The organism is Kistimonas ophiarachnellae (assembly GCF_057552235.1).
In genome coordinates this window covers 229950-285558 of the sequence record NZ_BAAJPA010000006.1, presented here as the reverse complement: position 1 = coordinate 285558, position 55609 = coordinate 229950, and the positions used below count along the sequence as shown (strand labels likewise).

The following is a 55609-nucleotide window of genomic DNA, read 5'->3' as shown; positions in this document are numbered from 1 at the left end:
CCCATGCCAAGACACCGGAAGTGCCAAGACTTCCCGGCTTCCAGCGTGTGAAACCCCAGGTTTATGCGGGCCTGTTCCCGGTAAGCTCTGATGATTTTGAAGATTTTCGTGAAGCGCTGGAAAAGCTCAGCCTTAACGATGCTTCGCTCTTTTATGAGCCGGAAAGCAGTGATGCATTGGGCTTTGGCTTTCGCTGTGGTTTCCTGGGCATGCTGCACATGGAGATCATCCAGGAGCGCCTGGAGCGGGAATATGATCTTGACCTGATCACCACGGCCCCGACGGTGGTCTACCAGGTCGTGATGAAGAACGGAGAAGTCATTGAGATTGACAACCCGTCCCGCCTGCCTGACCCAGCCGGTATTCTGGAAATCCGTGAACCTATCGTGCAGGCCAATATTCTGGTGCCCCAAGAGTATCTGGGTAATGTCATCAGCCTGTGTGTGGAAAAGCGCGGTATGCAGCGCGATATGCAGTTCACAGGTACGCAGGTCTCTGTATCCTATGACTTGCCAATGAGTGAAGTGGTACTGGACTTCTTTGACCGACTGAAGTCCGTCAGCCGTGGTTTCGCCTCACTGGATTACTCCTTTGATCGTTTCGAAGTGGCGAAAATGGTCAAGCTGGATATCCTTATCAACGGTGAGAAGGTTGATGCGCTGGCGTTGATCGTGCATAAGGACAATGCCGCCGGTAAGGGGCGCAAACTGACCGATGCCATGAAAGAGATCATTCCGCGGCAGATGTTTGATGTGGCGGTTCAGGCAGCGATTGGCGGACAGATTGTGGCACGGTCAACGGTGAAGGCGCTGCGCAAGAACGTAACGGCCAAGTGTTATGGTGGTGACGTTAGCCGTAAGCGCAAGCTGCTGGAGAAGCAAAAGGCCGGCAAGAAACGCATGAAACAGGTTGGTCGCGTGGAAATCCCCCAGGAAGCGTTCCTGGCTGTATTGAAAGTTGACAACTAAAAGGTTGATATGGACTTTAATTTCCCCCTTATCCTGGTGATCGCCGTATTTGCCAGTGGTTTGATCGGGCTTGTCGATATTCTGGTGCTGGCGCCGCGGCGCCGGGCCGCTGTCGCCAGTTACCGTGAGCAGGTCGAAGAAGCAGACGAGGAAACGCTGAGCAGGCTGTCCAGAGAGCCGGGGATGGTGGAAACTGCAAAGTCCGTATTCCCTGTCCTGTTTATTGTGCTGGTATTACGTTCATTCCTGTATGAACCTTTCCAGATCCCGTCGGGGTCGATGATTCCGACGCTTCAGGTTGGCGATTTCATTCTGGTTAACAAGTACACCTATGGTCTCCGGCTTCCTGTGATAGGTACCAAAGTGGTGACAGTGAATGAGCCGAAACGAGGTGATGTCATGGTGTTCAAGGAACCGATGAACCCTAATATCAACTTCATCAAGCGGGTCATAGGTGTTCCTGGCGATAAAATTGCGTATCGCAATAAAACGCTGTACGTGAACGGTGAGAAGGTGCCGGAAACGTTCGTGGCGGAACTGCGTGATGAGTTTGAGCCGCGCTTGGGGCGAAACCTGGTTTATCGGATCTATGAAGAAACTATTGGTGATGTCACTCATCAGATTCGTAAGGATATGGACATTGAAAATCGCTTGCTGCAGACAGAATGGACCGTGCCGGAAGGGCAGTATTTTGTGATGGGCGACAACCGTGACCGCAGTAATGACAGCCGCTACTGGGGGTTTGTGCCGGAAGCGAACATTGTCGGTAAAGCAGTCTATATCTGGATGCACTGGCCGAGTTGGTTTGATCTGCCTAATCTGAAAAACAATGGATCGATAATCTGAAGAACAACAGGAGAGCTGCCATGAAGGGAATGAAAGAGCAGAGCGGAGCATCCATGTTTGTCGTGTTGGCCTGGTTGGTGTTTGCCGCCTCCGTGTTTACCTGTGTCCTCAAATTTACGCCTTTGTATCATGATAACTTCAGTGTTGAGAAAACGCTGGACTCCATAGAAGAGCGTTATGGTATTGAGGATGCGTCTGTCGCTGATGTCCGCGACTGGATGGAGCGGGGCTTTCAGGTCAACAATCTGCCAGATGAGATAGAAAAGAGCGCAAAAGTACGACGTGAAGGCAATGAAATCATCATTGATGTAAACTATGAGCGTCGTGTCCCAATGATTTACAACATAGATGCTGTTCTGACATTCGAGAACAGCAGGAAAATCAGGCAATAGTGAAACAATCCATAGACAAGCTGGAACAGCAGCTCGGCTATCCGTTCAAGGATAGCGAGCTTGCTGTTTTGGCGTTGACTCATCGCAGTTATGGTGGCCGTAATAATGAGCGGCTCGAATTTCTCGGCGACTCCATCGTGAATTTTGTGATCGCCGAAGACCTCTACCAGCGGTTTCCCCAGGCAAAGGAAGGCCAATTGAGCAGGTTGCGGGCCTGCATGGTGCGTGGCGCCACGCTGGCGGAAATTGCCCGGGAATTTGGTCTGGGTGATTTTCTGCGTCTGGGTTCCGGTGAGCTGAAAAGTGGCGGGTATCGTCGTGAGTCCATCCTGGCGGATGCAGTCGAGGCTCTTATCGGCGCAATCTACCTGGATGGCGGCATGGATATCTGCCGAACCCGTATTCTCGCCTGGTTTGCCAGTCGGCTTGAAAAGCTTTCTGTTGGCGATCAACAGAATAAAGATCCCAAAACCCGTCTGCAGGAATATCTGCAGTCACGTCAGCAGCCTCTGCCTCACTATGAGCTGGTCAGCATTGATGGCAGAGCGCATGATCAGACCTTTACGGTACATTGTTCTGTCGTCGGGGTTGAATCGACGACAGGTGCGGGTTGCAGTCGGCGGGCGGCGGAACAGCAGTCAGCCCGACGCGCGTTGGTGGCGCTTGGGGTGGAGATTGAAGGATGATTGAACAGGCAGTATCTGAAGGCCGTTGTGGCTATGTGGCGATTGTCGGACGGCCTAATGTTGGTAAGTCGACACTACTGAATCATATCCTTGGTCAGAAGCTGAGTATTACGTCCCGCAAGCCCCAGACAACCCGCCATCAAATCCTCGGGATCAAAACCGATGGTGAAGTGCAGGCTGTTTATGTGGATACACCGGGTATTCATAAAAATGACGGCAGAGCCATTAACCGTTATATGAACCGGGCGGCGACTTCGTCTGTCAAAGATGTGGACGTTGTCATCTTTATTGTCGACCGGATGGTCTGGACGGATGAAGATGAGATGGTGCTGGAAACGGTTCGTAACAGTCGTTGCCCCGTTATTCTGGTTGTTAACAAAGTCGACCGTATTACTGAAAAGGATAAGCTCATTCCCTGGTTGGATGACCTGTCGCGGAAGATGGATTTCGCGCACATCATACCCATGTCAGCTAAGAATGGTCACAACGTTGAGCGTCTGGAGCGTTTGGTTCACGGTTTCCTTCCGGAAAGTATCCATTTCTATGGTGATGACCAGATTACTGATCGCAGCTCCCGTTTCCTGGCGGCAGAGCTGGTTCGGGAAAAGATCATGCGTCAGCTGGGTGATGAGATTCCCTACCAGATCACTGTTGAGATTGAAGAATTCAAGGAAGACGGTGGTGTGCTGCATATCAGTGCACTGATTCTGGTTGAGCGTCCCGGACAGAAACGGATTGTGATTGGTGACAAGGGCGCCCGCCTGAAAGTGATTGGTCGTGATGCTCGCCTTGATATGGAAAAACTGTTCGACAGCAAGGTAATGCTGAATCTTTGGGTCAAAGTACGCTCAGGATGGTCAGATGATGAGCGGGCGTTGGCCAGTCTTGGTTATACCGAGCTGCCCTGAGACGGTCGGCAGTGTCTGCAAATACCTTCGAACTGCAACCGGCCTGGGTACTTCATACCCGGCCTTATCGTGACACAAGTTTGCTGGTGGATTGTCTGACCCGTGATCACGGGAAAGTGTCCCTGGTTGCTGCTGGCGCCCGGGGGGCTGCCAGCAAATCGGGAAAGCCCCGGCGGGGGCATCTGCTCCAGCCGTTTTCCCGTCTGCTGATCAGTTGGACGGGTAAAACGGAACTCAAAACATTGCGGCAGCTTGAGCAGGATCGCTACCTGTTGCTGAAGGGTAAATATCTCTATAGCGGGCTTTATGCCAATGAGCTGTTGATTCGCCTGCTGCAGCCGGGTGAGGCGGTGGCCAATCTGTTTGATCTCTACGAGTGGCTTGTTGATGGTTTGAATCAGCAGTTGCCGCTGGAAATCAAGTTGAGAGTCTTTGAGAAGCTCTTGCTGGAAGCATTGGGTTATGGGATACCACTGTCGCACGATGGGGAACAGGGACAGGCAATCCGTGATGACCAGTACTATGTCTATCAGCCGGATCATGGTTTTGTCCCCTGTCGTACGGTGGATCCGACCGGCAGGATTCCCTGCTTTTCAGGGACGGTGCTGAATGCATTTGCCCGCAATGATGTTGCCGATTCGATGTTGCCGGACCTGAAACGTTTGACCCGGATGGCGCTGGCGCCATTACTGGGCAGTCGTCCGCTACGTAGTCGCGAGTTGTTCCGTCAGACCGATTCGACCCGGTACACGCCAATGATCAATTCAGAGGAAGGAGTAGTCAGTGATTCCGATTAACCGTATTCTCCTGGGTGTCAATATTGATCATATTGCCACGATTCGTCAGGCAAGGGGGACGTGTTTCCCTGATCCGGTCAAGGCGGCGCTGGATGCGGAAGAAGCCGGTGCGGATGGTATCACCCTGCACCTGCGCGAAGATCGCCGCCATATCCAGGATCATGATGTTTACCGGCTCAAGGATCTCCTCCAGACTCGAATGAACCTGGAAATGGCCGTTACTGATGAAATGCTGTCGATCGCGGAGCAGGTGCAACCGGCACATGTCTGCCTGGTGCCGGAAAAGCGTGAAGAACTCACCACAGAGGGTGGTCTGGACGTAGTTAGCCAGGAAGACCGAATTGCTGCAGCCTGTCAGCGACTGGTGGCTAAAGGGATTGATGTGTCACTGTTCATTGATCCGGAGCCCGCCCAGATTGATGCAGCGGTTCGATGTGGTGCTCCGACCATTGAACTGCACACCGGTTGTTATGCGGATGCAGAAAGCCCGGAAGAACTGCATACTGAACTGGAACGAATTCGTCGTGCGGTTTCTCATGGTCGCAAGCAGGGCTTGATAGTGAATGCCGGGCACGGCTTGAATTACCAGAATGTTGAACCGGTCGCTGCTATTCCGGGAATCAATGAATTAAATATTGGTCATGCCATTATTGGCAGGGCCATGTTCACAGGGCTTAAGGAAGCGATTCGGGAAATCAAGGCCTTAATGCTGGATGCAGCCAGGCACCAGGCATGATTGCAGGCATCGGAACCGACATCGTTGATATACGACGTATACAGCAAGTGCTGGAACGGCAGGGCGATCGGTTTGTTCGGCGTATTTTGACCGAGTCTGAATATGCCGTTTTTATCGCTCGTGGTAGTTATGCTTCCTATATGGCAACGCGTTTCGCCGTAAAAGAAGCGGCGGCCAAGGCTTTGGGTACCGGTATTGGTAAAGTCTCGTTTCAGGATATCGAGGTGACCAATAGTGAGCAGGGTGCGCCTTCTCTGGTACTTCATGGTGCGGCAAAGCAGTTGGGTGAGCAGTTAGGCGTTAGTGCTCATCATGTAACAATCAGCGATGAGAAGGATTATGCGGTAGCATTTGTCGTGCTGGAGCGTTAGAGACGTTGATTGTAATGTTCAACAGGCGGAAAGGTTTATAGCCCTTCCGCCTTTTTTGTCATTTAGGCTTCTGCCAGTTCAGGTTCTTCTGTGCCCACGGTTTCTGCTTCCTGCCCTGTGCGGCTGGTGTCTTCTCCGCCAAGCGCGTTGATGAGCTCGCTGAGGAAACGTTCCAGTGTCAGAGCCATCAGCGTAAAGTCAGCATCGAAACGTCCCGCTTTATCCTCAATGTCCAGTGCGTCAGACTGTTCCTGTAAGGTGTCAGTGAACTTCAGTCGTTTGATACAGAGATCTTCGCCGAGAATGCAGTCGATAGATTCATCCCACTGCATGGCAATGCGGCTGACGACTTTGCCGGATGTAAGATGCAGGCTGACTTCTTCGGATAACAAATCCACCCGTTTGCAGCGGACAATGCCGCCTTCTTCACCCGGTTCCTTCAGTTCGCACTCATCGCCAAGTATGAACGGTGCGGGCAGGTCCGCAGACTGCTGCAACCAGTTGGTCATAATGGCAGAAGGAGCTGATTTCAGTGCCGGAGGCAGCACGGGCAGACTGCCCAGGCAGCTACGCAGGGAACTGGTCAATTCTTCTGCCTTGCGGAAGCTGGATGCGTCGACAATCAGCCAGTCGTTACGGCTATCTATATAAGCGCTGGTTCGACTGGATCGGCTGAAAGCTCGCGGCAGCAGGTCGCGCGTGATTTCATCCTTGAGCTGATCTTTCTCCTTTTTGAAAACTTTCCTGCCCTGTTCATGCTCAATGGTTTCGACCTTTTCCTTCAGTGCATCGCGTACGACGCTGGCCGGTAACAGCTTATCTTCCTTTTTGGCAGTGACGACCAGGAACTGACCACTGGCATGAATCAGACTGTCGCCATCGGGCACGGGCGACACCCAGCCAAAACTGCTCATTTCCGATTTGCTGCAGGGGCGAAAGCGTTGCTCCGCCAGTTTTTCTTCCAGCGTTTCAGCGGTGTATTCAAACGGTTTGCTGAAACGGTACAAAATCAGGTTTTTGAACCACATGATGCTCTGTCCCACTGTTGGCATCTGTCATGGTAACAGATGCATCCGGCATTTTATTACTGATGCCGTAAGGATGCTGCGAGATGCCGTAAAAAGACCGTTAGAACTGTCGGAATGGGTAAATCCCGCAGGTGGGCATATATCGGTTGCATATCGTAACCGATGCTGCTTATAATTCGCGCCGTCCTGACGAGGGGTGATTAGCTCAGCTGGGAGAGCATCTGCCTTACAAGCAGAGGGTCGGCGGTTCGATCCCGTCATCACCCACCACGCAAGACTGTAGCGGACCGGTAGTTCAGTTGGTTAGAATGCCGGCCTGTCACGCCGGAGGTCGCGGGTTCGAGCCCCGTCCGGTCCGCCACTTTGCATCAGGGTCTGGATTTAAGTCGCATTATGGTTATAATGCGCACCGCATCGGGAAGGGTGATTAGCTCAGCTGGGAGAGCATCTGCCTTACAAGCAGAGGGTCGGCGGTTCGATCCCGTCATCACCCACCACAATGCGAATGTCAGTATGTCGCGGACCGGTAGTTCAGTTGGTTAGAATGCCGGCCTGTCACGCCGGAGGTCGCGGGTTCGAGCCCCGTCCGGTCCGCCATTTATTGACTGATGATCGAAAGAATTTTTGGGTGATTAGCTCAGATGGGAGAGCATCTGCCTTACAAGCAGAGGGTCGGCGGTTCGATCCCGTCATCACCCACCAGTGTTAGAAAGCAGGTTTGTCGCGGACCGGTAGTTCAGTTGGTTAGAATGCCGGCCTGTCACGCCGGAGGTCGCGGGTTCGAGCCCCGTCCGGTCCGCCATTTAATTTGCTAGATATGTGTGACAAGATTTTGGGTGATTAGCTCAGCTGGGAGAGCATCTGCCTTACAAGCAGAGGGTCGGCGGTTCGATCCCGTCATCACCCACCAGGTTAGAAAGTTTGTCGCGGACCGGTAGTTCAGTTGGTTAGAATGCCGGCCTGTCACGCCGGAGGTCGCGGGTTCGAGCCCCGTCCGGTCCGCCACTTCTTCAGAAAAAGCCGATCAGCAATGGTCGGCTTTTTTTATTGTTATCAAAAAATCCTCATCGACTTTTTCTCGTTTTTTCCCATCCTTTTGATCGAAAAAAATGATCGTGACAATTAATAAGTCTGTTTGAAACCGAATTGGTTTTCACCGCATATTCTAGCGATGCAACAGCCGTTTTTTCGTGTCTGGAAATGGGTATGAACGAACAAGAAATGCAGGATGCACTCGTATCGCGTGCAGCGTCGCTGAAAAGCTGGTTAAGTGAGTCTCCCGAAAGAACCATTGAATCACTGACGATCAGGAAGTTTGAGAGTGCAGTGGTTTTGCATGGCAATGACTTCTCTCTTGATGAGAGGGGGGTAATGGATATTCCGCTTCAGTTGTTGATTCAGCAGGATTATAAGCTTTGGTTGATTAACCTGGTGATGTCGATCAGGACGACACCAGGTGTTAGTGCTGAGGGGGACATCATTCCCTGTGGTTTGCTCTTTCAGGTGATCGATAATGATGGGGCATCTACACCTGTTTTGCTGTTACGTACTGATGCAAGCCCTGCCGGCATGGATCCCGCGCTGGATAATGCGTCCTGGTGTCATTTCTGGTTTCAGAAGTTTCTGAAGCAGCATGATGTTAAGACGCTCTTTGGTTATAAATCACTGGTTGGTGAACTCTGATCTGCTGCGTTTGTGATGTGCTTTCCCGGCATGGGATTTTATACTGTTGGAAACTCATGCCGTTCATTGATGTCATCCCGCCTGTTTTATTGCTTTATTTCTGCCAAACAGTGATCAATTGTGTGGAAAAACGCGACACACTGTTGGACAATCTCCGCCGTTTTAAGTCCTGCAGGCGATAGCTTCGCTTGAGTGACTATCATGCTTAATGGCAAAAAATGCCTGTCAGGAGTGTTGTGTTCTGTGGATACCGAGCTGTTGAGGACTTTTCTGGAAGTCGAAAAGACCCGGCATTTTGGCAAGGCGGCAGAAAATCTATACCTGACCCAGTCGGCCGTCAGCTCAAGAGTACGGCAGCTGGAGTCGCAGTTGTCTGCACCGCTATTTACCCGATACCGAAATAATATTCAGCTGACACCTGCCGGTGAGCGTCTTAGAGCCCATGCTGAAGCCATCCTGGCTGCCTGGGATCGCGCACGGCTGGATGTGGCGCTGGATCGTAATCAAAATGTGCAGATATCCATCGGGGCGACGCCTAATGTCTGGGACATCCTTTTGCAGGAGCGAATTAACCAGATATTCAGTGATAACCCGGGTATTGCTGTTCGGGCGGAAAGCGTCAGCCCGGAAGTGGTTGCGCGCAGACTGCTGAACCGGACACTGGATCTGGCTATTTTGTTCGATCCGCCCAAAGCTGACGAGCTGGGGTATTGTGAGCTCGCAACGGTAGAGCTGGTGATGGTTACAAGCTCAGCCATTCAGGAGGGCGTTGAACCCTGGCTAACTGGTTGGGTAATGGTGGATTGGGGGACACGCTTTGGTATTGAGCTGTCACGACACCTGAGTGGCTTGCCTTCGCCTGTACTTCATACCAATAGTGCCCGTGTCGCACTGGACTTTCTGTTGAATAATGGCGGCTGCGCTTATCTCCCACTGACCATGGTACAGACGCTGATGTCTGCGGGGGATTTGTACCAGGTGAGCGATGTGCCAGTCATCAAGCGACATATTTATTGCAGCTGGTATGAAGAGTGTGATCGCCTGGAAAGCCTGCAGGCGTTGATGGCGCAATTGAATAGCCAGGTTGTTATAGATAACGGACAGATTGGATTTTCAGTGATCTAGCTTGCGAGTTTTAAGCTCCCGGAATGATTGGTCATCAAACCGGGAGGAATACGAAGTAACCTGTGGATCGTCGTCGAAAGCATCAGGCCTGTTAATCTGCCATTTCAGGCTCTCTGGCCGGTGTGGATTCTTCGATGGATGAATCGGGTAGCGTTGAAGCGTCAGATGCGTTGTCAGGCTCCGGAATCACTTCTGTTGCCATAAACCCCTTGGCACCATTGCCCAGCAGGAACTTGACGGTTTCCCCGGCTTTAAGTGTTTTAAATCCATCCATATTGATACAGCTGTAATGGATGAAAATATCCTGGTTATTGGATTCGCTGATCGGATTAATGAACCCGATTCCCTTCGGATTGCTGAACCACTTTATCGTGCCAATGAAATACTCCATATTCCCTTTCTCATTATTGTTAATCCTGATTAAAAGATAACCTTATCCGGGTGGGGGAGGCAATCCCATTTCCTGTTTCATGGGTGACTGTAAGGCGGCCTTATTCATCTTTTATGACAAATACGCTAAATCCGGCAGTTTCCAGGCGAGCATGTGAAATGTCTGGCTGTATGAGATGGGCAAACAGGAATGCAGGGGAACCATGGGTAACAACAATCAGAATGTCAGTATCATCGTCAGACATCACTTCATCATAAAATGATTGTAAGCGCGCATTAATTTGCTCTGTTGTTTCACCGCCAAACGTCGCAGGATCATCGGGAAACCAGGGGTCCTTGTCATCGAACTGCGAATGTAACTGACTTTCGCGGTTGCCTACGTTGGTCTCTATCAGCCGGTTGTCAGTCATAATGGAATCTTGAGGGAGCTGAAGTTCGGAGGCAAGTATCTTTGCTGTCTGGACGGTGCGCGGTAAGGGTGATGCGAACAGCACAATGCGAGCTTCCCTGTTGAGTTGCGTGTTGATCGCACCGGCCGTGCGTTTAACCTGTTCTTTCCCGTTATCGGTCAGGTATGACGGGGTGTAGGCAGGATGTTCAGGATTCGTGCTATAGCGGTCATTGATGTTGTGATCAGCCTCACCATGTCGCACGAGGAAGAGTGTTTTTTCTTTTGCGGGCATAGAGGTGGCATGCAGTAAGGTCATGATAAGTGTCAGGGTAATGATGGCTATTCTTGGCATTCTCTTACTCCTCGTTTTCGGCAAGATGCGCTAATTCTAGAAAAAGGTGGTCATATTTCAGTGGATTTGCGTGTTCTGCGCTGAAACGTCATTATTCCGCGCCAAATGGTTGTTATTGAACGGATAGCAGGATTTTAGAATGAAGCTATTGAATCGGTCCGCGGTTTCCCTGAAGCCAACAAGCGTATTCGTAGAATGGGCTAACCGGATGAACCCGGATGAAGCCATGAGTATTGAAGCATTCAGGGCTGAAGGCTCGGTTTATCTGTTTGATGAGGTTGAGCAGGAAGAGGATTTTAACCAGTGGCTGAAATCACACGCGACGCAGCTGTTTGAGAATGAGCTGGCAGCCTGGTTGGAAGATGACGCACTTTGGCCTGAGAAGCGCGATTACAGCGTTTTTGTGCAATGGTTTGATGTAGAGCCTCAGCTGGTGTGCTTCGATGTCAGTGAGCGGTCGCTGATGCGGGCTGATCTGGAAGCTTTTTAGCCGGAATTGTCGCGGCAGACTGGTAGTGTCTGCCGCCTTTTTTGATGCCGGTTATTGCTTGGCGCTATCGGCGATGTAGCGCGAGGAGAGTTCAATCATATCAGCCAGAATATTCCCACTTTCTATCAGCAGTGCATCATCTTCTGACTTATCCTCGTCCCGCTTGCCATATTGAGAAACGCTGGCGTTCTGTTCTTCTTCTAACTCTTCAAGACTCTTGTAAACCGGTTTGCCTTTGGCTTTGCGAAGCTGGTTTTCCAGGCGAAGTCGTTCTTTGCGCATGGCGTCTGTTTCGTTACGGCGTTCCTTCTCGTTGAGACTGATGCTGTTCTTGCTGTCATAGCGCTGCTGGAACGTTTTCAGATCCTTAAGGTAGCGGAAGTCGGGGTTGTCACCGATACGTTTGTTGTGCCGTTCACGCAGTGCAGGCATGAATGGTGTCAGCGGGTCAAAGGCTTTGAACTTGGCCGGGTTGATCTCATCCCAGGGCAGGGCATTAGGTAATGCGCTTTCGCCAATGTCTTCCTTATTAAACAAAGAGGGGAAGCTGATGTCAGGAATGACGCCCCTGTTCTGGGTGCTCTGTCCAGAAACGCGATAGAACTTTGCCACTGTCAGTTTCAATTGACCGTGGTTGAGGGGTTGAATGGTTTGGACTGTCCCCTTACCAAAGCTTTGGCTGCCAATGATGACTGCACGTTGGTAGTCCTGCATGGCACCGGCAAAGATCTCTGACGCAGAGGCGCTCAGGCGGTTGATCATGACCGCCATGGGGCCGTGGTAGACCTCTTCAGGGTCAGGATCCTGCTGAGGTTCAGTGCGACCACGGCTGTCCCGGACAACAACGGTCGGACCATCATTAATGAACAGGCCGCTGAGTTGGTTGGCTTCCTGCAGAGAGCCGCCGCCATTGCTGCGCAGATCGATAATCAGACCGTCAATGTTTTCTTTGTTGAGTTCCTTGAGCAGTTTGCGAACATCCCGGGTTGTACTCTTGTAGTCGGGGTCGCCCGCCTGGGCGGCCTTGAAATCGATGTAAAACGCCGGAATTTCAATGACGCCAATGCGATAGTTATGATCGCCCTGCTTGATGGTGATGATCTCTTTCTGGGCTGATTGCTCTTCCAGCTTGACCTTGTCACGGGTGATGGGGTAGATGCGTGTCTTGCCATCCTTGCTGTTGGAGGGAATGGTTTCCAGTTTTACCTGGGTGCCCTTGGGGCCCCGGATTAGTTTTACCACTTCGTCCAGGCGCATCCCGACTACATCTTCAAATCTGCCATTCTCACCTTGAGAGACGGCTATAATGCGATCCCCTGGCTTGAGTTGTCCGGCCTTATCTGCCGGGCCTGCAGGAACAATGCTGACAACCTTGGTGTATTCGTCCTCAGACTGCAAAACGGCGCCAATGCCTTCGAGAGAAAGGCTCATATTGATGTCAAAGGTTTCCGCACGCTGGGGTGAGAAATACTGGGTATGGGGATCATAAAGCTGGGTGAACGCATTCAGGTAAAGCTGGAAGGCATCTTCGCTGCGGGTCTGGTGGAGTCGGCGAAGCTGGTTGGTATAGCGCTTGTGCAGCAGTTCCTGGATCTCTTTGAGCGGCTTTTCGTTCAGCTTCATGTTCAGGATGCTGTCTTTCAACTGGCGCCGCCATAGGTCTTCCTGCGCCTTGCGATCAGCGAGCCAGGGGGATTTTTCGCGATCAATCGTCAGTGATTCCTGTTTGTTGAAATCGATGTGATCCAGGCCGGCTTCCAGGTACTTTAGCGCGAATCGAATGCGTTCTTCGCTGCGCTGCATGTAACGGTTGAAAATGTCAAAGGCAGGCTTCAAATTACCGCTTTTAAGGGCGCTATCAAGTTCATTCTGGTAAGGCTTGAATTCTTTGATATCGGACGCAAGGAAGAAACTGCGATTTCGATCCAGCGTGTCCAGATAACTCTGGAAGATCTGTTCCGAACTGTTGTTATCAATGGTGATTTTTTCGTAGGAGTTTCGCTGCAGCAGCTGCACGACATTGACACTGGCGATGGCTTGATTGAGCGTAGGCTTGAGTGTTTCAATCTGCTGCTCAAGGAGTTTATCGGTATCAACGTGGCTGGTTTCGCTGTCCTTGGCGAAAGCCAGTGTCGATGACAATGACAACAGCAAGGCAAAAAACAGGTTCAGACGGGCAGTTCGGGCCTTAAAATGCATCAGATGGTTCGCTCTCTTATCAGTGTCTGCCTGGCGTGTTATGGAAACCGGCATGGGTGACAACTCCTTTTTCTACCCAGCCCGTTGGTGGCTGTTTCTGGGTAATCGGCCGTCTACTCAGCCTTTTTACAGACGTCTCAAGCATGATACCTACAACTGTCGCGGCAGGGAAAGCGATAGTTTGGCCTTTTGCCGTGCTGGAGTTGCATTTGAAACTGCACGTATAGCACGCCTTCCCAGTCATTGATCAGCTTGCCTGCGTTATGTTTTCAGGATAGGACGGCTTGATTCATACGTCATGCCGTTAGGCGGGAATGGGGCAAAACCTAAGAGGTTCTGCCCCGGAAGGTTTAGAGAACGGTCAGGTTTGCTTCGTTGTAGAAATGCGCCAGCAGATTGGCCATGTTGGTGGCGTCTTCTGTGCCGGCAAGCTCCCTGATGGAATGCATGGCCAGTGTTGGCAGCCCAACATCCAGTGTCATTACACCCAGCTCCGCTGCTGTCAGTGGGCCGATGGTGCTGCCGCAGCCCATATCCGTTCTGGCTACAAAGCTTTGTACCGGCACATTGGCTTTCTGGCAGAGATGTCTGAAAAGTGCGCTGGTTTCGCTGGTGGTGGCATAACGCTGGTTGGCGTTGATCTTGATAACCGGTCCTTTGTTCATGATTGGGCTGTGGTTGCCATCATGCTTGTCTGCATAATTCGGATGTACCGCGTGGGCGTTGTCTGCCGAGATCAGTATGGATCGCTGCATGGTGCGTGTCAGGGGTTCACCGGTACCGATGATGCGTTCCAGTACATTCTTCAGGAATGGTCCCTGTGCGCCACTGGCGGATTGGCTGCCCACTTCCTCGTGATCATTGCAGACCAGCAGGCAAGGGGATTCGCTGTTGGCTGCCAGCAAGGCCTGTAGGCCTGTAAAGCAGCTAAGCAAATTATCCAGTCTGGCAGAGGCAATGAAGTCCTGCTCCATCCCGATAATAGCGGCTTTCTGGGTGTCGTAGAAAAACAGCTCATAATCCAGTATTTCAGCAGGTTGGCTGGAGGGTTCTTCAACCTTGAGGCGATTCACCAGCTGCTGCATGAAATCGATATTTTCGTCATTTTTCAGCAGCGAAAGAATGGGGGGGATATCTTTTTGTGGATTGATGGGATGGGTATTATTCGCTTCCCGATCAAGGTGAATTGCCAGATTAGGGATGGTGGCAATAGCATCACGGAAATCGATAAGGGAGCTATGTAGCTGGCCCTGCTGGTCAGTCCAGGTGACTCGTCCGGCCAGTGACAGATCGCGGTCAAACCAGGGATTCAACAATGCACCGCCGTATACTTCAACTCCCAGTTGATAGCAGCCTTTTTCCTGCAGGGTTGGGTTGGGTTTTACCTTCAGGCAGGGGCTGTCGGTATGCGCGCCAACCATGCGAAAACCCTGTTCCGCATAATTCCCTTTGCCGGTGGTAAAGGCAATGATGGAGGAGCCGTTGCGTGTGGTGTAGTACTTTTTGCCAGGAGCCAGCTGCCAGGCGTCGCGTTCATTCAGTGCCGTGAAGCCGGCATTGTCCAGTTGGCGTGCAATTTCCCGTGTGGCATGGAATGGTGTGGGGGACTGGTCCAGAAAGGTCAGTAGTTTTTTATTGAAAGTATCTTGGTCGAAGGTGTGCTTTGTCATGAGTATTCTGTCAGGCAGGGTGGATGCCTGACAGAATACCAGTGGCTTTTGGCGGAATGAAGTTATTTCGTGCCAGTTGGCGACTCTGGCAGCGTGACATTCAGCTCAAGAATGGAGACTTCTTCACGGGTGTCGAACTGGATGCTGACATCCTCGTTTTCCACCGCCACATATTTCCGGATGACGTTCAGAATATCCTGCTTCATGGCCGGCAGGTAGTCAGGACTGTCGCGGCCTGCGCGCTCATGGGCGACGATAATCTGCAGTCGTTCCCTGGCGAGAGACGCGGAGGTTTTTTTCTCCTTGTTCTGGAAAAGGTCAAACAGACTCATCAGCGTCCCCCAAACATCCGTTCCAACAGACCCTTTTTCCTGGAATCAAGGAAGCGGTGAGGCAGATCCTTGCCAAGAAAACGGCTGACAATATCGCTGTAGGCCTGGCCGGCGTCACTCTCTTCCTGCAGGATTACCGGTTGCCCCTGGTTGGAAGCTTTCAGAACCGCCATGGATTCCGGTACAACGCCAATCAGGGGGATGGCCAGAATATCTTTCACGTCCTCAACGCTCAGCATTTCACCCTTTTTAACCCGTTCAGGATCGTAGCGGGTGAGCAGCAGGTGTTCTTTCACGGGCTCAAGGTTTTGTTCTGCCCGGCGGGATTTACTGTGCAGAATACCGAGAATACGGTCAGAATCCCGAACAGAGGAGACTTCCGGGTTAGTGGTGATAATCGCTTCATCGGCAAAATAGAGTGCCATCAGGGCACCTTTCTCGATGCCGGCCGGCGAATCACAGACAATGTAGTCAAAATCTTCCTTGAGCTGGTTGAGAATGGTTTCAACCCCCTCTGGTGTCAGTGCGTCTTTGTCCCGGGTCTGGGAGGCGGGCAGGACGAAGAGGTTATCCGTATGCTTGTCCTTGATCAGGGCCTGGTGCAATGCCGCTTCGCCATTGATGACGTTGACAAAGTCATACACGACACGACGTTCGCACCCCATGACCAGGTCCAGGTTGCGCAGGCCGATATCGAAATCAATCACAACGGTCTTGTGACCCTGCATGGCCAGGCCGGTAGAGAAGGCTGCGCTGGTTGTCGTTTTACCTACGCCCCCTTTGCCTGATGTGACAACAATTATCTTGGCCAATGAATCATCCCTTACAAACAAACTACATGGGTACAGGTAATAGACGACTGATGTCTACGTGTACAATCAGTGGTCGCGACTGAAACTGTGCCCGGGTCTCATGGCAGTGGCACCACGACGTCATTGTATCGAGTTTGGGCGTTGAGCGTCAGTCTGGAAAGCCGAAGCCGGTTTGGGTTACAGCGCTTCAAAGCGGAGGTTATCTTCATCCAGCCAGGCGTGAACGGCTGATTTCCAGAATTTCTCGTCTATTGTACCCGCCGGCTTGAAACGGCCATTGATGGAAATCAGTTCGGCCTCGAAATGCTGGCAGAAAATGTGAGCCTTGTTATTGCCATTGACACCGGCCAGGGCGCGACCTCTCAGGGGGCCATACACATGGATGTTGCCATCTGCGAGAATTTCCGCGCCAGCACCTACCGGTGCCAGAATGATCAGTTCGCCAGGATGGTAAATTTGCTGACCGGAGCGCACGGGCTGAGTGATGATGCGAGTTGATTGTGAAGGTTTTTCTGTTTTCTGTGATGAATCGTTATTGGCTGCCTTTTCAATCGATTCTGGGGCATTGGCTTCTGGTTGCTGATCCAGGGGAAGCTCCCCCTGTGTCATGGTGAGAATGCTGGCTGACGGTGCTTCCTTGGTCGCTGAACTGTTAGCTGTCAGCTTACGCTTAACGGTATTGCCTCGTTGTGGCGGCAGGCAGGCGAGTCCGGCATTAGCGGCAGCCTGCTGAAGGCTATGGTTACCACCACGGATCGCGAAAATGTTGATGCCAAAACCTGCGCAGAGAGACCGGATGTGGTCAAAGTCCGGTGTGATGCTATTGCTGCTCAAACGCTCCAGGGCCAGTACCACCGGTGTGTTTTCAAAAAAGCGTGGCGCTTGGGCGACCAGTGTCTGTAGCTGGGTGCGAAACTCAACTTCGCTGAAGTGAAACAGCTCTAGCGTCATCAGCGTGACCATGCTTCCTTTCAGTTGAAAGCAGGGACTTACGGTATGCGGTGTGATCGTGCTGGTCATGGTGGTACCGGTGATCTTGCGTTGCAGCATCTTAAGGCTAGGTTAGAGATTGTGGCGTAAGGTAGCAAGAGGTATTGGTCAATAAAAAACTAAAGACGTTGAACAATAGCGGTTGCGTATTTTGTCGTCTGCTGGCTTGAGGCTCTTAAAGCTGAGTGGTTTGGAATTGGGTGATTATCTATAAAAATAAGTATGATGTTGGTGTTAATGAGTAAACTGTTTCTGATAAAAAAAGGCTCCCTGAATTATGGAAGCCGTGATTATAAGTAAGATTTTTTATTTTAAATTGTTGCGGATGGATGGAATCTCCTATTACATATGCTATGTGTTGTTTAATTTTTGGTGTAGTGAAATATTCGACATTTTAAAGCGGTGATCTCAGTAAAAAGTCTCGAATACCCCCTCCTATCCATTTCATTGTTGCTACAAATCCTGTTTCCATTTCAGGAACGCCAGCAGCAATGGCCGCTTCATCATATGATGATTTTCCTAAACAAGGTATATTATCTATATCATTCTGTGTTTTAGCATTTTCCCGTGCAACATATGCTGGTGCCGTTAGTTCTTTAAAGTTGACGTATTCGTTAACATCAATCATTTCACGAACGCCTTCAGCAATAGCCGTTTCATCATATGATGCTTTTCCTGTGCATGGCGTATTATCAATGTCAGTATATGTTTTAGCATTTTCTCGAGGAACATATGCCGGTACAGTTACATCTTGGATGTTAACATATTTGTTGACGTCAACAATTTCAGGTTTAGGCTTGTTGCAAAGTGAAATAGCCCAATCTTTTAATGATTTTAAGCCCCGTCCAAGATAATTGAATTTCTTGCTTAGACATTGGCCAAATTGTGAAAATGCTTCCTTAATTGCAATCACTTTTCTATTACATGCTGAGGTTGTAACGTCTTTCGTAGGGATTGAATAGGACTCTCCATTTTTACCTAGGCGAATAATTGTAGAGTCAGCTCCATAAGATACGTTCCCATTTCTGATGGCCATGATATATACCTCCTTTGTATATCATTAATAAAACTGCTTTAGTTTTCCTGTGAATGATTTTGTATCGTTGAAAATATAAATGAATATTCGGATTTTGTAATTAATACAATGGTTTTATCGACTAAGGTCGAATGTTCCGTCTGCTATGTAATGTATTCATTAATAGCAGACGGATTTTAGCGGTTTATTGTGCCGCGAAGATTAATCGAATCCCGTCCAGACGCAGCTGCGCCTTTTGCAGGCACTGGTGGCCAATGGCCGCCTGCTGCTTCAGGAACTCAATTTCCTCATCACGGATATTCGGGTTGACGGCTTTCAACGCCGCCAGTCGCCGGATTTCCCGGGTGACTGACTGAATCAATTGCTGGCAAGCCTCATTGATGATATCCGCCACGCGGGTGCGGGCGTAATCCTCAGCCTTGTTGACCATCTTGAGAATGGGTTCGCGCTGAGCCTTGACGACCTTGCGAGCCATCGTGGTCTTGAGCTTCTGCAGCTGACTGTCCAGCCCTTCAAAACCGACCTTGTCAGCCAGGTTGTTCAGGTTGGGGTCAATCAGTGTGCGAATTACCGTGGGTGGCAGGAATCGGTGCAATTGCAGTTTCCTGTCTCCGCCGGCTTCAACCACAAAGACGGCTTCCATGAGCATGGTGCCGGGTTTCAGTGCCTTGTTCTTGATCAGCGCGACCGACGTATTACCGGTTTCACTGGTCAGCAGCATTTCCATGCCTTCGCGTACCATGGGGTGTTCCCAGGTGACGAACTGCATGTCTTCACGAGCCAGGGCTGTATCGCGGTTGAAGGTGATGGTCGTGCCATCAGCAGGCACAGACGGATAGCTCGAGACCGTCATATGGCTGCCGGGCCGGACAATCAGGCAGTGTTTGGAGTGATCCTCGGTTTCGAGGCCAAACCCTTCCATGAGGCGTTCCAGGTAGTTTCTAAGAACCTTCGGCGTATCCTCTTTGCGAATTTCGGCGGCAAGATCGCGGGCGCTGCCTGCACCTCGCGAGTTAAGCTCCAGCAGACGATCCCGGCCCTGTCGCAGGTTGCCGGCAATTTCCGTGTTCAGGGTGAGGGTTTTGCTGATCAGCGTATCGCTGCTTTCACTTGCCTCATCGTCTTCGGTCGCTTTTGTTTTGCTGACCCATTCGGTGAGTTCTTCGCCCAGTTCGGAGAAAACAACGCTACCGGCAGGGCAAGTGTCGGCAAAAGCATCGAGCCCTTCGTGGTACCAGTGAAACAGGCGAGCCTGTCCGGTACCTTCGAGGTAAGGCACGTGGATACGGATGGTTTCAGACTGGCCAATCCGGTCAAGCCGGCCAATACGCTGTTCCAGCAGGTCCGGGTTGAAGGGCAGGTCAAACAGCACCAGGTGATGGGCAAACTGGAAGTTCCGGCCTTCGCTGCCTATCTCTGAGCAGATCAGCAGTTGTGCGCCGTATTCTTCATCTGCAAACCAGGCGGCCGCACGGTCACGCTCAACGATGGACATGCCTTCGTGGAACACTGATGCCTGTGCGCCTGAAGTAATGCGCAAAGCCGCTTCCAGATCCATGGCCGTGGTGGCGTTGGCGCAGATGACCAGCACTTTCTCCTTTTTCAATAGTTTCAGGAGATTCGCCAGCCATTCGACCCGGGGGTCAACTTTCCACCAGGGATCCATGTCATCAACCTTGATGTTGGCCTGGTAGGACAGCTCCGGAAACAGCTGGTGCTTGAGCAGATGCCCGGATTCCCGGGATTCTTCCAGTGCAATCTGGTACAGCTCCGGCAGGGGTTGTGGATAACCCTGCACGACGCGACCGGGGAAGCCGGGGACAGAGGCGCGCGTGTTCCGGAACAGAATACGGCCTGTGCCATGGCGGTCCAGCAACAGACGAATCAATTGCTCTTTTGCCTGGTCGTAAGCTTCCTGTTCCCGGTCTTCAGCGGTCAGACTATCCAGCAGAGGCTGGGCTTCTTCTCCCACCAAAGAGGCAATGACCGCTGCCTGTTCTTCGGGGAGTTGCTCGGCTTCCAGTAATTGCTGAACGGCTTTGGCCAGCGGCTCATATCCGGCGGATTCTGTGCGGAACTGTTCCAGGTCATGGAAACGGTCCGGATCCAGCAGACGCAGTCGAGCGAAATGGCTTTCCACACCCAACTGTTCAGGCGTTGCTGTCAACAACAGCACGCTGGGGGTACAGTTTGCCAGTGTTTCGACCAGCTGATATTCCGGGCTGCCGCCCTCAGATTCCGTCCACAACAGGTGGTGGGCTTCATCGACTACGAGAAGATCCCAGCCAGCGTCAACAACTTGCTCCTGGTGCTCCGGATGGTCGCGCAGGAATTCCAGGCTGGTCAGAATCAGCTGTTCGCTGCTGAAGGGGTTGTCACCATCTGCATTTCGGCAGCGTTCTGCATCGAATACGCTGAAACGCAGGTGGAAACGCCTTAGCATCTCAACCAGCCATTGGTGAACCAGCGGCTCCGGAACCACAATCAGTATGCGCTGTGCCTGACCGGTCAGCAGTTGCTGACTCAGGATCAGGCCGGCTTCGATGGTTTTACCAAGACCCACTTCATCCGCCAGCAAAACGCGGGGGGCAAAACGGCTGCCCACTTCATTCGCAATATGCAACTGATGGGGAATCAGGCTGGCGCGCGCGCCAGTGAGACCCAGCAGGGGCGACTGGATGACCCGGTTGTAATGACAGAGAGTCTGGTAACGCAGAGAAAAGTTGCTGTTCAGGTCAATCTGACCTGCCAGCAGACGATCCTGCGGTTTGTTAAATTCAATAAAATTGCTGAGACAGGACTCGGGGAGGTCCCGTTGCTCACCATTGTCTAGCGTGCCGGTATAGGTAACCAGGCCGTTTTCTTCCCTGACGCCGGTGACGGTGAGTGACCAGCCTTCATGACTTTCAACGGTATCGCCCACCGCGAACATGACGCGGGTCAGCGGACAGTTTTCCAGTCGGTAGACACGGGTTTCACCAGTGGCGGGGTAGAGTAGCGTTACCGTTCGCGCCTCAATGGTAAGAATGGTGCCAAGCCCCTGTTCGATCTCTGTGTCACTGATCCAGCGTTGTCCAGAAACGAATGTTGCCATAGGGGTTGCCTGCTCCCTCTACATAAAAAGGGGCGTATGTTAGCGGATAACCGGAAAGACTCAATATGGGGGTGACCGAAACGGGAAACAATCCGGATGATTGGTATCGGTGCACAGCATAGGTGAAGCAGGAACGTTTGGAGAATAAAATGCCGGAAAGTAAGCCTTTCCGGCGAAGCAGGGATTTACCTGAAAGCATCCAAAGATGTTGGAGTGGGAGGCACCTTCGGATAACGGCATTCAGTCTACGCTACCGCTCCGGGGTTTACAGGGCAGGCCGGGCGCAGGTTTGTTGTCGGGCTGTGCCTATCAGGCGGGCTCGGGTTCGAAGACTGGCTGGGTTTCGTTAAGCAGTTCCAGCACTAGTTCAGGTTTACCCTTGAACGCTTTGGACAGGGTGTCCTTGTGACGGGCCAGCAGCAGGCCGATGTTTTCTGCCAGTTCTTCGTCCAGCGTACTGAAATGCTTTTCCAGCAGGCTGCTCAGGTTGGCAGCCAGCTCCAGTTGACGATCGTACTCTTCGGCAGCTTTCTTATCTGCAAACATGCTTCCGTCCCGGTCACATTGCCACATGGGGATAACGGCCATGGTGGTCCTCTCGGTTTTTGTCTGTGATATTCTGTATATCTATACAGTATTCTAGGGCAGGTATTGGCAAATGTTAAGTCCTGATTCCGGTAGAAATGAAATGAGCGATGAAGTTATCACCTTGCAGGGTGGTGTCTGTCGATACTGGCCAACCTGGCTGACGGTTGATGAAGCCAGCCAGCTGTATCAAGCGCTGCTGGAAACGGTGGCGTGGCAACAGGATAAAATCCAAATGTTTGGTCGAACCCTGCCATTGCCGCGCTTGCAAGCCTGGTATGGCGATGCCGGTGCCAGCTATCGCTACTCGGGGATTCAGCTGGAGCCGTTACCCTGGTTGCCGATTTTGCATGTGCTGAAAATGCGGGTTGAGCAAGCCACAGGAGCCGAATTCAATAGTGTTTTAGTGAACCTTTATCGATCGGGTCAGGATAGTAATGGCTGGCATGCGGATGATGAACCAGAGCTGGGGGATGATCCGCTGGTGGCATCTCTTAGTCTTGGTGCGATGCGACGATTTCAGTTGCGTCATAAAACCGATCGTTCCATCCCTGTGCGAACCCTGATGCTTGAGGCGGGTTCGTTGCTATTTATGGGGGCAGGTATGCAGCAGCACTGGCAGCATCAGGTTCCAAAGACACAAAAAAGTGTATCTCCTCGAATCAACCTGACTTTTCGAAGGGTTATTGATCTGTGTCAATAGGGTGGTTTCCGGGTACTGCTAGCCTGAGTTCATAAAGAGAACGAAAATGCTGGAAGGAGGGGATTATGTATCTGGATACTGTTGTGATAGCGGGCTTACTTACCGTTGGATTAGTGATTGCATTTGGTGGTGGTTTCGCTTGGTTTATCAAGAAAGATATAGAACGTCATTCTGAGAAGTAAGTGCAATCAATCGAGAGTGGTTTTTGAGTAGTAGCCACTCATGCGTTGTTTTCTTGTTTTATGATTCTTGCGATAGTCAATTTCTTTTCTTGTCTGTTTGAAATACGTGGTGTTCTGCTCGTATAGTTCGCGCTTTCTTCTTACTTTCTATTTTCTCTGATGCCTCGAATTTGTTGCTCACGTTGCCGTCGTCCTGAATCGGTCTGTTACTGCCATGATTTGTTCGCTCATGAGGCACCGGTCGATATATTGATCCTCCAGCATCCTGATGAATCCCGTCATGCATTGAATACGGCAACCATTGTTACACTTTCAGTGGGTAATGCAGCGATTCTTGTCGGTGAAGATTTTTCGTCAGATAACCGCCTGCTAAAGAGATTGAATGACCCGGACTGCCAACCTTGGTTACTTTTCCCAAAAGATGGCGCGGTATCACTGGCCACAGTGGCAAATGCCAGACAGGGCGATAAGAAACCCTTGTTTATTCTTTTGGATGCCACATGGCGTAAAGCGCGAAAAATCTATTACCTGTCCACCTGCCTCCATACACTCCCTGCCGTGCAGATTACGACGGATAAGCTATCTGCATATCGTATTCGCAAGGTGCCGGCTGCCGGCTATCTTTCTACCGTTGAAGCCGCAGTAGAAGTGCTCAATGCCTTTGATCATGATCAGGACTCCTGTGACCGCATGCTGGTGGCATTTGACCGGTTAATTGGCAATCAGATTACTGCTATGGGGGAATCTTTATATGCCAAAAATTATGGCAAAGAGCCGATGAGTTGAGTTGGGATCTTCTCTGTTTCACTGTCAGGTTTTGATAGTGATAAGTCTTTCCAGCAGGCTAGTGTGTTATCATGCGAGACCATCGTTACAGACATCGTCGGTCAGTGGCATCGATAATCGCAGGTCGCAAGTATGGAAGTACAGGAACGGATAGAAAGTAAACTGGCATCAGCATTCGCCGGTGCGCATTTGGAAATTGATAACGAAAGTCACATGCATAATGTGCCAGCCGGTTCGGAATCCCATTTCCGGGTAGTTCTGGTGAGTGACAGTTTTGTCGGGAAGTTACCGGTCAAACGGCATCAAATGGTCTATCGCGTACTGGCTGAAGAGCTGGAGAGCGGTGTCCACGCCCTGGCGTTACATACCTATACGCCGGATGAGTGGCAAACCGTTAAGCAGGCGCCGGATTCGCCTAATTGCAAAGGGGGCGGAAAATAACCCCCTCTGAAAGGCTATCTTGCCAGCTCAGCTGAGCAGTTGCTCTGTGATCATAGGTCAAGCAGGCGGGTGAAAGCTGCCATGGCTTCAGGGTCTCCCGCCTTGATCTTGTTAGCAATGATATGGTGAAAGAAGTATTTGAAGTCCGGATGTTCCTGGGCTGCATATAAGCTCTCGTCACCTACTAACACCGGTGTATTTTCCACTTTCTCACTGTCTGCCAGCATGGCCTGAATAGCGCCATTGTTCAGAAGGCGCCAGCTGGTTACCTGGGTTAGTGTGATAGTCTGGAATTTGTCGCCCGTTAGTACCGCGTGTGTACCAATGGGATCAGGGATTTCCTGGATAGTGTCTTTTTCAGTGAGATATTCAGCGTCGTAATAAGAGGCTGAGCTTTCCAGCTCCACGACCTTGTGCAGCGGTGCATCATAAAACACCGTTTCGTGGAAGTTATCGTAATAGCCTTCCCAATGTCCGTTTAGCGGATCATTCAGTTCACGGCAGGAAACCAGTCGGCTCAGCCAGGGCACCATCGCATCAATTTCACCATTCTGGTTCAGCGCCCAGCAGAGAATTTTCATGCTGAAGAGTTTGTCCGGATTGGCATCGTTGCTGTACAGCATTTCCAGCCCGTCCAGCTCAGGGGCAATACGGATAATTTTGCTGGCTTCGTCAGGATTCCAGGTCCTACCGGTAAACAGGTCGACAACCTGTCCGTCGCCTTTGTCGGCAGACGGGGTGTCGTTATTGCTGTCACTACCCATTACAGCTCCTTCTGACAGGCGGGCCGGCATCCTGCCGGCCGGTGAAATATGTGGGCCGATAGAGTTATGTATCGCCCATTTTCAGGAGGGCTGAACGATGAATCAGGCGGTTTGGGGCGCCACCATCCGGCATCGGTTCAGACTGGTGGCATAGAAGCGCAGGCCAAGCAGCAGTGCAGCAATCGTCAGGCCTGCTACCAGCCCGATCCAGAAGCCCCGTGGGCCCATTGCGCCGCCAGTGATATCGGTCATGCCAAGGATATAGCCCATCGGCAAGCCAACGGCCCAGTAGGCCATGACGACGAGGAACATCGGCGTACGGGTATCCTTATAGCCGCGCAGCGATCCAACGGCAGCCGCCTGCATGGCGTCAGAAAACTGGAAAATAGCCGCATAAAACAGCAATGCAGAGGCGGCCTGTATGACTTCCGGGTTACGGCTGTAGATGCCGGCAATCATCTCAGGGGCGACAAGCATTAACCCCGCACTCAGGCAGGCGCAGAACAGGCTGACGGCATGACCGACATAGGCTGCAAACCGGGCTTTTGCCGGGTTATTGGCGCCGAGCGACTGCCCCACCCGAATGGTGATGGCAAAGCTGATGCTCAATGGCAGCATGAACGTCAGTGAGGAAAAGTTCAGAGCCACCTGGTGGCTGGCAACCGTACTGGCACCCAGACGACCAATCAGCAGGGCGATAATGGCAAAGATACTGCCCTCAATGAACATGGTCATCCCGATGGGGAAGCCCAGTTTCAGGTGTTCCGCGATCCGTGAACCGACAGGTCGGTCGATGGCAGCAAAGATGCCCCGAGACTTATGCTTTCGGCCAAAGGCGGTATAGAGCATCATCATGATCGCCATGCTCCAGAAGGCGAGTGCTGTCGCCCAGCCACAACCTACGCCGCCCATGGCAGGGAAACCGAATTTGCCATAAATCAGGATGTAGTTGGCTGGAATATTGAGCAGCAGTGCAAGGACGCTGAACACCATGGCGGGCCGGGTATCAGATGTGCCTTCGCAATAGGCATTCAATGTCTGGTAAATAGCGATGGCAGGCGCACCATAGGCCAGTGCCTTCAGGTATTCATCAGTGATGACGATCAGGTCCGGTGACACCTTCATCAGGCGCAGCAACGGCTCGGTGCTGTGCAGATATATCATGGCCACCAAACCGGCAATCAGTGCGATCCAGAGCCCTTGTCGGACTTCGCCGGCAATATCCTCTGTTTTACCCGCACCAAACAAATGGGCGACAGTGGGGGTGGTTGCCATCAAGGTACCCCTGACCAGCAGGTAGAAGGGCATCCAGAGGCTGCCGCCAATGGCAACGGCGGCAAGATCACCGGCGCTGGCCTGGCCGGCCATGCTGGTGTCGATAAAGCCCATCCCACTCATTGATAACTGGGAGATGATGATGGGGGTCGCGAGGATCATCAGTTCCTTCGCTTCGGCCATAAAGCGCTGGAACCGGGTGGCTTTGCTGTGCATTGAAAACTTCTGTCGTTTTTACGGTATATAAAAAGTTATTTGTCGTTAGTTTTGATATTAAATTGTTATAAAAACGAGAGAAGTCAGTATTGCTACTCAATATCTATCGGTTTTAGAGGGAAAGCTCGAAAACTCCGGGTTATTAATCAAGATATTCCCGCTTTAAGCCGTCCAGCGTATGGGCGCAGCCATAAAAGCGTGCAAGGGCATCGGTAAAACGCTGTGCTCTGGCGGGTAAGCCTGTGCGAATGATCGTTTGGATTCCGTTAAATATACTGTCTTTAAATGCGTCAGAGGCGCTGTTGCCTGTCATCAGATTATCTGCGCTGATTCGGAAACGGTACCGACAGGCGTTGGCAAAAATCCACTCAAATGCCTGCGGTCTGACTTCTACCTGTTCAAACAGGTGTTGTTGTTCAGGCGTCCGGCCATCCGGCTCATACCAGTAGCCGTAATCCACCTGTTGGCGACGCGCGGGACCGGCCACGCACCAGTGGGCCACTTCATGCAGGGCGCTGGCAAAATAATCATGGGTGAACAGGATACGGTGTGTGGGGTTATCGGGTGTTGCCGGCTGATAAAGTGGTTCGTTGTGACCACCAACAAGCTCGGTATTGTCCGTTGCAAGAAAGGTTTTGTTAAACAGTGTAACCAGGTCCTGGGCGTCGTGCTGCATGATAACGTCAATGTTGCCGGAGGTTTGCTCAATGCCGTGGCGCATTATACCATCCGGTCATCTTGGCTATCAGGTTTATGCGGGCGTTGAATGAAAATTGTCGCCGATGAGAATATTCCGCTGGCGGATGTGTTTTTTGGTGGTTTGGGTGAGGTTGTCAGCGTTCCCGGCCGTACACTGAATGCCGCGCAAGTGGCCGATGCGGATGTGTTGCTGGTTCGTTCTGTCACTAGGGTGAATCGTGAATTGCTGGAAAACAGCAAGGTACGGTTTGTGGCTTCTGCGACCAGTGGTATTGATCATGTGGATACAGACTGGCTAAAGGAAAAGGGAATCGGCTTTGCTCACGCGCCCGGTTGTAATGCCGATTCTGTCGTTGAATATGTCCTCAGTGTGATCAATGTTCTGTCAGAGCAGCTTGGTTTTGCCCTGAAAGAGCAGGTTATCGGTATTATTGGCAAAGGTCAGGTCGGCGGGCGGTTACTGCGTCGCTTGGAGGTATTGGGTGTACGCTGTCTGGTACATGACCCTTTTGCACCGGTCGAGAAAACCGAACAGCAGGCTGAGCTGAATGACCTTCTCAAGAATGCCGACATTATTTCACTGCATACTCCTCTTACAAAGGATGGCGATCATCCAACCTTCCATCTGTTGAATGAACATCGTATTGGGATGATTCGTCCGGGCAGTATTCTGATCAACAGCAGCAGAGGACCGGTTGTAGACAACCTCGCGTTGCTGGATCGATTAAGGCAGGGAGATATGTCTGCCGTGCTGGATGTCTGGGAGCAGGAGCCCGACATTAATCCTGAGTTGCTGGATCATGTTGCCATCGGCACGCCCCATATTGCCGGATACAGCCTGGAAGCAAAAATTCGTGGTACCGGAATGATTTATCAGGCGCTATGCCGATATTTTGGGTTTCCTGCCCGGGTTAGAATCAACAATGTCATGCCGATTCCTGTATTACGGAGTATGACGTTCTCAAGCGATGTACAGGCGGAAGAGGCGATTACTACAGCGCTGCGCGCAGTCTATGATGTGAGGCGGGATGATATTCGCTTGCGTCTGGCGCTGAAGCAGCGAAAGGAAGCCGTTCCGGTTGTTTTCGATACGTTGCGAAAAAACTATCTGGAACGGCGTGAATTTCAATCATTGAAAGTACGTCTGCGTAATGCGACCCCTGACGTTAAGCTCCAGCTTGAAGGTCAGGGGTTTCGGGTTGTCAGTGAGTAATGGCAAACCCGTAGCTTGGGCAGGACAGGATGCCGGTGGCATCAAACTGTTCAAAGGCTGCCTGTAGCATGGCTTCGGTAATCGGGATCTCACGACCGTCCTCAGTGACGATAGCGGCGCCGTTAAAATAATCCTGGTTGTGGGCCTTAGTGGGATCCTGTACCGGCTTTTGTGTCGGTGAGCAGAGAGTATAAGTCATCGATCATCTCCTTCGGCCTGGGTTCCGGTGTTATCGGGTTACCATTGGCTTTAGCGTATCTAACCATTATGGCAATGCCATGACCAAGCCATGACAACCCGGTGACAATGGCGACTGAAAACAGACCTGGTTCATCAAAGATTGTCTTCAGTCACCGGATACCGGACGCTTTCAGGGTATCTTGAGTCGTTGTTACCATCAAGAACAGTTTCTGTAACGGTTTGTGGTATTTAGGGGGATTGTGTTGTTTACCATAGGACTGATTATCAATCCGGTTGCCGGTCTTGGCGGACGCGTTGCCCTGAAGGGCAGTGATGGTGTTGAAACGGTCGAGCAGGCGCTGGCGCTTGGCGCCATCCCCCGGGCCGAGATGCGTACTGAGGTTGCGCTGGAAAAACTGCTCCTGTTGAAAGAGCAGATTCAATTTCTGGTCTGGCGTGATGACATGGGCGGTGCCTTGTTGAAACGAATGGGTTTCGCCAGTCAGTTGCTCGTTACCACTGACCATGAATACACCTCGCCCGAAGATACCGAAGCGGCTGCAGCCGCCATGGAACAGGCTGGTGTTGATCTGATTCTTTTTGCTGGTGGCGATGGTACTGCCAGAAATATCTGTAACAGTGTGAGTGATGCGCAGCCGGTGCTGGGTATCCCGGCAGGCGTCAAGATCCATTCAGGCGTATACGCGGTGACACCCTCTGCAGCAGGGGAGGTGGTCGCCATGCTGATTCGAGGTGAGCTGGTTGGCCTGCGTGAACAGGATGTCAGGGATATTGATGAGTCAGCCTTCCGGGAAGGACGCGTCAGGGCAAAACACTATGGTGATCTGCTGGTACCGGAAGAAGGCCGATTTGTTCAGCAGGTCAAGCAGGCGGGACGTGAAGTCGAAGCGTTGGTGGTTCAGGATATTGCCGATTATTTCCGCGATGAAATCATGGAAGACGATGTCCTTTACCTGGTAGGGCCGGGTTCGACAACCCAGGGTGTGATGGATGTCCTTGGATTGGAAAATACACTGCTTGGTGTTGACCTTATCTGCAATGAAACCCTGATTGCTTCTGATATGACGGAGCAGGACATACTGATGCACATCAAGGATAAACCGGTGAAGCTGCTGGTTACGGCAATAGGCGGTCAGGGACATTTATTTGGCAGAGGTAACCAACAGCTGAGCCCGGATGTCATCCGTACGATTGGGCGAGAGAATATTCTGGTATTGGCAACCAAAACAAAAATCAGGGAACTTGACGGTCGCCCGCTCCTGCTCGATACCGGTGATACCGAACTGGATAAGGCTCTTTGTGGCACGATGACCGTACTGACGGGGTATAACGATCGCATTCTTTATCCGGTCACAACGCTATAACCGTTAAGCCGGAACAATCGTGTGCTCCGGCATAGTTTTTCTGAAGTATCAGTCTGTTTCTTTTGTTTAATTGCCATCCGACCCTGTTGATCCTGCAGGGGCGGATGGCGATATTCTCAGGCGCGTAATTGTTGTGAACGTCTGAACCATCTCCCACATCCTCACCACTCCAACGGATCGGTATAAGGCAATCGATGCGTAATGTTCTATGTTTTTTATTAGGCAGCATTATCGATGGTTGCCATGCTTGATCAGTCTTTTTCAATTATGTGAGGTTGGATGTGATCATGGCCAAATGGCGCAGCAATAATCGCGTGTTGATGTCTGTTGTTTTTTCCGGTGTGCTGGGTATGCCAGTCACACCATTGTTGGCAGGCAGTCTGCCTTCTGCCCATGCGCAACAGGGGGAAGATCGTGCCTGTTGTCATCATGACGAAATGGTTGCTTTGCCAGAGGGTGTGAAAGTACCGGAATTATCCCTGCTGTTATTTCGCGACGCAGTGACGGGTTTTAATTTGCATCTCAATATCCGGAATTTTGAACTGGAGTCACCAGAGTATGCGGCGGTTCGACATGAAGGGCTGGCTCAGGGGCATGCACATCTGTTTATCAATGGTAAGAAGGTTAAACGCCTTTATGGCCCTTATGAGCATCTGCCCGGAAGTTATTTCACATCTGGTGAGAATGAGATCAAGGTCACCCTGAATAACCATGATCATGCGAGTTTAACCGTGAACGAAAAGCCCTTAAGCGCAACATTGAAAATTAACACTGAGCAGGATGACCCAGTGATCAGTCACGAGTCCACATCGCCTGTCAGTGAATGAATTAGAGATGTAATACGTCATTAGGAATCAGATAACGCTGTATAACAATAATCATTCGATCAGGGCCAGGGAGAGGCTTTTCTATGCGAAAAATGGCAGCGACGCCACCTCGGTTTGATCAACATTTCAGAAACCAGTTTCGGCAATTGCTCGAGTGGCGGCGGGATGTGCGGCGTTTTGATACCCGTCCACTGCCTGACGGTTTGGTTGATGAACTGCTGGAAATCGCCAATCTCTCACCATCCGTCGGGTTAAGTCAGCCATGGCGTTTCATTATGGTTGATGACGCTGAACGACGCTCGCAGGTAACCGCTGACTTTGAGCAGTGTAATCGTGCAGCATTACAGCAGTTTTCAGGTGCCCGGGCGGCCCGGTATGCCAGCCTTAAACTGGCGGGACTCCGTGAAGCGCCTGTCCAGATTGCCACCTTTGTTGATGTGAACCCTGACCAGGGGCATGGATTGGGGCAGACGACAATGCCGGAAACCCTGCATTACTCATCCGTTCTGGCCATTTACTCGCTGTGGCTCGCAGCAAGAACCCACGGTGTTGGTTTGGGGTGGGTGTCCATCCTGAACCCTGATGAGGTGAAGGGTATCTGCGAAGTGCCTGATCACTGGCAATTCATTGCCTACCTTTGTCTTGGCTACCCACTGGAAGAACATACCGAGCCGGAATTACAGTTATCCGGCTGGGAGACGCGTCGTTCGCTGGATAATAAGGTGATACGTCGCTAGTCGTGGATTGAATTACTTTGTTGCAACGCCGCCATACATGAAAACCGGCAAGTCTGTATTGTCATTACCGTTGTGCCAGGTTTGGACGGGTTGAATTCCGGATTCAGCAAGCTGCCATGGTTTTATCAGTGCGCTGAATACATCAGGGGTGCGCATGTGAAAACCATCACCCAAGAGCTTTAAGGCTTCCGGGTAATGGCTTAGCGCATGACTATCCAGATCAAATATCACCTGACTCCCTTCAGGCGCATGTTCATGCAGAGACTTAAATAATCTGGCAACGGCTTCATCGTTCAAAAACACACTGACTCCGACCACCACATATCCAATCGGGGTGTTGTCATCTGCGCCCAGAACGCTTTGTATTAATGTGCTATCGCAGGTCGAGAAATCATTGGCATCGCAAAAACCGTAATCGGCCTGTGGCGTATGCTTTAAGATCTCTTTGCCCAACTGGATATTGTAGGGGTCTATATCGGTATAGAGTACACGGGCATCTGGAACGGCTTCATGAACATTACCACAGGAAGGGATTCCCGCTCCTAGTACCAGAAATCGATCAATACCTTGTTGATAGAGTGATTGGCAGGCGCGAACAATAAATTGTCTTAGGGTTTGGAATACTTCCGGAAACCGGTCATAGATCCTGTTGAACAGGATGGCCGCTTCTTGATCTGCCGGCGTATGATGCTTGCCGCCCAGCCAGACATCCAGTATTCGACCGGTGTTGGGTATTTCAGGCACATCCATGATGATTCCCTCGATGCAATGGTTTGATGTCTGTGCTTACCTAAAAAAAGAGTAGATGAAGCGATTGGTTTAAACCAAGACGCAATTTCTCATTAGCGGCTGCAGGTGCTTACAGTCAAGGGAAAGGGAATGACCGAGCCAGTTGCAATTACGAATGACAGTGAGATGCTGCGCAGTAGTCTGGAACAGCAGATCAGGGAAATCCGTCCACTGAGGGCCGTGAACTATACCGATAACTGGATGGATATCATTGGTTTCTTTTCTGAAATTGGTAAAAGGCTTGATACCTTCGAAACGATATTTTCCATCCAATTAACAAGCGATGAATCTTTATCAGCAATCGTTCAGGTTGAATCATTATTTCGTGCAAATCCTCAGGATTGGTTGCCCGGTGTTTTGCTTGGCTATTACTACTTCGCCCTCTTGGAGGATACTGAGCGTTGTTCAGCGGTTATGTCTGACATCGCAAACCTGATTGGGACACCAACGGTTTGTCAGGCAATCAATGATCGTCTGCAGTTGTTAAATCAAGGAATAACTGATCAGCCACGTGCCTTATATCAGCGACAGGAAGCGATGCTGAAACAACGTCTGACGACGTTCGCCAACATTCATGGGCACTGCCCCAAAGCTTTGATGGAACTTGCTCAAACGCAGGAAGAGCAACCGCTGTTTGAAGAGCTATCTCAATTCTGGGCCATCGACCCTGAATCAGGAAAAATCATTCTGAAAGAGCATTTGGTTCGTCACAGGAAAGCCTCGGATCGACATCAGCGGATGAGCCGTGTGGTTCGCCATCAGCCAACAACCTTTGAACAACCGGATAATCAGTGAAGGTGAGCACAATGACAGGATGTCCTTTCCATCAGAGTGAACCAACGGATATCGGCGCTGCCTATAACCCATTGTCTCCGGAGCAGACCCGCGACCCTTATGGTATGTACCGTCTGGCCAGAGAGACGCAGCCGGTATTCTTCAGTGAGCTTTACCAGATGTGGATCGTCACACGCTATGACGATGTCGTGAAGGTGCTCAAGGATACGGATACCTATTCCAGCCTGGGAATTATCACGGTTAACAGTGGCCGGTTGCCGACAGAAGTTGTTGAAGTGCTGGAACAGGGTTATCCCCAGGTGCCTGGCATGACTGACAATGATCCGCCGCATCCTGACCGCATTCGAAGCCTGGTGGGCAAAGCTTTCTCACAGCGGATTGTTACTGCGATGGAACCGCATATTCGTTTCATTGCCAATGAAGTGGTGGATCAGTTTGTGGATCGCGGTGAGGTCGATATTCTTGAACATTACGCCTTTCCCTTTCCTCTGATTGTGATTGGCGATGTCCTTGGTGTGGATCGTGAACATCTGGCGAATCTGAAACAATGGAGTGACGACTGGGTTGCCCTATTGGCGGCGCCTCTGTCACTGGATGAGCAATTGGAAAATGCCCGGGGCTTTGTTGCCTTCCAGCACTTTTATCATGATTTGATTGAGGAAAAGCGTCGACATCCGAAACAGGATCTGATTTCCCACATGATCCATGCCCGGCAGGAGGGAATGGAGCCTCTGACCACGCTGGAAATGGTGAATGTCTGTATGAGTGCCACCTGGGCAGGGCATCAGACGGTGACCAGCATGATCTGTAATTTGCTTTATCGCCTTTTGGCTGACCCAGCCCTTTGGCAAGCCTGCTACCGTGATCGCAGTATGATTGCGACGGTGCGTGAAGAAGTCCTACGGATGGATTCGCCTCTGCAGAGCATGATGCGTTATACGACCAAAGAAACTGAGCTGGACGGTATGACTATTCCAGAAGGCGCTGCCGTACAGGTACTGTTTGGTGCAGGTAACCATGATGACCGGATGTTTAATGATCCGGAGGCGTTTACACCAGGTCGGAAAGATGTTGCCAAGCACCATCTTGCTTTCGGAAAAGGGATTCATTATTGCCTCGGATCCCAGCTGGCACGGCTGGAGGGACAAGTTGCTGTTGAAGTGTTGATGGATCGTTGCCCGGATTTACACCTGAAAGCCGATCAGATCATTGAGTACCAACCCAATTTTCTTTATCGCACCATGAAGTCATTGGAACTGGCTTGGTCGTCACCGGTATCGGACAAGTCATCAGAGAATGTGGTGCAAACAGCCTCTCCTGAGTTACTTTGAAAATATAAAAAAACGCCCCGGTATCAGCCGGGGCGTTTTTGTTTCAGGATGTTGACTCAGCAAGATCAGGCTTGCTGAAGCGCGGCAATGCGTTTTTCCAGCGGCGGATGACTCATGAACCATTCAGCGACGCCATGCTTGCCACTGATGCCAAAGGCCATCAATGAACCTTCCAGCTGAGGCTCCATGTTATTCTGCAATCGTTGCAGGGCGGCAATCATCTTCTGACGACCGGCCAGATTGGCGCCACCGGCGTCCGCACGGTATTCACGCTGTCGTGAGAACCACATGACAATGACACTGGCCAGCACGCCAAAGACCATTTCCAGCACCATGACGATGCCCATATAGGCAAAACCACCCAGGCCCTGGCCTTCCTCGTCGTTATTGCGCATGACGTTGTCGATAGCGCCGGCAATCAGTCGTGCCAGGAAAATAACGAACGTATTCACCACGCCCTGAATCAGGGTCAGGGTGATCATATCGCCGTTCGCGACATGGCTGATCTCATGGCCAAGGACCGCTTCAGCCTCATCCGCATTCATGTTGTTCAACAGCCCTGTACTCACGGCTACCAGCGCATTATTGCGATTGGCACCGGTGGCAAAGGCATTCATGTCCGGGGCGTTATAGATGGCCACTTGTGGCATGCCAATGCCGGCAGACTGGGCCTGACGGGCAACGGTGTCCAACAACCATTTTTCGGTGGCATTACGGGGTTGCTCAATCACCTGGGCACCCGTGCTGCGAAGCGCCATCCATTTAGACATAAACAGGGAAATCAGTGAGCCGCCAAAACCGAATACGGCGGCCAATACCAGCAGTCCGCCCATGCTGGAGCGGTTAATGCCGAACATGGTGTACACCAGGTTCAAGACAATGCTCAAAACCAGAATAACGGCCAGGTTGGTCGCCAGGAAAAGAACAATCCGCTTCATAGGATCTCCACAGGTGCGGGTAATGATGTGGTTATATGCGGGCGATTTTCAGGATTTCAAAGGCATTGCGCCAGCTTTTTTTGTAACGAATGTGTCAGAAGTGGTGTGTGGTCAGTGGTATGACCACACACATAAAAAGGGGATTAGAAGGAGGAGCCCGGTTGCTGGAGAAATTCCAGTTCTTCCGGGGTAGACTGGCGACCCAGTAATGCATTGCGGTGGGGGTAACGACCAAAGCGATCGATAATCGCCTTATGGCGTAACTCAAACTGGTAGTTATCTTCTAGTCCGGGTTGACTAAAGAGTGCAACGGCTTCATGGTGAATGACCGCTGACTCCGAATGCATCCACGGCATGTACAGAAAGGCTTTCTGATGCGGAGTCAGTGCCTTGTCATGCCCGCTGCTGACAGCTTCCTGAGCCAGCGCCAGGGCCAGTGAGTCGGATGCAAAGGCCTGTGCGGTATCCCGGTAAAGATTGCGAGAGAATTGGTCCAGTATGATGACCTCTGCCAGCCGGCCTTCCGGTGTCTCACGCCAGGGGGACAACTCACACCGTGTTGCGGCGTGATGAGCATCGGAAAATCGTTGCCGAATCTGTTCATCAAAGTCGCTGTCCTTAACAAACCACTGGCGCGGTGCGATTTCTTCGAACCAGAACGTAATGATGTCGGATGGTTCCATGCTGCACAGGCTCCTTTGTTGTGATATCAGGCCTTTGCGTTGACTGGTTTTTATCATAAAAGTTTCATTTGGCAGGGTACAGCAACAATCCTCTGCCTAGGGAATATTGAGTGTTATGTTAAGTCATCAGTATTTTCTGCGGTTTTTCCCCTCAGGCAGTCGGGCTACGGCCACCATCGCGTTGGTTGCGGCGATCTTGTTCTGGGCAGGAAACAGTGTGGCCGGGCGGATGAGTATCGGTGTGGTGCCGCCTGTGGCGTTGGCGTTCTGGCGCTGGTTCTTTGCGTTTGTATGCTTGTTGCTGATTACATGGCGGCAGTTACGTGAGCATCGCAATAGTATCTGGCGTTATCGCTATCGGTTACTGATGCTCGCTGTGTTGAGTATCACGACATTTAATACCCTGTTATACCTTGCCGCCCAAAGCACGCAGGCGGTGAATATCGCCTTGATTCAGACGTCCCTGCCTTTAGTCACAATTCTTTTGAGTATATTTTTACTCAATGAAATCCCTCGTGTGCATCAGGTCATGGGGCTACTGATCATTTTGTCTGGTCTGCTGTATGTGATTTCCCGGGGGGAATGGCAACAATTGTTGCTGTTGCAGAGTCAGCAAGGGGATTTGTATATGCTGGTGGCAGTGACCTGCTGGGGCTTATATTCCGTCTTATACAAACGGTTTGCCATACCATTGCCGGGGATTGTGATATTGACTGTGCTGGTTGGCATCGGGATGCCCGTACTCCTGCCGTTTTATCTGTGGGAATACTCGGTTGTCGGAGGCTTTGACGTGACGTTCCAGAGTGTGACTTTACTGGTGTATGTGACGGTGTTTGCCTCGATATTGTCTTATCTTGCCTGGAATAATGGTGTCAGGGTGCTGGGTTCCAGCAGTGCTTCGCTGTTTAACAGTCTGATGCCTGTTTTTGTGGCGCTGCTGGCTTTTCTGTTTCTGGGGGAATCGCTCCATGCCTACCATTTTGTGGGTGGCGGATTGATTCTGACCGGGTTGTGGTTAGCGTTACATCGTCGTTATGCCTAAGCAGAACCCGGAACCCTTGCAGGGACGGATTATAGCCAGTCCCTGAGAGTAAATACCAGCGTATGCTGTTCATTTTTCAGCGTCAGCGTATCTTTGGTTAACGTAATCTCTGCGCCGCCATTGAGTACGGAAGTCAGCGTCTGCTCAATGTTGCTATAGGAGGGGCGACAGGCACGCCGGGTGGTGGACAGTTGTTGAACCTTGAACATGCTTCCATCAAGCACGCCCTGGCCTCGGTAGCGATTGCAACCCGTTGTACCGTTGACGGTGAGATTTTCGCCAATTTCGAGATCCGGTTGCGCTTGTCCAGTGGATTTATCCGGTACGGCTTTCTGATCGATTGAGGTCAGTACCCAGTGATGGTGCATCAGGTCCTGACGGGTAACGGCTTCATGGCCAGCACAGCCTGCCAGCAGCAAGAGTGCCAGAGCCCAGAGAGATTGTTTCATGGTGACCTGCGTATTCAGTGAAACGAAAGCTTTAATGCCAAACATCCTTAACCGTACGAATCATATGGTTTGGTAGGTATGGCCATTAAACACCGATCATAGACTATTTGGCGCTGGGTTGGGCTCAAATGAACAGAGCGGATCTAATGGAAAAACAGGACGTATCAGTGGGTTCAACGTAGTCAATGATCGCAAAAGGTAGAGGTGCGATCATGATGCATATCTTCGTGTTTGGACGAGAAGAGGTCTGTATGTTGTACCGTGTTTAATCGCTGGTATCGGCAGTGGGCAAGAGTTGTGGCCAGAAATGAATCAGTACTTCACGCAAACGATAAGGCGTGCCTATTTGTAGAGCTTGCCGCAATTGTGCTGCCAGGCTGGCCTGTTGCAGACCCACGATGGGCGGTGAAGCGTTGTCCAGCAGTGATGGGTTAACGGGGGTTACCAGTTTGAGGAAGGCTTTTTCTGTCAGGGTTACCTGGTCGAGACCGCTAAAACCAATCCTGTCCTCATAACGCAGGTAGTCTTCTTCTGCCAGCCAGAGCATGGCCTGGTAACAGGCCATGTGACGTTCAGAGGGAATGCCGTATTCATCGGCAGGGTCGCAGTCAGCAATGTCATCCACATACAGCGCATCCTTGCGCGGAAAATGGCCATACAACTTCAGGAGAATGTGGGCGCAGTCCTGAAAGAAGTCATCAATATGAATATCAGCCATGATCCTGTCGTGTCCTTTCTTGTGTGATGACGCCTGTTACTTGCGAATTCGTTCCAGGTATTTTGCCAGCCTGTTGATGGCAATTTCCAGTTCATCGACCCGCGGCAGGGTGACAATCCGGAAATGGTCATTGGCCGGCCAGTTGAAGCCGGAACCCTGAACCAGAAGCACCTTTTCCTGACGCAGCAGATCCAGGATGAACTGTTCATCATCTTCGATGGGATACATCACCGGGTCGAGTTTCGGGAACAGGTATAGAGCACCCTTGGGTTTGACACAGGTGACCCCGGGAATAGCGGTGATCATTTCCCAGGCCTTGTCTCGCTGTTCCAGCAGGCGTCCGCCTGGCAAGACCAGGTCATTAATACTCTGGTACCCGCCCAGTGCCGTCTGAACAGCATGCTGGGAAGGGACATTGGCGCAAAGACGCATGGACGCCAGGATACCCAGACCCTCGATATAGTCTTTAGCCTTGTGCTTGGCGCCGCTCATCACCATCCAACCGGTACGGAAACCGGCCGCTCGCCAGGACTTGGATAAGCCGTTGAACGTCACAAACAACACGTCGTCGGCCAGAGAGGCCAGTGACGTATGCTCGGTACCGTCATAGAGAATTTTGTCGTAGATCTCATCGGCAAAGACGATGAGGTTGTGCTCACGAGCCAGCTCGACAATGCCTTCGAGTATCTCTCTTGGATAAACAGCGCCTGTCGGATTGTTTGGGTTGATAACCACAATGCCACGGGTTTTCGCAGAAATTTTGCTGCGAATGTCATCCAGATCAGGGTACCAGTCAGACTGCTCATCCTTGATGTAATGCACAGCGCTGCCGCCGGCAAGGTTGACCGCCGCGGTCCAGAGGGGATAGTCCGGTGCAGGAATCAGCATTTCATCGCCATTGTTCAGCAGGCCCTGCATGGCCATGACAATCAGCTCGCTGACACCGTTACCAACAAAGATATCTTCAATTTCAACGCCATTGATATCCCGCTGCTGGCAATACTGCATGATGGCCTTGCGGGCAGAAAACAGCCCCTTGGCGTCACAGTATCCCTGGGATGCAGGCAGGTTAAGAATCACGTCCCGGATGATCTCTTCCGGGGCATCAAAGCCAAACGGCGCCGGATTGCCGATATTCAGCTTGATAATACGCTGGCCTTCTTCTTCCAGCTTCCTGGCTTCGCTGAGCACCGGGCCGCGAATTTCATAACAGACGTCGAGCAGTTTGGTCGACTTGAGAATTTCAGACATGGCTGTCCCGAAAAAACTGACCGCAGCAGGCGCTGGTCAGCGGTCATTGTGGGTGTTAAGGTCGAGATCATACCGCGTCCGGAAGCCCGAATGGTAGTAATATAAACTAACTTTCACTGTTATATTGCACCAATGAGACCTCAATCGATGTTGGCTAAAGCAGGTCGCGTCTATAGTTATATTCGTTTTAGTACACCAGAACAGGCAATGGGACATAGCTTACAAAGGCAGATGGATTACGCTAAATCCTATGCAGATGAACATGGCCTTGTATTGGATGAGACACTTACTCTAAAAGATGAAGGCTTATCAGCTTTTCACCAGAGGCATATAAAGAAAGGCGCACTCGGGATTTTCCTGAAAGCGGTAGATGATGGCAAGGTCTTACCAGGTTCAGTTTTAATTCTGGAAGGCCTTGACCGGTTGAGTCGTGCAGAACCAATACAGAGCCAAGCGATACTTTCCCAGATTGTGAATGCTGGCATTACGGTTGTGACCGCCAGCGACAATAAACTTTATGACCGGGAAAGTCTTAGCAAGAACCCAATGGATCTGGTTTACAGCCTATTGGTGATGATCCGGGCGCATGAGGAGTCTGCAGTCAAGTCGAAACGGATCAAAATGGCTTACAGAGCGCAAATAAAAGAATGGATGGATACAGGAAAAGGTAAGGTGATTAGAACCGGCAGTGACCCCTTCTGGGTTAGTATCAATAAAACGCGTGATGGATTTGATCTTAGGCCGGAAATGGTAGCTGTCGTAAAATTAATTATTTCAAAGTATAAGAAGGGGTGGGGGTTAATAAAGATTACGTCGTATTTGAATGATAATGTACAGCACCATGGTAAAAATTATAACGGCAGGTATAAGTGGAATAGCAAAACAGTTGCGCATGTACTCAGAAATAGATCACTTATCGGTGAGAGATTTTTTAATCAGGATGGAGAGCAGTTCGTAATTCCCAATTATTATCCGCAGATTATTGATGAGCAATCTTTTTATGAATTGCAACATATTATCAATTCAAGAGCATCAACCAAGGCGCAAAGTAGAATACCATCGCTGATTACGGGTATGAGGTTGGCTTATTGTGGATATTGTGGGTCAGTTGTAGGGTGTCAGAATTTTTTTAACCGTAATTTGCATGCCAAGGGTTATCGAAGGATAAGGTGCCTCGCGGCAAATGTAAGTGCAAAATGTAAGATAAACCAAAGGTCTGTGAGTATTGTTGTGATTGAAAATGCAATACTTCGTTACTGTACCGACCATATGGACTTCAGTGCCATCATGGGTGAAAACGATAACAGGAAGGAACTGCAGCTACAGGTCGGTCAGGTCAGAACAGAACTTGATGAAGTCACCGGGCAATTGGAACGCATGGCTGACCAGTTTGAAAAGATTGATGATGTACCGGCCATCTTCATCAAAAGGGCGCATGAACTTGAAGAAAAGCAGACCAGGCTGGCTGCAAAATATGAAACCATAAAGGCAGACCTGTCTGTGTCAGTCAATGACAATGACGACGTGGCCGAACGCTGGAAGAAAATATCAACCATGGCAGAGGATCTGGACGAAGAAGCCAGGCTTATGATCCGCCAGCTAATCAAGCGTACCTTTGCCAATATTGATATTTACCTGTTCGGTATGGACTGTGAGGATACTAATAACACTGTCGATATGGTTCTTACCTTTCACAATGGGGTTAGTAGGGTTCTTGATATTAATAAAGATACTGGGGGCTTCACTATCAAGGCTGATTATGAGTAATAAGCAATCAAGCTGACGCATATGCGCGGGCATGGTTGAGTCTTGCTGAAATTCCAATCTGATCAGGATGCTGGAATAGGGCATCTACAGGTCAGTCATAGTGTCGTTTTTTTCAGATCTGATCATTTTCGCTGTGGTCTGCAGTGATTTTCTACAAACCTGTGCACCGAAACGATTGCTAACTGTCAACGTCTTGCGCGGGGGATAAGCAAGTTGACAAGGTTGAGGATGAAAACCGCTACAATCGCCTTATTTTAAGTCTGAGTGCAATTCTAAAATAAAGAGTCCGGTCAGGTGTCGCTGTCTGGCCGGACAAACAAGATTTCTCTTGGAATGATTCGATGACTGATTCTAGCAGAGTCCCAGAAACGCTGTTGCAGGCATGTTGCTTTATTTGTGGGCATGAAAGGTTAAACCATGCCCGTTTGCTCATGATGGCGGCGATTGCTGGTATCCGATCTGGTTCCCTGATAGCGGAGAATTCCTGTGACGGTTACATGATTGATCCGGTCACACTGGCGCAATGGTTCACCGGACAACCTACAAGACCGAGAGGGCTAGATGCAGACGTCGAATCCATGTGCCTCGATTTCATCGACCGGCATGACCGGCGCGTTAAGTGCCATAAACCGAAGAGGAAGCCGGGGCCACCAGCGAATCCACTCAAGGCCATCGCTAGAGTCGAATGGTTGGACAACCAGACCTTAACAGCTGAAGAACTTTTATTAGTCCTCTGCAGTCGCAAGGACACGGTGACAGATGACGATGACGGCATACCTGTGAAGGTTGGAGTCAAAGGCTGTAATGACCGCCAGATGGTGTCGGTGAGAACTATTAGCCGTTGGCTGAAAGAGTTTCGAAATCACTAATGCCATGTTGCCAGGTTAGAACTTGTCAATACGGCAAAATCACCCTGCTTCACTTCCTGAAATGAAAAAACCGCACCGGTGATGAGCCGGTACGGCTTTATGGGGTCTGTTTGCGCAGATACAGCATGACTCGGAGGAAGATATCATGTTGCGGGATGATTATAGTAATGATTCGCTGATTGTCCGAGCCAACACAGCACTGCCTTACACAATCCTGAGCAACATAATGCTGCAGGACAACCGCTTGACTGTGGCCAGTAGAGGTTTGTTGGCTTACCTGCTGAGCCTGCCAAAAGACTGGAAGTTAAATAAAAAATGGCTAATCGGGCAGTGTCGTGAAGGCCGAGACAAGATCGACAAACTGCTGAAAGAATTGATTGATACTGGTTATATCGTTCGCACCCAGAAACGCAGTTCCGGTCATTTCGCAACAACCGAGTACAAGGTCTATCCGGTCTCACAGGTTGGTACAAATGTACCGCAACCGGATTTGCCGGTCTCGGTTTTGCCGGTTCCGGTCAATCCGCACCTACAAAATACATATGAAAACAAAAGACACAGTAAACAAACTGCTATGTCGTTTTCTGGTGAAAACGGATCGGTGCTGAAGCAGTCAGTACCAAAAATTCCTTTTCTTGAAATCGTTGGGAAGTACAACACGATACTCGCACCGTATGGGTGCCAACGGTGCCTGAAGCTGAGCACAAAACGCAAAACCGCAATCAGTAATCGCTGGCGGGAATCGCCGCAACACCAGTCACTCAGTTTCTGGTCAACCTATTTCACCACCATCGCAACGCACCCGAATCTGGCATGGCTACTTGGTAACAATGGCAGAGGTTGGACCACCAGTATTGATTACCTAATTTCCGAACGGGGATTTCTGAAAGTCACTGAGCAGGCACAATCTGCAGGAGGAATGCAGCATGAAAATAGCAAACATCGATCAAACCGTGAGTCATTGGCAGAACGGGCAAGGCGCGAGTCACGCGAGTACCTCAAAACCGAGGGTATCACCGAAGACGATTTCGCTGGTTACTGTGATCTGGTTACGACTCACTGACTTATATGGGCCGCGTTTTATCAGTCAGCACGGTCCGGTAGGCGGCGACGGTTTTCTGACTTGGTGCCGCGATTTGAATGGGCTCAAGAAAGAAGACATTGATCATGGATTGTATGCACTTGAGAGCCGTGTCGAAAAGGCTTATCTAAATGAACAAAATACTTATCCGCCTAATTCCATCGAGTTCAGGGCCATCTGTAAACCGGCCAGTGTTCCGGCGGCACATCTGCCTTTTCTTCGAGCCGAACCTGAATCCGAAGAAGCAAAAAAGAAACGGATAGAGGCAGGCAAAAGTGGGATTGTGAAACTTAAGGATTTGTTGTGAGTGAAGTACCGGTAAACGGCCTTGTGAGTTTATACGGCTTGTCTGTGACACCGACCCTGTGCAGGCCATTGAGTCATTGCAAGAAAATTTCAAGCCAGCAGATCCAACAAGCCGGTCATTGGAACCGTCATGTAGGCATTGCCACTCAGAGAAAGGAGGACAGGCCCATGAAGAAAACATGACGATCATGAACGCTACAAGTACCGGTACTGAATCAATGCACAAGGTATAGCGGCCACTATACCTTTACACCGATGTTAGACAGTGAGTGGTGCTGCCTTGTTCCTGCAAGGCAGTCAATCTTATTGTTTTTGCCATAATTGCAGGCTGAAAACTGTAGTTATCAGTATTAAACAATGCCATATAAACCTGGCCAGTCCGGTAACCCCGCCGGTCGTCCCAAAGGCAGTGGCGACAAGGTTCTTGCCGCCATGCGTGAGCCATTGCGTAAACACGGTCCAGCGCTAGTCAACCAGGCCATTGCCATGGCAAAAGACGGCAATGAAGCCATGATGAAGCTGTGCATCGACAGAGTTCTACCCGTTCTGAAATCCGCCGACCGATGTGTCATCATCGAAGGTTTTGATGAACGGCCATCCTTGTTGGACAAGGCGCAATTGATCACTGATTCAGCAATGGGTGGACACATAACGCCAACCGAGGCAAGCACACTGCTGACGGGGTTATCAGCCGTATGCCGGATTAATGAAATGGATGAATTGCTGAAACGTGTGGAGCGACTTGAACAACAGGTAGAAGGTCAATGACCGGCAGGCTACAGCTACGCCTACAGAAATTGGAAAATACCTTCAATCCACCTGACGACCTTGCCGCCTTTCTACAGGCAGGAATTGACCGACGCTACCGGTACTGGTGTTACAGGCGTGATAGCCAGTGGGACAAGCTGGAAGCGGATCTGCTGGAGCAACTGGCTGATTATGCTGCATCGGCAAAAGCCTGCCAGGAATGGCTGCAGTCACACCCAAAGGCAAGCCAAGATAAACAAAGCCTGATGTCGATATCTTTCCGCTTGCTAGCGCAGCACCTGGCCATGGTAAAAGCGTGTCGTAACCAACAAATTATTTCTACTTCAGCGCTGGAACCCAAACCTGAGCAGTGGCCGTCATTGATTCAAGAAGCGCTTGGCCTACTTGAGCAGACCAGTCAGCTTCAATAGCCCATCCTTTATCCACTTTATCCAATGCATCGATCCAGTAGCATCAGAAGGCTGAGTCTCGCAGGGAGGCTTGAACCTTTCGCGGGGAATTATGTGCATAGGCGGACCGATCCATCCACCATCCATGTCGCGTCGCATCTTGGCGTATCGGCGAATTTTGGGTGACAACAGCCGGAGTTCTTCTGACATATCCAAGCATCCATTCAAAGTGTTTTCCGGGTTACTATAACCACTACCATGCGCAACCTGAACAATCGGATCAGCCGACTTGAAAGCAACCTACTGAATGGCAGGGATGCGACCATTCAACGCTGGATCAATGAGGCGGAGGAAATATCCAAATGTCCTCACGGCCAGTTGCCGGAATGGTATGATCCGCACCCTGATGACTGTCAGTGCCGACTTCATGTGGCGATAAGAGAAACTGAGGAACTGTTCTGTAATCATGACCATTAATCCGCATGGACTAGGCCGACCTTGCACGGCATCTCAACCGTTGAGGAATCGGACTTCAGTGGCACATCCGCCGACAATCAGGCAATGCCTTGCGGATTGGCTAGATATATGCCGATTTGTCGGAATGATGGTAGGTGGCCTGCTGATTCTGCCTTTCTGGTTGCCGGTCTATGGCTTGTACAAGTTATCGACCAGTTTCTTCCGTAAACGTGCCAAACCTTTACGCTTCGGTATTCAGCGTGATGAAGACTAACCTTTTGAGTCAACGGCTGTAGAACCGCTATGGGAACGCGCGCGTCTCGTTCAATCTGGAAGATTCCCTAGCGCATTGTCCGGTAGTGATGACCAGTCCCCATATAGAGCCGGCCATGTAAACCCGCCGGACTTCTCAGGCCATAGCAGTTGCTTCAGGTGAACATGAGCAGGCTTATGACAGACTCATGCCTACGCACGACAGGATTACACCCAGCCGTCCTGCCGTGGGTGCTGAAGCAGGTCAACTTTAACGCCTTACCAGGCAATAAACCAGTGGGTCGGTTCAAGGTATTGCTGAGTGATGATGCTGTACTCACGACGAATCTCACCGACAACAGTATCGGCTTTCTTATAGCGGATCATTGCTGGTGACTGGAGGCCATAAGGTTGACAAGTTACCTCCTGCAGTAAGTCTTTATACCATCATCACAATAGCCACCAGAGCGCTTAAAATCTTCGATTTTTGTATGTCGGTGGGCGCTGTGACTGAGGATTGTTCTGATCAAAATACAGTTGATGCAATTGTCATATGGAATGATGCTGACAGGAATCCTGAGGATAAGTATTTCAAGCAGGAATATGATGGATGTGACGAGCAGTGGGTGCTGAAAGGTGATGCTGCCATAGAGTTATGGTTGCAGGGGCAAGACGCATGGAACGCTGAGGTATCCAAGTATCCTGAATCCAGAATCAGTTTTGAAGGTTGCGATTTTTCCAAGCATTGCCCAATACCCCAAATAACTTTCAATGGATTTAGGTTTCCTAGTAAAGGGGTAACATCCTTTCGCGACGCAAAATTGAACTGTGTGCATGTTTCATTCAGGTATGCAGACTTTGGTGATGGTGCTGTAGATTTTACTAATGCCCTCATTAAGGGGGGAACCGTTGATTTCACATCAATAAAGTTTGGAAATGGGTATTTCTCTTTTCGCAACGCTAAGTTCTTGTGTAATGTCTTGTTATTTGATTATTCTTCATTTGGATGCCGTTCAGTAGACTTCAGTAATTGCTGTATAAGCAATTGTCATTTAGTGAGCTTCAGGGAGGCAGTATTCTCAGGTGATCTAGGCTTTGAAATTTCAAGCATCGGTGAATGTGAAGTTGATTATTATAAGGCACACTTCAAAGGTCATGTCGATTTTTCAGGTCTAGAAGGCAGTAAAAGGATAAGGTCGTTATCATTTAGTAAAGCCATATTTGAAAAATCCTTAGACCTTACCGGCAATAAATTCACCTGCATACCAGATCTGGTGGGCACCAAGACATCCAGCCATGTGTCGCTTCATGGGGTAAGTTGTGAGTTGAAGCGGGAGCCGCTTTTTAAGCGGCTTATCCATCGGCGTGTAGACTTTTTCAAGTGGAAGTCTGTTGCTTCGAGAAGCGATGCGGACAACGAAGCAGTACTTTTACTGAAAGCAAAAGATCAGGATGACATAGCCAAACTGCGCCGCCTCAAGGAGTTAGCGGAAAGCAACAGGGACCATGCTGCTGCATTGCGCTTCCATGCAGATGAAATGAGAGCCAAACGCTGGAATGCAGATCAGGGTATGGGGTGGGGGAAGTCGTTCCTGGACTTGCTGTATTCAGCAACCAGTAACTACGGGCAGAGTATTGGCAGGCCAACAGGCTGGCTGGTCACTATCAGTATCCTCATCGGTGCATACCTTATGGTTACCCAGGGACTTCATGGGCCAGAGGCAGTAACGCTTATGGTTGCGAATGCGGTGCCATTCGTGGCGAGTTCAAAAATGATATTCGAATCAAAATATCAAGTAGTGGCTGAATTGTTGATGATCCATGGCCTCCTGTCCTTCGTGTTCATATTCCTGATCGGTTTGGGGTTCCGCAACCGGTTCCGGGTGTAAGAGAAAGTAGCGTGTGGCTGGCCTAGTAGCATTAGAGCCAGCCATTATTGCAGTATGCATTGAAACAACCAGTTAAGTTAAGAATCACCAAAGCCTTTTTCTAAATTAACAAGGAAAATTATAGTGAGTGGTGAATACGGTTATTCCCAATGAAGATCTTGAGTATTTCTCTGTAAATTGATGGTCTTTTGACCATTGAAAATGAATAGAAAAGCTGTTGCCACGTTGTGCATAGCGTTGGCCTTATCCTTATCACAGATTTCATCCGTTCAGGCATTACCAAGAGCTTTCAGCGAATTACTCAAAGAAGCCGAACAGGGGAATGCTAAGGCTCAGTCTAATCTTGGGGTTATGTATGACCGCGGTGACGGAGTAACAAAAGATCACAAGCAAGCTGCTAAGTGGTACAGATTGGCTGCTGAGCAAGGTTTTGCTATGGCCCAATACAATCTTGGCAATCTTTATGCTAATGGCAAGGGTATCCCGCAAAATTATCGCGAAGCAATTAGGTGGTACCGAAAGGCTGCTGAGCAAGGGGTGGACTCTGCTCAATATAACCTTGGTTTTATGTATGAACGCGGCATAGGGGTAACTGCAAATGATCGTGAAGCGATCGGGTGGTACCGTAAAGCTGCAGAGCAGGGAGTTTCTTCTGCTCAATATAGCCTTGGGATGATGTACGTTATTGGTCAAGGCGTGGCCAAAGATGACCTGGAAGCGATAAGATGGATAAGGAAAGCCGCTGATCAAGGGCAAACAGATGCCCAGTATATTCTTGGGACTATGTACGCTAATGGCGTTGGTATAACAGCAAATGATCTGGAGGCCATAAAGTGGTTCACAAAAGCTGCTGAGAAAGGCCACCCTGATGCCCGGTATCTTTTGGGATACTAAGTTATTCACGTAACTATATAACTCTATAGCTAGGCCTAGAATGAACGGTGTTTATGAATAGGCCTATCAGGTTCTTACGATCCGCATGCATGGCTTAATTGGTCAAGGCCTATTGAGCCATCCGAACCCACCTCTGGAATCCTTACCAATATGGCGCAATAAAGTCGTTGAAAACCTAATGAGCCAGCCTTATCATTGAGCCAACCTATACGAGCCAGGCAGGCAATAATCAGGAAGGCGCATAAGTGGCAACAGTGGCTTATTACAGGGTCAGCACGACTGACCAGTCCATTGAGAATCAGCGACGGGAACTGTCGGCAACCTACAATATTGACCGTGAGTTTTCAGACAACGGCATTAGCGGCACAGTGAAGGCGCTGGAAAGACCAGGCTTTGCGTCAATGGTCAACTACCTGCGGGATGGCGATACGCTGGTGACGGTCGATATTGACCGACTGGGACGCGATGCTATTGATGTGCAGCAGACCATCACCACGCTAAAGGATGCAGGCGTCAACATCATCATTACCAGACTTGGCGTTGACCTGGCTTCCGATGCAGGTGAACTGCTGGTCACGATCATGAGCAAGGTGGCGGAAATGGAACGACGGAAGATGCTTGAACGGCAGAAAGCAGGTATAGCCAGAGCCAAAGCTGAAGGCAAGTACAAGGGCAAGCCGAGGTCACACGACCCGGAAGCGATCAGGAAACTCAGGCAGGCCATGAGTATTGCCGAAGTAGCTGAACACCTCGGAATATCGACGGCGACGGTCAAACGACTGCAGAAAGCTGATAAGGAGAAAGAACCGGCCTAGTGCCGGTTTTTTATACCCATGGCTGAATCGCCATGAAGAACAGGAACAGGCCGAGACCCAAATAGAAGAAAGTTTGCATTGTTACATCCTTGTGCGTTGATCCTTGTGGTGCCTATTGACCAAGATGTTGGAAAAAAGTTCTACGAAGTGCCTAACCCTTTATGTTTCTGCGTAGCGGAAATGCTTTCAGCATAAATCTGTAATTTATTCATAGGCATGTCAGACGCGTCGCCGTTGCGATCTGACACAACATCATTTGTTTTGAAGAAGCTAACAAACATTCCCTTGTTCACACATCAAGGCAGCTAAATACAAAATAAAAACATGGGTATGGACTGGAGTCTTATGAGGGATATGTTGTATTAGATGGTAGATGGCAAGGCTTTTGGAATAGTTTACACTAGGGTTGCTTCGGAAGAGGGAAACCACATTGTCAAGCTCAGATCGTAACGATAGCTGTACTGACTTTGTCAGCCGTTCTGACGACGAATGGCGGGAACAACTGACGCCAGAGCAGTACCGGGTCTGCAGGGAACAGGGTACTGAACCACCGTTTACGGGTGCCTTGTATCATTGCAAGGAAAAAGGGGAGTATCACTGCAGTTGCTGTAATCAGCCGCTGTTCAGTTCAGAGGCCAAATATGACTCGGGATCAGGCTGGCCGAGTTACTGGCAACCACTTTCGGATGACGCTGTCATCACAGAATACGACAGCTCTCATGGGATGGTGCGGGTTGAAGTAAAATGTGCCCGCTGTCAGGCGCATCTTGGTCATGTCTTTCCTGATGGCCCCCAACCAACGGGTATGCGTTACTGCATAAACTCTGTTGCCCTGTCGTTCATTCCACCTGAATCATAACGCTATTCCCTCAAAGCCACTTCTCAAGCGTTTGCTTCAGGGTGCTACGGTCAAAGGGCTTGGCGATGTAATCCTGCATGCCGGCCCGGTAGCAGCGTTCACGGTCATGGCTGAGAGCATTGGCTGTGAGCGCTATCACGGGGATATCACAGGTTTTTGCGTTGTTCCGCAGTTGTCGGCAGGCTTCATAGCCATCCATCACGGGCATATTGCAATCCATTAATACCAGGTCAAATAACGCTTTCTTGCAGCGATCCAAGCATTGCTGGCCGTTCCTTGCGGTTGTCACCTGGTAACCTAGCTGCTCCAGCATACCTTCTGCGACCATCAGATTTGTCGGATTATCTTCAACAACCAGGATACGGGTGGTTATTGGCGGTGCCTCTTGAACAATGACATTCGCAGACGCCATTGAAGGTGCTGTTGCATGGAGAATGTCTGAACCGATGAGTTCTGAAAGGGTCGCATGCAGATGATCTTTTCTGATGGGTAATGACAATACGACAACATCGTTTTCAGGAGCGTTAAATGCTGTATTACCTGAACTCTGTAGCAATACAGTTGGGTTCTGTCGCTCAAAAACAAGATGCTGATTGTGTGTCAGCAGAAGCTTTATCGTTGAAAGGCGTTCCAGATCCTGCTGCTGCCATGGACCCTGCCAGCCGGGAACCCAGGCATCAAGCTGCCACTCACGGCAGTAGTCGTAAAGAATAGAGGCTAATATGGGGGGAGCCACGATTGCTACCGATGAGCCGGTGAAGATTGTTTCATGGTTGTGTCGTGGCTGTGGAGTGGCTTCCTGTGCCGTTTGCTCAAAGGGCAGTACCACCGTGAAACGACTCCCTTCATTAGGCTGAGATTCCACGGTGATGGAACCACCCATTGCTTCGGCAATTTTTTTCGACAGTGCCAGTCCCAAACCGGTACCACCAAACTTACGGGTGGTATCGGATGATGCCTGTGAAAAAGCGGTAAAAATATCCCCCTGCATAGCTTCCGGGATACCGATGCCCGTATCTCGAATTTCGACACGTAGCTGACATCGTTGATCAGACTGCATATCGGCCCAGGCCCTTAGGGTAACGCTCCCGTGATGGGTAAACTTGATCGCATTCCCCAGCAGGTTGGTCAGTATCTGGTGTAAGCGGGTGGGGTCACCCACAACGGTATGGGGAAGGGAGCGATCCAGTTGATTCTGCAGAATCAGACCTTTGTCAGCCGCGCTTTGTCCCAGCAGTGCTGTCGCAGTTTCCAGTGTATCGTGAAGATCAAAAACAATGGCTTCTATTGTGAGTTTGTCGGATTCGAACTTCGAGAAATCAAGAACATCATTGAGCAGTTGCACCAGGATAATGCCGGATTCACGGGCCAGTTGCAGTTTTTCCTTTTGCGATTCCGTGGGGTTGTCCCTGAGTAACAGGTCAATCATGCCAAGAATGCCATTGATGGGGGTTCTCACTTCATGGCTCATGCTGGCTAACATGGAGGCACGGGTTTTAGCCATCTGTTCGGCATTCTGGCGGGCCTGGTCCAGCTCCTCGTTGGAGTCCCTGAGCTGGCGGTTACGGGCATTCAGTTCGGCGGTTCGGTTATCGACAATGTTTTCCAGGTCAACCAGGTAATTTCTTAATTGCTTTTCTGCCAGCCGGCGTTTTTTCAGGTTGGTGGAAATGACATGGAGTAGTCGATTGATGGAGTCAACCAGGCTGCCAATTTCATCGTACTCGTGACCTGCCGGATACTTCAGCGCAATGGGGGTGCGTGCATGGTTGTTCACCCGACGCAGATCCCGGGTCAATGTGGAAAGAGGGTGAGTTGTCATGCGATAAAACAGTAGCAGCAGGACAATGGCCAGAATCAATCCCTTAATAATGGCGGTGACAGCGGTGACGACCGACCGCTTGATAAAACTGCTGCCATAAATATAGGTATCAATTTCCAGTATCAGGAAGCCCAGTTTTTCTTCCGGATCATAGGCGACACGCAAAGGCTTTTTGTATTGGCGCGTCTTGCCAAACAGCGTGTCACTGACAACACGGGTTGTGTCGTGTTGTATGTCACGGGAAATGGCTGCCAGTGGCGTGTTGTTTTCGTCCGTAATTTCGGCACGGATGATGGTGGGGGAACGAAGCAGACCCAGCAGCAATTCCTGGGCTAACTCTTCATCAATGTTATAGGCAATGCGGGCTGCGGGGGTGCTGCTGATGTTGAGCAGTGCCTGCATTTCCTGGTCAATGGCATGATCCTGCTGGTAGAAGTCCAGTGTGACCTGTATGACACTGAACAGGCCACCAATCAGGAAGGTGAGTATCAGCGTATTTCTGGCCTGTTTATAGGACAGGCGTTCACTGAGTCTGGTTTTCATAACATCCCTGTCATACTGCCCGGTACCTGTTTTATCAGGATGCCGGATTTCCCTGTCGGTGAGTACTATTTTTTCATTTTCTGGATAATGGCGCACTCTTTCTCCCAGGTTTCCACGACGGCAGGCAATTGCATTAACCGGTCAAGGTAGGCGCAGAGGTGTGGATACTGGTTGCTGTCGGGTTGTTCTCCGCCATGCCTGAAGGATATGAACTGACTGAGAACGGCAATATCCGCGAGAGTGATACTGTCGCCGACCAGATACTCATTGTCTGCCAGTGTTTGCTCAAGATAAGTGAGCATGGGGGGAAGTTTTACTGTTAATGACTTTTCTATCGCTGCTTCATCGCCGGGTTTGCCCAAAGAGGGAAGAAGAAAGCGGTTTCTGAAAATAGTGAACGTCAAATGCGGCGCCAACTCGTAATCGGCATATTTTTCAAACCACCGTACGCGGGCAGCATCCAGCGCATCATCGGGAATCAGTCGTGTTGTATCCGACAGGGTATCCAGAAACTGGCAGATGACACTGGAATCAGCAATGGGTGTGTCGTCAGCGGTTAAAACGGGTATGCGTTTGAGTGGGTTGAGTTCAACAAACCAGTCCGGGAAATTGAAGGGTAAAACAGGCGTCAGCTCATACGGCAGTTCTTTCAGTTTCAGGGTCAGAATGGCCTTCCGGACAAAAGGCGACAGCGGAGCCCCCAGGAGTTTGAGTTTCATTCTTATCATTCCTCTCCTCTATGCGTACGCAGAGTGTACATGACCCTGATGGAATGTGGAAAAGAATCGCGGTCAGGCTGTTGACTCCCGGAAAGTGAACCCCTATTATTGCCGCCGTCCAAGAGGTCCCCTTCGTCTAGTGGCCTAGGACACCGCCCTTTCACGGCGGTAACAGGGGTTCGAGTCCCCTAGGGGACGCCATATTTGAAAAAGCCCTTCCGTTATGCGGAAGGGCTTTTTTTGTGCGTTTGAAATTCAGCTGACATCCGCTGTGAACAGGCCGGTGGGTTGGCAGCTGTTCCTGCGGATATCTATCGAACGTCTGCGATGACCTCACAGGTATTCACGCTTATTGATTCTTGTGTTTCGCTTTTATGTGCCTTTTAAGATGATCAAGCCGTTTATAGCTTTTTGAGCATTCTGTACATTGAAATGGCTTATCGGGTGAGTGGGTTTGTGCGTGTTTTTTCTGATCGGATTTCGTGTGAAAGGTTTTCTCACAATGAGGACACTTAATGTTTTTTTGTTTGGAATGACGTTTGATGTGTCTTTCGAGTGCTATTTGACTGGTAAGATTTATGCCGCAAATCGTGCATCCAAATGGCGTGACACGGTCGTGTATGAGACAGTGCCTGTTCAGACTGAATATCTGGCGAAATTTTTTCTTGCATGTGGGGCACTCATAGGGTTTTTTCTCTTCATGGATCAATATATGCCGATTTAGCTCAGTTGATCCGGAAAAGGTCCTGTTGCAGTAGGTACACTTGAAAGGCCTTTCCTGAGTGTGGATGCGTATGTGCCTCTTGAGATTGCTCTTTTGGGCAAACAGTTTTCCGCAAAAATTGCATTTATGCGTCTTGGGTACTCCCTTGTCGGAGTGGGTTTGCCTATGTGCTTGCAGATGGCTATTGCGTGATAACATAATGCCGCAATCAGGGCATTTGGCGGGCGTTTTGCTGGGACTGACTTTCTGGGTATCTGTTTTTTTTTCTTCAGACGTTTTACTGCTTTTGTTGTGGGTTTTTTCTTTTTTTCTTTCGGGGATTCTGTGGTTGTGACCTGCGTGGTTCGCATTGGCAATGGGGTGTCGGATGTCACCTGTTGATTGTCCCCGGAAGTTAAAGTTGCTGATTGTTCCGGTGAGGCCTCGTCTTCTGGAGGTGCAGTCGGGGGTGGCTGACTTGTCCTGGGAAAATCCTTGCTGATATCTGTCGCGAGTTGCATGGAGCACTAAGCCCTTGTGTTTGAAGTTGTGTCCTGGTCTGGAATTCAATGCTTCCGTGTAAGGTAAGATGCGTTATAAAAAAAGCATCAGGCTGGATCAATGACAACTGCGTCAGTACGCCTTTCCAATACCAGCACTGGGAGCTGGCATTGCATAGTGCTGGTATCCAATCAGTTAACGCTGCGGTCTTTGATTTTTCACTGATTCACAGGGGGTGACAGTGGGCGACAGTTCTTTATCTGCAGAATTGCCTGATGACGTTCAACGCCGTCGACATCATTGCCTGCCAAATGGCGGAGTAAACCCCTGTTTCTTCAGGTTTTCAAGTGACGCAAAGAGTGGTTGGGGCAGGGCATTCCAGTCAAACCATGACCAGCCGTTGCACTTGTCCGGTTCCATGGTGCAGGGCTCGCCGTCGCATTGTTTAGCTAAAACGAACAATGTGACGTAATGCTTTCCTTCCTTTTCAAAAATATCGTTTGTGAACGCTACAGGCTCAATGTCACTGATATTGAGTCCCGTTTCTTCCAGTACTTCACGAATGGCGCAGTCCGCCGGGGATTCACCGAATTCCAGGTGCCCACCGGGCAATGCCCATGTACCGGCGCCATGTGAGCCCATGCGTTCGCCCAGCAGTATTTTGCCGGCGTGTTCGATAAAGACACCGACGCCAACGGCAATAGTTGATTGCGTATTCATAGAAAAATAAGTCTGGGGCTGAGAGTGAGAGAGGAAGTATAAAGAAGGGAGAGGCAAAGGCGGAGGCTAAAGCCCCCGCCAGGCAGATTAGGCTTCAGCAGCCTTACGATCTTCGTGGTAGGAGATCCCTTCTGCTTCTTCGGTGATCCAGGTGCCGGATACGCCGTTAGCAATGTTAACGACGTCGTACAGGCTACCGATACCGGCGAACTTGCCGCCCTTGCGGACGAAGTTAGCAGCAGCTTCAATCTTCGGACCCATGGAGCCAGCCGGGAAGTCCAGAGAGGTGATCGCGTCAGGGGTCGCCTTGTGGATTTCTTTCTGGTCAGGCTTGCCGAAGTTGATGCATACAGCGCTAACGTCGGTCATGATGATCAGGGCATCAGCACCCATCTGTTCTGCCAGGATGGCAGCGGACAGGTCTTTGTCGACAACGGCTTCAACGCCAACCAGCTTGCCATTTTCGTCCTTGCGAACCGGTACACCGCCACCGCCAGCACAGATAACCAGAGCGCCTTGCTCGGCCAGCTTGCGGATCATTTCAACTTCAACGATACCCTGGGGCAGCGGAGAAGGAACGACGCGGCGGAAGTATTCGCCGTCAGCCTTGATGGACCAGCCTTTTTCAGCGGCCAGGGCTTCAGCTTCTTCCTTGCTGTAAACGGGGCCGACGAACTTGGTCGGATCCTGGAAAGCGGGGTCGTTGGCGTCAACCAGGGTCTGGGTTACCATGGTCGCGATCTGTGCGCCATTGGTGTGGTTGTACAGTTCCTGCTCCATCATGTAGCCGATCATACCGGCAGTTTCGGCGCCCAGTACGTCCAGCGGATAAGGGGCAACCTTGGTGTAGGCAGCGTTTTGCAGAGCCAGCAGGCCAACCTGGGGACCGTTGCCGTGAGTCAGGATAACTTCGTGTTCCTGGGCAACTTTGGCAATCATTTCAGCGGCTTTGCTGATGTTTTCGCGCTGGA

59 protein-coding genes and 9 tRNA genes (2 of these 68 only partly in view) are annotated in these 55609 nt (G+C 50.5%); 42 read left to right on the top strand and 26 right to left on the bottom strand.

The annotated features are described in order from the left end of the window. The 8 genes in view from lepA to acpS are tightly spaced (at most 20 nt apart) and all read left to right on the top strand, a layout consistent with a single transcriptional unit that may run on beyond the window. A protein-coding gene (lepA, locus tag AC27K1_RS10020) for a translation elongation factor 4 (protein ID WP_487150219.1) crosses the window boundary here: on the top strand, positions 1–968 show its 3' portion. 832 nt of this gene lie to the left of the window's left edge; 968 of the gene's 1800 nt are visible here — the last part of the coding sequence; its start codon lies beyond the left edge, outside the window; it ends in the stop codon at positions 966–968. Positions 969–977: 9 nt separating this feature from the next. Further along, the gene (gene lepB / locus AC27K1_RS10015; RefSeq protein ID WP_487150217.1) at positions 978–1814 is read left to right on the top strand and encodes a signal peptidase I; all 837 of its coding nucleotides are present in this window, start codon (positions 978–980) and stop codon (positions 1812–1814) included. Between the two features lie 20 nt (positions 1815–1834). Continuing rightward, positions 1835–2206: a DUF4845 domain-containing protein gene (locus AC27K1_RS10010; protein ID WP_487150215.1), complete on the top strand. Its 372-nt coding sequence runs from the start codon at positions 1835–1837 to the stop codon at positions 2204–2206. Then, positions 2206–2892, top strand: coding sequence for a ribonuclease III (rnc, locus tag AC27K1_RS10005; protein ID WP_487150214.1), 687 nt, complete (start codon positions 2206–2208; stop codon positions 2890–2892). Before AC27K1_RS10010 ends, rnc begins: the two co-directional genes overlap by 1 nt. Continuing rightward, entirely contained in the window at positions 2889–3800 is a 912-nt protein-coding gene (era, locus tag AC27K1_RS10000) for a GTPase Era (RefSeq protein ID WP_487150212.1), read from the top strand. The genes rnc and era overlap by 4 nt, the downstream gene beginning before the upstream one ends. 11 nt (positions 3801–3811) lie before the next feature. Next, complete coding sequence (gene recO / locus AC27K1_RS09995) at positions 3812–4597, top strand: DNA repair protein RecO (protein ID WP_487150210.1); 786 nt, start codon at positions 3812–3814, stop codon at positions 4595–4597. Then, positions 4584–5333: a pyridoxine 5'-phosphate synthase gene (pdxJ, locus tag AC27K1_RS09990; protein WP_487150208.1), complete on the top strand. Its 750-nt coding sequence runs from the start codon at positions 4584–4586 to the stop codon at positions 5331–5333. The genes recO and pdxJ overlap by 14 nt, the downstream gene beginning before the upstream one ends. Then, positions 5330–5704, top strand: coding sequence for a holo-ACP synthase (acpS, locus tag AC27K1_RS09985; RefSeq protein ID WP_487150206.1), 375 nt, complete (start codon positions 5330–5332; stop codon positions 5702–5704). The genes pdxJ and acpS overlap by 4 nt, the downstream gene beginning before the upstream one ends. Positions 5705–5766: 62 nt before the next feature. On the opposite strand, the gene rdgC is transcribed toward acpS, so the two are convergent. Continuing rightward, positions 5767–6732, bottom strand: coding sequence for a recombination-associated protein RdgC (gene rdgC / locus AC27K1_RS09980; protein WP_487150205.1), 966 nt, complete (start codon positions 6730–6732; stop codon positions 5767–5769). Between the two features lie 194 nt (positions 6733–6926). Here rdgC and AC27K1_RS09975 point away from each other — a divergent pair. The 10 genes from AC27K1_RS09975 (at position 6927) to AC27K1_RS09930 (ending at position 9540) form a co-directional block, all read left to right on the top strand. Then, positions 6927–7002, top strand: a tRNA-Val gene (locus AC27K1_RS09975). 14 nt (positions 7003–7016) lie between these two features. Next, positions 7017–7093 (top strand) — tRNA-Asp (locus AC27K1_RS09970). A gap of 60 nt (positions 7094–7153) precedes the next feature. Continuing rightward, positions 7154–7229: transfer RNA gene (locus tag AC27K1_RS09965), tRNA-Val, on the top strand. A gap of 23 nt (positions 7230–7252) precedes the next feature. Then, a tRNA-Asp gene (locus tag AC27K1_RS09960) sits at positions 7253–7329 on the top strand. 29 nt (positions 7330–7358) lie between these two features. Further along, a tRNA-Val gene (locus tag AC27K1_RS09955) sits at positions 7359–7434 on the top strand. A gap of 23 nt (positions 7435–7457) precedes the next feature. After that, a tRNA-Asp gene (locus AC27K1_RS09950) sits at positions 7458–7534 on the top strand. Positions 7535–7566: 32 nt separating this feature from the next. Then, positions 7567–7642 (top strand) — tRNA-Val (locus AC27K1_RS09945). Between the two features lie 18 nt (positions 7643–7660). Beyond that, positions 7661–7737 (top strand) — tRNA-Asp (locus AC27K1_RS09940). A gap of 201 nt (positions 7738–7938) precedes the next feature. After that, positions 7939–8415, top strand: a complete 477-nt coding sequence (locus tag AC27K1_RS09935) for a hypothetical protein (protein WP_487150203.1) — start codon at positions 7939–7941, stop codon at positions 8413–8415. Positions 8416–8658: 243 nt separating this feature from the next. Next, the gene (locus AC27K1_RS09930; protein WP_487150202.1) at positions 8659–9540 is read left to right on the top strand and encodes a LysR family transcriptional regulator; all 882 of its coding nucleotides are present in this window, start codon (positions 8659–8661) and stop codon (positions 9538–9540) included. Between the two features lie 91 nt (positions 9541–9631). Here AC27K1_RS09930 and AC27K1_RS09925 read toward each other — a convergent pair whose 3' ends face one another. Beyond that, entirely contained in the window at positions 9632–9931 is a 300-nt protein-coding gene (locus AC27K1_RS09925; RefSeq protein ID WP_487150200.1) for a cold shock domain-containing protein, read from the bottom strand. 100 nt (positions 9932–10031) lie between these two features. Then, the gene (locus AC27K1_RS09920) at positions 10032–10673 is read right to left on the bottom strand and encodes a histidine phosphatase family protein (RefSeq protein ID WP_487150199.1); all 642 of its coding nucleotides are present in this window, start codon (positions 10671–10673) and stop codon (positions 10032–10034) included. Positions 10674–10812: 139 nt separating this feature from the next. On the opposite strand from AC27K1_RS09920, the gene AC27K1_RS09915 reads away from it, so the two are divergent. Next, positions 10813–11163 (top strand): hypothetical protein, encoded by a 351-nt coding sequence (locus AC27K1_RS09915; RefSeq protein WP_487150198.1) that lies wholly within the window; start codon positions 10813–10815, stop codon positions 11161–11163. Positions 11164–11214: 51 nt separating this feature from the next. On the opposite strand, the gene AC27K1_RS09910 is transcribed toward AC27K1_RS09915, so the two are convergent. The 8 genes from AC27K1_RS09910 to AC27K1_RS09875 all read right to left on the bottom strand — a co-directional run bounded on the left by AC27K1_RS09910 (position 11215) and on the right by AC27K1_RS09875 (position 21884). After that, entirely contained in the window at positions 11215–13416 is a 2202-nt protein-coding gene (locus tag AC27K1_RS09910) for a carboxy terminal-processing peptidase (protein WP_487150197.1), read from the bottom strand. A 296-nt stretch (positions 13417–13712) separates the two neighbouring features. Next, the gene (locus AC27K1_RS09905; protein WP_487150195.1) at positions 13713–15032 is read right to left on the bottom strand and encodes a M18 family aminopeptidase; all 1320 of its coding nucleotides are present in this window, start codon (positions 15030–15032) and stop codon (positions 13713–13715) included. A 62-nt stretch (positions 15033–15094) separates the two neighbouring features. Continuing rightward, entirely contained in the window at positions 15095–15364 is a 270-nt protein-coding gene (gene minE, locus AC27K1_RS09900; RefSeq protein WP_395184044.1) for a cell division topological specificity factor MinE, read from the bottom strand. Then, positions 15364–16176: a septum site-determining protein MinD gene (gene minD, locus AC27K1_RS09895; RefSeq protein ID WP_487150193.1), complete on the bottom strand. Its 813-nt coding sequence runs from the start codon at positions 16174–16176 to the stop codon at positions 15364–15366. The genes minE and minD overlap by 1 nt, the downstream gene beginning before the upstream one ends. A 177-nt stretch (positions 16177–16353) precedes the next feature. Next, the gene (gene minC, locus AC27K1_RS09890) at positions 16354–17226 is read right to left on the bottom strand and encodes a septum site-determining protein MinC (RefSeq protein WP_487150192.1); all 873 of its coding nucleotides are present in this window, start codon (positions 17224–17226) and stop codon (positions 16354–16356) included. 334 nt (positions 17227–17560) lie between these two features. After that, on the bottom strand, positions 17561–18202 hold the full coding sequence (locus AC27K1_RS09885) for a hypothetical protein (RefSeq protein ID WP_487150190.1): 642 nt from the start codon (positions 18200–18202) through the stop codon (positions 17561–17563). Positions 18203–18386: 184 nt separating this feature from the next. Beyond that, positions 18387–21296, bottom strand: a complete 2910-nt coding sequence (rapA, locus tag AC27K1_RS09880) for an RNA polymerase-associated protein RapA (protein ID WP_487150188.1) — start codon at positions 21294–21296, stop codon at positions 18387–18389. A gap of 309 nt (positions 21297–21605) precedes the next feature. Then, positions 21606–21884: a YebG family protein gene (locus AC27K1_RS09875; protein ID WP_487150186.1), complete on the bottom strand. Its 279-nt coding sequence runs from the start codon at positions 21882–21884 to the stop codon at positions 21606–21608. A gap of 100 nt (positions 21885–21984) precedes the next feature. Here AC27K1_RS09875 and AC27K1_RS09870 point away from each other — a divergent pair, with 100 nt between their 5' ends. From AC27K1_RS09870 to AC27K1_RS09855, 4 genes are all read left to right on the top strand, one after another. Beyond that, entirely contained in the window at positions 21985–22584 is a 600-nt protein-coding gene (locus tag AC27K1_RS09870; protein WP_487150184.1) for an alpha-ketoglutarate-dependent dioxygenase AlkB family protein, read from the top strand. A gap of 65 nt (positions 22585–22649) precedes the next feature. Continuing rightward, positions 22650–22766, top strand: coding sequence for a cytochrome c oxidase subunit CcoM (gene ccoM, locus AC27K1_RS09865; RefSeq protein WP_345194004.1), 117 nt, complete (start codon positions 22650–22652; stop codon positions 22764–22766). Positions 22767–22925: 159 nt separating this feature from the next. Next, a complete protein-coding gene (locus tag AC27K1_RS09860) occupies positions 22926–23552 on the top strand; it encodes a tRNA-uridine aminocarboxypropyltransferase (RefSeq protein WP_487150182.1) in 627 nt (208 codons plus the stop codon). Between the two features lie 132 nt (positions 23553–23684). Continuing rightward, complete coding sequence (locus AC27K1_RS09855) at positions 23685–23993, top strand: BolA family protein (protein WP_487150180.1); 309 nt, start codon at positions 23685–23687, stop codon at positions 23991–23993. 50 nt (positions 23994–24043) lie between these two features. On the opposite strand, the gene AC27K1_RS09850 is transcribed toward AC27K1_RS09855, so the two are convergent. The 3 genes from AC27K1_RS09850 to AC27K1_RS09840 form a co-directional block, all read right to left on the bottom strand. Further along, positions 24044–24757 carry a hypothetical protein gene (locus AC27K1_RS09850; RefSeq protein WP_487150179.1) on the bottom strand — a complete coding sequence of 238 codons (714 nt, stop codon included), beginning with the start codon at positions 24755–24757 and terminating at the stop codon, positions 24044–24046. Between the two features lie 102 nt (positions 24758–24859). After that, positions 24860–26248 (bottom strand): MATE family efflux transporter, encoded by a 1389-nt coding sequence (locus AC27K1_RS09845; RefSeq protein WP_487150177.1) that lies wholly within the window; start codon positions 26246–26248, stop codon positions 24860–24862. Between the two features lie 142 nt (positions 26249–26390). Next, positions 26391–26969: an elongation factor P hydroxylase gene (locus tag AC27K1_RS09840; RefSeq protein WP_487150175.1), complete on the bottom strand. Its 579-nt coding sequence runs from the start codon at positions 26967–26969 to the stop codon at positions 26391–26393. Positions 26970–27014: 45 nt separating this feature from the next. Here AC27K1_RS09840 and pdxB point away from each other — a divergent pair, with 45 nt between their 5' ends. Continuing rightward, positions 27015–28160, top strand: coding sequence for a 4-phosphoerythronate dehydrogenase PdxB (pdxB, locus tag AC27K1_RS09835; RefSeq protein ID WP_487150173.1), 1146 nt, complete (start codon positions 27015–27017; stop codon positions 28158–28160). On the opposite strand, the gene AC27K1_RS09830 is transcribed toward pdxB, so the two are convergent. Then, on the bottom strand, positions 28150–28359 hold the full coding sequence (locus tag AC27K1_RS09830) for a PA1571 family protein (protein WP_487150171.1): 210 nt from the start codon (positions 28357–28359) through the stop codon (positions 28150–28152). The two genes, pdxB and AC27K1_RS09830, sit on opposite strands and share 11 nt — an antisense overlap. 244 nt (positions 28360–28603) lie before the next feature. Here AC27K1_RS09830 and AC27K1_RS09825 point away from each other — a divergent pair, with 244 nt between their 5' ends. The 3 genes from AC27K1_RS09825 to bluB all read left to right on the top strand — a co-directional run bounded on the left by AC27K1_RS09825 (position 28604) and on the right by bluB (position 31289). Then, complete coding sequence (locus AC27K1_RS09825; protein WP_487150169.1) at positions 28604–29725, top strand: ATP-NAD kinase family protein; 1122 nt, start codon at positions 28604–28606, stop codon at positions 29723–29725. Positions 29726–30012: 287 nt separating this feature from the next. Next, on the top strand, positions 30013–30552 hold the full coding sequence (locus tag AC27K1_RS09820) for a hypothetical protein (protein WP_487150168.1): 540 nt from the start codon (positions 30013–30015) through the stop codon (positions 30550–30552). An 83-nt stretch (positions 30553–30635) separates the two neighbouring features. Continuing rightward, positions 30636–31289 (top strand): 5,6-dimethylbenzimidazole synthase, encoded by a 654-nt coding sequence (bluB, locus tag AC27K1_RS09815; protein ID WP_487150166.1) that lies wholly within the window; start codon positions 30636–30638, stop codon positions 31287–31289. A gap of 12 nt (positions 31290–31301) precedes the next feature. Here bluB and AC27K1_RS09810 read toward each other — a convergent pair whose 3' ends face one another. Further along, positions 31302–32039 carry an SAM-dependent methyltransferase gene (locus AC27K1_RS09810; RefSeq protein ID WP_487150164.1) on the bottom strand — a complete coding sequence of 246 codons (738 nt, stop codon included), beginning with the start codon at positions 32037–32039 and terminating at the stop codon, positions 31302–31304. A 129-nt stretch (positions 32040–32168) separates the two neighbouring features. Between AC27K1_RS09810 and AC27K1_RS09805 the strand changes: the two genes are divergently transcribed. Together AC27K1_RS09805 and AC27K1_RS09800 are read left to right on the top strand one after the other, a co-directional pair. Continuing rightward, positions 32169–32873 (top strand): hypothetical protein, encoded by a 705-nt coding sequence (locus tag AC27K1_RS09805; protein WP_487150162.1) that lies wholly within the window; start codon positions 32169–32171, stop codon positions 32871–32873. An 11-nt stretch (positions 32874–32884) separates the two neighbouring features. Further along, complete coding sequence (locus tag AC27K1_RS09800) at positions 32885–34204, top strand: cytochrome P450 (RefSeq protein ID WP_487150161.1); 1320 nt, start codon at positions 32885–32887, stop codon at positions 34202–34204. 65 nt (positions 34205–34269) lie between these two features. On the opposite strand, the gene htpX is transcribed toward AC27K1_RS09800, so the two are convergent. Then, positions 34270–35142, bottom strand: a complete 873-nt coding sequence (gene htpX / locus AC27K1_RS09795) for a protease HtpX (RefSeq protein WP_487150159.1) — start codon at positions 35140–35142, stop codon at positions 34270–34272. Between the two features lie 143 nt (positions 35143–35285). Continuing rightward, complete coding sequence (locus AC27K1_RS09790) at positions 35286–35825, bottom strand: DUF924 family protein (RefSeq protein WP_487150158.1); 540 nt, start codon at positions 35823–35825, stop codon at positions 35286–35288. A gap of 115 nt (positions 35826–35940) precedes the next feature. Between AC27K1_RS09790 and AC27K1_RS09785 the strand changes: the two genes are divergently transcribed. Then, complete coding sequence (locus AC27K1_RS09785) at positions 35941–36867, top strand: DMT family transporter (RefSeq protein WP_487150157.1); 927 nt, start codon at positions 35941–35943, stop codon at positions 36865–36867. A 29-nt stretch (positions 36868–36896) separates the two neighbouring features. Here the strand turns inward: AC27K1_RS09785 and AC27K1_RS09780 are convergent, their stop codons facing one another. From AC27K1_RS09780 to AC27K1_RS09770, 3 genes are all read right to left on the bottom strand, one after another. Next, positions 36897–37316, bottom strand: a complete 420-nt coding sequence (locus AC27K1_RS09780; RefSeq protein WP_487150155.1) for an META domain-containing protein — start codon at positions 37314–37316, stop codon at positions 36897–36899. Between the two features lie 265 nt (positions 37317–37581). Beyond that, positions 37582–38034, bottom strand: a complete 453-nt coding sequence (locus AC27K1_RS09775) for a hypothetical protein (protein ID WP_487150153.1) — start codon at positions 38032–38034, stop codon at positions 37582–37584. Between the two features lie 36 nt (positions 38035–38070). Continuing rightward, a complete protein-coding gene (locus tag AC27K1_RS09770; RefSeq protein WP_395179012.1) occupies positions 38071–39285 on the bottom strand; it encodes a pyridoxal phosphate-dependent aminotransferase in 1215 nt (404 codons plus the stop codon). Between the two features lie 147 nt (positions 39286–39432). Here AC27K1_RS09770 and AC27K1_RS09765 point away from each other — a divergent pair, with 147 nt between their 5' ends. The 11 genes from AC27K1_RS09765 to msrB all read left to right on the top strand — a co-directional run bounded on the left by AC27K1_RS09765 (position 39433) and on the right by msrB (position 49630). Next, entirely contained in the window at positions 39433–41052 is a 1620-nt protein-coding gene (locus AC27K1_RS09765; protein ID WP_487150152.1) for a recombinase family protein, read from the top strand. 341 nt (positions 41053–41393) lie between these two features. Then, positions 41394–41921: a hypothetical protein gene (locus AC27K1_RS09760; RefSeq protein ID WP_487150151.1), complete on the top strand. Its 528-nt coding sequence runs from the start codon at positions 41394–41396 to the stop codon at positions 41919–41921. A gap of 145 nt (positions 41922–42066) precedes the next feature. Then, positions 42067–42984 (top strand): MAGE domain-containing protein, encoded by a 918-nt coding sequence (locus tag AC27K1_RS09755; RefSeq protein ID WP_487150149.1) that lies wholly within the window; start codon positions 42067–42069, stop codon positions 42982–42984. Then, positions 42962–43309, top strand: coding sequence for a hypothetical protein (locus AC27K1_RS09750; RefSeq protein WP_487150148.1), 348 nt, complete (start codon positions 42962–42964; stop codon positions 43307–43309). Before AC27K1_RS09755 ends, AC27K1_RS09750 begins: the two co-directional genes overlap by 23 nt. A 356-nt stretch (positions 43310–43665) precedes the next feature. Further along, positions 43666–44076 carry a DUF5681 domain-containing protein gene (locus tag AC27K1_RS09745; RefSeq protein ID WP_487150146.1) on the top strand — a complete coding sequence of 137 codons (411 nt, stop codon included), beginning with the start codon at positions 43666–43668 and terminating at the stop codon, positions 44074–44076. Next, on the top strand, positions 44073–44486 hold the full coding sequence (locus AC27K1_RS09740) for a hypothetical protein (RefSeq protein WP_487150145.1): 414 nt from the start codon (positions 44073–44075) through the stop codon (positions 44484–44486). The genes AC27K1_RS09745 and AC27K1_RS09740 overlap by 4 nt, the downstream gene beginning before the upstream one ends. A 580-nt stretch (positions 44487–45066) precedes the next feature. Beyond that, positions 45067–45195 carry a hypothetical protein gene (locus tag AC27K1_RS09735; protein ID WP_487150143.1) on the top strand — a complete coding sequence of 43 codons (129 nt, stop codon included), beginning with the start codon at positions 45067–45069 and terminating at the stop codon, positions 45193–45195. A 370-nt stretch (positions 45196–45565) separates the two neighbouring features. Beyond that, positions 45566–47062, top strand: a complete 1497-nt coding sequence (locus AC27K1_RS09730) for a hypothetical protein (RefSeq protein ID WP_487150142.1) — start codon at positions 45566–45568, stop codon at positions 47060–47062. A gap of 201 nt (positions 47063–47263) precedes the next feature. Next, positions 47264–47956 (top strand): tetratricopeptide repeat protein, encoded by a 693-nt coding sequence (locus AC27K1_RS09725; RefSeq protein WP_487150273.1) that lies wholly within the window; start codon positions 47264–47266, stop codon positions 47954–47956. 245 nt (positions 47957–48201) lie between these two features. Beyond that, positions 48202–48771 (top strand): recombinase family protein, encoded by a 570-nt coding sequence (locus AC27K1_RS09720; protein WP_487150140.1) that lies wholly within the window; start codon positions 48202–48204, stop codon positions 48769–48771. Between the two features lie 430 nt (positions 48772–49201). Next, complete coding sequence (gene msrB / locus AC27K1_RS09715; RefSeq protein ID WP_487150138.1) at positions 49202–49630, top strand: peptide-methionine (R)-S-oxide reductase MsrB; 429 nt, start codon at positions 49202–49204, stop codon at positions 49628–49630. 10 nt (positions 49631–49640) lie between these two features. Here msrB and AC27K1_RS09710 read toward each other — a convergent pair whose 3' ends face one another. Together AC27K1_RS09710 and AC27K1_RS09705 are read right to left on the bottom strand one after the other, a co-directional pair. Continuing rightward, positions 49641–51995 carry a hybrid sensor histidine kinase/response regulator gene (locus tag AC27K1_RS09710; RefSeq protein WP_487150137.1) on the bottom strand — a complete coding sequence of 785 codons (2355 nt, stop codon included), beginning with the start codon at positions 51993–51995 and terminating at the stop codon, positions 49641–49643. 65 nt (positions 51996–52060) lie between these two features. Continuing rightward, positions 52061–52714, bottom strand: coding sequence for a glutathione S-transferase family protein (locus AC27K1_RS09705; RefSeq protein WP_487150135.1), 654 nt, complete (start codon positions 52712–52714; stop codon positions 52061–52063). Between the two features lie 125 nt (positions 52715–52839). On the opposite strand from AC27K1_RS09705, the gene AC27K1_RS09700 reads away from it, so the two are divergent. Then, positions 52840–52915, top strand: a tRNA-Glu gene (locus AC27K1_RS09700). A gap of 148 nt (positions 52916–53063) precedes the next feature. Here AC27K1_RS09700 and AC27K1_RS09695 read toward each other — a convergent pair. The 3 genes from AC27K1_RS09695 to arcC form a co-directional block, all read right to left on the bottom strand. Further along, positions 53064–53636, bottom strand: coding sequence for a C2H2-type zinc finger protein (locus tag AC27K1_RS09695; protein ID WP_487150271.1), 573 nt, complete (start codon positions 53634–53636; stop codon positions 53064–53066). A gap of 579 nt (positions 53637–54215) precedes the next feature. Further along, positions 54216–54638 carry a nucleotide triphosphate diphosphatase NUDT15 gene (locus tag AC27K1_RS09690; RefSeq protein ID WP_487150133.1) on the bottom strand — a complete coding sequence of 141 codons (423 nt, stop codon included), beginning with the start codon at positions 54636–54638 and terminating at the stop codon, positions 54216–54218. An 87-nt stretch (positions 54639–54725) separates the two neighbouring features. After that, a protein-coding gene (arcC, locus tag AC27K1_RS09685; RefSeq protein ID WP_395184014.1) for a carbamate kinase crosses the window boundary here: on the bottom strand, positions 54726–55609 show its 3' portion. 67 nt of this gene lie beyond the right edge of the window; only the last 884 of its 951 coding nucleotides appear in the window; its start codon lies beyond the right edge, outside the window — the gene reads right to left on this strand; the stop codon is at positions 54726–54728.

What these genes read in the sequence shown, in the direction of transcription:
- lepB (WP_487150217.1), top strand. Translation starts at nt 978, where the DNA reads ATGGACTTTAATTTCCCCCTTATCCTGGTGATCGCCGTATTTGCCAGT.
- AC27K1_RS10010 (WP_487150215.1), top strand. Translation starts at nt 1,835, where the DNA reads ATGAAGGGAATGAAAGAGCAGAGCGGAGCATCCATGTTTGTCGTGTTG.
- era (WP_487150212.1), top strand. Translation starts at nt 2,889, where the DNA reads ATGATTGAACAGGCAGTATCTGAAGGCCGTTGTGGCTATGTGGCGATT.
- acpS (WP_487150206.1), top strand. Translation starts at nt 5,330, where the DNA reads ATGATTGCAGGCATCGGAACCGACATCGTTGATATACGACGTATACAG.
- rdgC (WP_487150205.1), bottom strand. Translation starts at nt 6,732, where the DNA reads ATGTGGTTCAAAAACCTGATTTTGTACCGTTTCAGCAAACCGTTTGAA.
- AC27K1_RS09935 (WP_487150203.1), top strand. Translation starts at nt 7,939, where the DNA reads ATGAACGAACAAGAAATGCAGGATGCACTCGTATCGCGTGCAGCGTCG.
- AC27K1_RS09925 (WP_487150200.1), bottom strand. Translation starts at nt 9,931, where the DNA reads ATGGAGTATTTCATTGGCACGATAAAGTGGTTCAGCAATCCGAAGGGA.
- AC27K1_RS09920 (WP_487150199.1), bottom strand. Translation starts at nt 10,673, where the DNA reads ATGCCAAGAATAGCCATCATTACCCTGACACTTATCATGACCTTACTG.
- AC27K1_RS09915 (WP_487150198.1), top strand. Translation starts at nt 10,813, where the DNA reads ATGAAGCTATTGAATCGGTCCGCGGTTTCCCTGAAGCCAACAAGCGTA.
- AC27K1_RS09910 (WP_487150197.1), bottom strand. Translation starts at nt 13,416, where the DNA reads ATGCCGGTTTCCATAACACGCCAGGCAGACACTGATAAGAGAGCGAAC.
- AC27K1_RS09905 (WP_487150195.1), bottom strand. Translation starts at nt 15,032, where the DNA reads ATGACAAAGCACACCTTCGACCAAGATACTTTCAATAAAAAACTACTG.
- minE (WP_395184044.1), bottom strand. Translation starts at nt 15,364, where the DNA reads ATGAGTCTGTTTGACCTTTTCCAGAACAAGGAGAAAAAAACCTCCGCG.
- minC (WP_487150192.1), bottom strand. Translation starts at nt 17,226, where the DNA reads ATGCTGCAACGCAAGATCACCGGTACCACCATGACCAGCACGATCACA.
- AC27K1_RS09885 (WP_487150190.1), bottom strand. Translation starts at nt 18,202, where the DNA reads ATGGCCATCAGAAATGGGAACGTATCTTATGGAGCTGACTCTACAATT.
- rapA (WP_487150188.1), bottom strand. Translation starts at nt 21,296, where the DNA reads ATGGCAACATTCGTTTCTGGACAACGCTGGATCAGTGACACAGAGATC.
- AC27K1_RS09875 (WP_487150186.1), bottom strand. Translation starts at nt 21,884, where the DNA reads ATGGCCGTTATCCCCATGTGGCAATGTGACCGGGACGGAAGCATGTTT.
- AC27K1_RS09870 (WP_487150184.1), top strand. Translation starts at nt 21,985, where the DNA reads ATGAGCGATGAAGTTATCACCTTGCAGGGTGGTGTCTGTCGATACTGG.
- ccoM (WP_345194004.1), top strand. Translation starts at nt 22,650, where the DNA reads ATGTATCTGGATACTGTTGTGATAGCGGGCTTACTTACCGTTGGATTA.
- AC27K1_RS09860 (WP_487150182.1), top strand. Translation starts at nt 22,926, where the DNA reads ATGCCTCGAATTTGTTGCTCACGTTGCCGTCGTCCTGAATCGGTCTGT.
- AC27K1_RS09855 (WP_487150180.1), top strand. Translation starts at nt 23,685, where the DNA reads ATGGAAGTACAGGAACGGATAGAAAGTAAACTGGCATCAGCATTCGCC.
- AC27K1_RS09850 (WP_487150179.1), bottom strand. Translation starts at nt 24,757, where the DNA reads ATGGGTAGTGACAGCAATAACGACACCCCGTCTGCCGACAAAGGCGAC.
- AC27K1_RS09845 (WP_487150177.1), bottom strand. Translation starts at nt 26,248, where the DNA reads ATGCACAGCAAAGCCACCCGGTTCCAGCGCTTTATGGCCGAAGCGAAG.
- AC27K1_RS09840 (WP_487150175.1), bottom strand. Translation starts at nt 26,969, where the DNA reads ATGCGCCACGGCATTGAGCAAACCTCCGGCAACATTGACGTTATCATG.
- pdxB (WP_487150173.1), top strand. Translation starts at nt 27,015, where the DNA reads ATGAAAATTGTCGCCGATGAGAATATTCCGCTGGCGGATGTGTTTTTT.
- AC27K1_RS09830 (WP_487150171.1), bottom strand. Translation starts at nt 28,359, where the DNA reads ATGACTTATACTCTCTGCTCACCGACACAAAAGCCGGTACAGGATCCC.
- AC27K1_RS09820 (WP_487150168.1), top strand. Translation starts at nt 30,013, where the DNA reads ATGGCCAAATGGCGCAGCAATAATCGCGTGTTGATGTCTGTTGTTTTT.
- bluB (WP_487150166.1), top strand. Translation starts at nt 30,636, where the DNA reads ATGCGAAAAATGGCAGCGACGCCACCTCGGTTTGATCAACATTTCAGA.
- AC27K1_RS09810 (WP_487150164.1), bottom strand. Translation starts at nt 32,039, where the DNA reads ATGGATGTGCCTGAAATACCCAACACCGGTCGAATACTGGATGTCTGG.
- AC27K1_RS09805 (WP_487150162.1), top strand. Translation starts at nt 32,169, where the DNA reads ATGACCGAGCCAGTTGCAATTACGAATGACAGTGAGATGCTGCGCAGT.
- AC27K1_RS09800 (WP_487150161.1), top strand. Translation starts at nt 32,885, where the DNA reads ATGACAGGATGTCCTTTCCATCAGAGTGAACCAACGGATATCGGCGCT.
- htpX (WP_487150159.1), bottom strand. Translation starts at nt 35,142, where the DNA reads ATGAAGCGGATTGTTCTTTTCCTGGCGACCAACCTGGCCGTTATTCTG.
- AC27K1_RS09790 (WP_487150158.1), bottom strand. Translation starts at nt 35,825, where the DNA reads ATGGAACCATCCGACATCATTACGTTCTGGTTCGAAGAAATCGCACCG.
- AC27K1_RS09785 (WP_487150157.1), top strand. Translation starts at nt 35,941, where the DNA reads ATGTTAAGTCATCAGTATTTTCTGCGGTTTTTCCCCTCAGGCAGTCGG.
- AC27K1_RS09780 (WP_487150155.1), bottom strand. Translation starts at nt 37,316, where the DNA reads ATGAAACAATCTCTCTGGGCTCTGGCACTCTTGCTGCTGGCAGGCTGT.
- AC27K1_RS09775 (WP_487150153.1), bottom strand. Translation starts at nt 38,034, where the DNA reads ATGGCTGATATTCATATTGATGACTTCTTTCAGGACTGCGCCCACATT.
- AC27K1_RS09770 (WP_395179012.1), bottom strand. Translation starts at nt 39,285, where the DNA reads ATGTCTGAAATTCTCAAGTCGACCAAACTGCTCGACGTCTGTTATGAA.
- AC27K1_RS09765 (WP_487150152.1), top strand. Translation starts at nt 39,433, where the DNA reads ATGTTGGCTAAAGCAGGTCGCGTCTATAGTTATATTCGTTTTAGTACA.
- AC27K1_RS09760 (WP_487150151.1), top strand. Translation starts at nt 41,394, where the DNA reads ATGACTGATTCTAGCAGAGTCCCAGAAACGCTGTTGCAGGCATGTTGC.
- AC27K1_RS09755 (WP_487150149.1), top strand. Translation starts at nt 42,067, where the DNA reads ATGTTGCGGGATGATTATAGTAATGATTCGCTGATTGTCCGAGCCAAC.
- AC27K1_RS09745 (WP_487150146.1), top strand. Translation starts at nt 43,666, where the DNA reads ATGCCATATAAACCTGGCCAGTCCGGTAACCCCGCCGGTCGTCCCAAA.
- AC27K1_RS09740 (WP_487150145.1), top strand. Translation starts at nt 44,073, where the DNA reads ATGACCGGCAGGCTACAGCTACGCCTACAGAAATTGGAAAATACCTTC.
- AC27K1_RS09735 (WP_487150143.1), top strand. Translation starts at nt 45,067, where the DNA reads ATGATGGTAGGTGGCCTGCTGATTCTGCCTTTCTGGTTGCCGGTCTAT.
- AC27K1_RS09725 (WP_487150273.1), top strand. Translation starts at nt 47,264, where the DNA reads ATGAATAGAAAAGCTGTTGCCACGTTGTGCATAGCGTTGGCCTTATCC.
- AC27K1_RS09710 (WP_487150137.1), bottom strand. Translation starts at nt 51,995, where the DNA reads ATGAAAACCAGACTCAGTGAACGCCTGTCCTATAAACAGGCCAGAAAT.
- AC27K1_RS09705 (WP_487150135.1), bottom strand. Translation starts at nt 52,714, where the DNA reads ATGAAACTCAAACTCCTGGGGGCTCCGCTGTCGCCTTTTGTCCGGAAG.
- AC27K1_RS09695 (WP_487150271.1), bottom strand. Translation starts at nt 53,636, where the DNA reads ATGTTATCACGCAATAGCCATCTGCAAGCACATAGGCAAACCCACTCC.
- AC27K1_RS09690 (WP_487150133.1), bottom strand. Translation starts at nt 54,638, where the DNA reads ATGAATACGCAATCAACTATTGCCGTTGGCGTCGGTGTCTTTATCGAA.